This is a genomic window from Gordonia sp. CPCC 205333 (assembly GCF_048537885.1).
Classification (GTDB): Bacteria; Actinomycetota; Actinomycetes; order Mycobacteriales; family Mycobacteriaceae; genus Gordonia.
Genome location: NZ_JBCLVI010000005.1, coordinates 574,615 through 630,943 on the forward strand (window position 1 = coordinate 574,615; position 56,329 = coordinate 630,943).

The window sequence follows — 56,329 nt, forward strand, 5'->3', positions numbered from 1 at the left end:
AACGGCATCGTCGACAAACTGACCGCGCCCGACGGTGTACTGGAGAAAATCGCCGAACCTGGCGGCATCATCGACCGGATGGCCGACGATGGCGGCTTGCTCGATCAGTTGGTCGGCGAAAACGGCGCGGTTGAACGTGCGATCGCGCCGGGCGGGCCGCTCGACCGCGTCACCGAGTTGACCGAGACCATCAGCCTGCTCGCGCCCAGCCTGATCGCCATGCAGGACACGGTGAAAGACCTGCGCGAAACGGTCGACCTGCTCACCGCTTCGGTCGCGCCGCTGGGCAACCTCGCCGATCGACTACCCAAACGTTTGACTCGCGGCAGCAACAGCGGCGGCCGCACCCTCAACGCCGGGGGGTCGGGCGCTGCTGGTTCAGCCGAATATTCGACCTACGAGTAATCGAGTAATTCGACGACAGCGGCAAGCGAGCGGCGGATGTTCCCGTTTCCGGGGACATCCGCCGCTCGCTATTCATCTCAGCAGGGCTGGTGACGAAATCAGTTGCCGGTCAGCTTGTCCTTGACCTTGTTCGCCGCGTCCTTGACGCTCTCCACGCCGTCCTTGACCGCGGACGAGATCTGATCGCCTTTGCCCTCGCCCTTCAGCTGGTCATCGCCGGTGACGTTGCCGGCAGCCTCTTTGGCCTTGCCGCCGAGATCTTCGGCCTTATTCGAGATTTTGTCATCGAGTCCCATGAACACATCCCTTTCTTGTGATGGCCGGATTTCCGGCCCTTATCTCCGTATCCGCCAATTACGCTGCGACAGCAGGCTTTTGCGGATCCGGATGTTCTAATTGGAGCAGTACCTGGGTTTGCACCGGGGCACCGTCCAAAGCATTTGTTATCGCGTCCGTCGCATCCGAACAGACCTTCGCCAACTCGCCGAACGATCGCGTGGAATACGCGTGAACGGTAAGCCGAATAACCAACCGACCGCGATCATTGATCGCTCGGCCCTTAGCCGCGAGGATGATCGGCTTGCTGGCCAGATCGTTGGCGGCAGCGCTGGCGATGAGTCCTGGTTCGACGGTCAAATCACCCGTCGCGGAGCTGGCGGGCAGAACCAATCGCTGCGCCTTCATCGGCCGGACCACCGTCACCAGGAGTATCAGTGCGACGATGACCGCGACTGCCACGATACCGAAAAGTACCGCGGTCCACCACGATCCATCGGTGAACCGCACCACCGCACCGGTGTCGGTCCGTTCGATCCAGCCTTTGACCGGCGATAGGTCCAGTCGCCAGGCGAGCACTCCCCCGCCGACAACGATCGCGCAGGCGGCAAGCACGAACACCACAAGGCGATGCACGGCCGCGGGTAGTCGATTCACGCGATTTCCTCCTGTTCGTCATCGTTGGGTGGGGTCGGCAGCGCCCGACGAGTCACTTTGATCGAAACCCGCTGGCGCGCACCGATTTCGGCTAACTCGGCCGCAACCGCCTCCTGAACCGCAACGGTATCCACCGGCCCGCGCGCACCGAGTGTCACTGTCACCTTCCGGCGACCGACAACCGTCGATGCACTGGCCGAACCTGACTTCTGGGCGGCGACGCTACTGCAACGTCGGGCGATGTCGGATCGGCGAGTCCACAGCCCCCGACCTCCGGAGATTGCCGAGTATTCCTTACGGCGCGGGCGGATTGAAAGCCATAACAGGCCGAGGCCGACGATGATCAGTCCGATCGCGGCCGGCCACATCCATGATTGCCAGGTGAGCCGATCAACCCATCCAGTCGCGGCACCCAACCATTCGGTTCCGGCAACCCAGCCGGCGCGAATGATCAAGTCGTGTACGGCGACGCCCGCCAATGCGAGGAACCCTAACCCGGTGAGGGCACCGACCAGGATGGCCGCCGGGTTCGCCGCCGGCGCACGCTCATCGACGGTCTGCGTCGAATTCGTGGAACTCATGAGCTGGCCGCCTTCTTCAGATCAACCGATTCGCTGGCCGACGGCAGGTCGATGAAACCAGACCTGCGACGACGCTGCGGCTTGCCCCGCGTACCCGACGTCGCACCAGCACTATCAGTGTCGGCCGAAACAAGTTGTGCCACATCCACATCCACTCGTACCGGCCGCTCGCCGGTGAAGCGGAAGAGATCTTCGACAACTTGATCGCTGACCGTGCGACACACTTCGTTGACACGTGCGGGCCATCGAACAGCGATCGACAACGAGATCGCCGACCCATCGTCGTGCGCAACCGCCCTGGGCAAACTGCGATACAACGCGGCGCTGTTGGATGCCTGATCATCGAATGCCGCGGTGATTCCGGTCGATTGCGCAAGAACGTCGTCGACCGAAAGTGCCGCTCGCTCGGCCAGCTTCTCGTACACCCGCCGTCGGACTACCAGGCTTCCCTGTTCGTCAGCCACGGTTCCGGCTCCGCAACAGCGCTCCAAGGTCGATGACCCCGTCGCGACTGAGGCCGATCACCAAGCCGATGCCCCCGAGTAGGAGAGCCAGGACGAAACCACCGAAACCTCCTGCCGCGGTTGCGATCGCGATCAGTAGGCCGGCGAACAATCCCAATGCTGCGTTGTTCATCATCAGTGCTCCGTTCCGTCGCGTCCGGTGGCGACGATGTCTTCGACTGTCACAGTGATCGGCACTCCGGCAATCTCCTGCGCCACGGCCCGAACATTCTCGGCGGTGGCCAGCAGGTCCAGACTGCGGGCGAGGTCGTCTTCGGCTGGCCAGGCGACCACGATATGCACCTCGCCCTTCTCATCATCGAGCGAAACGCCGGTTACCCGGCGGCCGGGCAGGTAGGTGGCGACCTCCCCGAACCGTCCGCCGTCGAGGCCGGCCACACCGAGAACCGACAGCACCGCATGTGCGATACGTTCGGCGCGGTCGGCCGAGCCGGTATCGGTATCGGTTTCGGTGGCGTTCACTACCGAACTCGCGGGGCTTCGTCGGCGGCATCATCGTCATCGCCGAAGTTGATGTCGTGAACGGTGACGTTGACCTCGGTGACCTGCAAACCGGTCATCTGCTCGATAGCCGAGATCACGTTGCGGCGGATCGCAGCGGCGAGTTGATGCAGTGCGACGCCGTAGTCGGCGACGATGGCGACCTCAACGATCGCCTCCAGTTCGCCGACTTCGACGCTGATGCCCTGGGCTGTGCTCGTGGCGGTGCCAGGCAATACCTCGCGAACCTTGCCGACTACTCGTTCCGCACTGCCGCCGAGGTCATGGACTCCGTCGATCTCACGCGTCGCGATTCCAGCGATCTTGGCAACGACAACGTCGGCGATCGAGGTACGTCCGCGGTCACCGACGAGTGACGAATCAGTGCGCGTCTTGTCGTCGGAGGTAATTTCAGCGGTCTGCGACATGGTGCTCTCCTTGGTCTCGGGCGGCGGCTTCGATGCCGCCTGCACTCCGTATCGAGGTGCTATAAGGTCAGTCGCAGTGGAGCACGAAACAGCACGACCAAATTCGGGTGATCCCGCTCACACCGGCGGATTCACCTTCGCGGACCTGTCCGACGACGAGTTGGCCGGCGCGGCGGCGGTGGGCGATCGGGCCGCTTTCGCAGCACTGGTCACGCGGCTGACGCCCGTCTTGTTGCGCTACCTGCGCCGGATGGTTTCCGACCAGCATGTGGCCGAGGATCTTGCCCAGGAGACTTTGCTCCACACATGGAAAGGATTGCCGGACTTCGCGTTTCGCAGTTCGTTCCGCACCTGGATGTTCTCCATCGGCCACCGCAAGGCGGTCGACTACTACCGACGTCGCCGCGACGTACCGACCGAAACCGACGACTTCGCCGCGATGCCATCACCGGCTCCGGAACCGGCGGAATCGGTCGAACATTCCTCGCTGCGCGAGGCGCTGACCTTTGAGTTGTCCCAACTGAGTCCAGCGGCCCGGGCCTGTTGGTGGCTACGCGAGGTCGAGGGACTTTCCCTGGACGAAATAGCGAGCGTTCTGCGCGTCACGCCGGGTTCTGTCCGAGGGCATTTGCAGCGCAGCCGAAAACAGCTCGCCGAACGACTGGACGTGTGGCGACCGGGATATGTGCCACAATCCCATCAGACCGACCCGCAAAATCAGACATCGGGAGGTGAACCACGATGAGTAATCTTGATATCGAAGACGCCGACGCCACCGACGGCTGGCTGATCGCCGCGGCGCGTGAACTCGACCCGCCGATCGGCGAGGTCGAGCGGCTCATCTCGTCGATCACCACCACGGTTACCAATGTGATCCGACCCGCGCAGACACTGGCAACCGACGCCGAGGGAGTGCTGATCTCTGATCGAGTGGTCAAAGCTCTACTCGCGACCAGGATTCGGTCGAAGATTGGCCGTCTGGTGGTCTACGCGCAGGTTCTCGTCGGCTCCGACGATGACGTGACCGGAGTTCGCGTCGGCCTGGTGGCCCGCTATCGCGACGATCTACCCGAACTCTCCGAACAGGTCCGCGACGCCGTCGAAGATGTGTTGGCCTCGGCGCTGGGTGAGTACCGCTCGGCCGCCGCCCGGATGAATATCCACGTGCGCTGGCAAGACGTTTACAGCCGCGACTGGCTCAACTGACGTCAGCGCCGATACGTGCGCGCTGAGGCGAGCCGAGGGAACATGCCCCTCGCACGACGCCAGGCGACAGAGTTCAGCCCGGATGAAACCCGCGCGCTGAGGCGAGCCGAGGGAACATGCCCCTCGCACGACGCCAGGCGACAGAGTTCAGCCCGGATGAAACCCGCGCGCTGAGGCGAGCCGAGGGAACATGCCCCTCGCACGACGCCAGGCGACAGAGTTCAGCCCGGATGAAACCCGCGCGCTGAGGCGAGCCGAGGGAACATGCCCCTCGCACGACGCCAGGCGACAGAGTTCAGCCCGGATGAAACCTGCGCGCTGAGCGCCGGCCAGGGAACATCACCCCGCACGACGCCACGCCACAGAGTTCAGCGACGCCACGCTGACCAGAGTCAGGCATCAAACGCCTCACCGCCACAATGTGATTCGAGCTTCCGGAGGTAGCCTTCGACGTCGGGCAGCACTATCCGGCTCGTCGTCACCGAAATCGCCACCGCACCACCTATCCCGTGCACCCCGTGCGTCAGTCCTTGCATCGTCGATATCGCCGGGAACCCGGTGGTGAAGCGAACTGCGCCATCGCCGAGCCGCAAATCGGCATCACCTCGGTTCACCGACGACACCACGGTATTGCCGGTGACCGTGGGCGATCTGACCGTCGGATCGAAAGCTCTTGCGCCCCAGTGCATCAACAGCGCCGGAGTCGACGCAGCGGCTGCCCGAGAAGCTACCTTGGCGGGACTCCGGTCGCGCCGACGCGCGTCGTCGATACTCGCGGCGACGGCCGCTGCTCGCCGGTTCAGATCGGTGATACTCGGATGGGCGTCGACCGCGGCGTTGTAAAAATTGTTACGCGCCAAGCTCGGACCGTCGCGGGCGATCGTCAACTCAACTGAGAACGGCTGTTCCGCACCGAGTATTTCCGCGTCTACCAGCGCTCGCGACATCGCGATAATCGCGCCGACGGTAATACTGTGCGTTCCGATTCGCAGCGCCCGCGCGGTGGTCACGATGACGTGCAACTGGCGGTCATTTCCCGGCGACGCGTTGAGCGGACCGGCCTCGGACGACGGACTGCCAGCGGGCTCGCGCTTGCTTAGCTCGTATGCACGACGTCCGCCGGTCACCAGGTCCGCGAGTTGCGAGGGGAGCCGCAACAATCCACCGACCGGTGCGGACACGATGCCGATCGGGCGCTCTCGGTCAGTACTACTCGACGGCGGCAACTCGGCGACGCCGAACAGCTGCCGCGCCAGCGCCGTAGACCTCGTGCCGTCAGCCAACGCGTGCGAAATCTGCAGTACGGCAACCGAACCCGGCCCTCGACCGTCGGGTGCACCGTCAACGTCGGGGTAGAGGTGTACGCGCCACGCCGCCTGCCGCGGATCGAGCTGGTCACCGATCAGTCCAGCGACGTCATCAAGGCACTGACGCCAATTCAGCCGCTGCTCTCGCCTGCCGAACTGGTCACGACGTGCGCGAGCACGATCCCAGTACGGGTAGTCGAAGTCGGCAAAGGTCTCGCGCACAACGAGATTAAGGTCGTCGATGCGATCGGCCCGCAGTAAGAGCTCGGAAACCACATCATCGACGTCGACGCCGATGGGGTCGAAGACGAACAGCAGGAATTGATCACTGCGTGTCTTGCGCGCCAGCCAGTAGGCTTGCGCGTCGTCGGGCATCATGCGGACCACGACGCCACCTTAACCGCGCCGGTCGCCGACGCCGCGACTGGTGTCAGTCGGCTGCCGGTCGCGCCCCCGCACTCCAGGCATAGGGCAGATCCGCGCCGTTGAGGATTCGGTTTCCGACCGACTGCAGTTTGTAGATCAGCGGATTATGCACCGAGATGGTGCGAGCGTTACGCCAGTGTCGATCCAGACGCAGCCGCTCGGAGGTGATCGACGCCCCGCCGACTTCGAACAGACCAGTGGTCGCATCGAGGACTGTCGGAATCACCGCGGCTTGTGCGCGGGCGACGTCGAACTCGGCGGCATCGAGCAAGTCCGCATCGGTCGCCCCTTGATCCAGGACGGCATCGAGGGTGTCGGCGACGTCGAAGACCGCGGCGCGAGCACTGAATGCGGCCGACGACAGCCGACCAATCACCTGCTGTACCAACGGATCTTCGCGAGGCAGGTCGGCGACCGCGTGGGTGTAGGTGCGCGTGCGATCACGTACCCACGCGGCGGTGTCATCGGTGGCCCGTTGGGCAATACCGGCGAGCACCGCCAACTGGACCAGTTGCAGGTAGGAAGTGCCGTAGGTACGTCCGGCTCCACCGTAGCCAGGGCCGAGTAGCCGGTCACCCGAGACTGCGACGTTGGCGAATTCAGTTGTGCCACTTGCGGTAAGGCGTTGCCCGAAGCCGTCCCAATCGTCATGCTGGGCGACACCTTCGGCGTCCGCGTCGACCAGGACGCCGACACGCTCCCCGTCGCGGTCGCCCGCGATCAAGATGTAGTCGGAGTACAAACTGCCGGTGCTGTAGTACTTGGTGCCGTTGACGACAAGCTTGTCGTCGGGTCCGGTGACTGTCGTGCGATAGCGGTCGACGGCACCGACTCCCGGCTCAGTGATCGCGTTGCCGACCAACTTGCCCTCTGCAACCTCGGTCAACCACCGGGTGCGGGCAGGCGAATCCTCGGCGAGCAGTTGATCCTCCACAAACGACCAGTGAACCCGAAGTGCCTGCGGCAGATTGGATTCCGCAGTCGCGAGCTTGACCAATTGTCGGAACAACTGACGGACGCTCGCACCATATCCACCGAATTCCACCGGCACCCGCAACGCCCCGAACTTCGCTTCTCGCAACCAGCCGACCTCGTCATAAGCGAGTCGACGATCGACCTCGCGCGCTACCGCGCCCTCAGCGATGCGCGCGTAGATCGGATCGAAGATCTCATCGAGCTGGACGTCGGTGTAGGTGGCGGTCGAGGTGGTCATCGAAACTCTGCTTTCGTCACGGGGACTTGATCGCCGATCAGTGTTTCGCGCACGGGCAGGTGCGACCACAGTTGCACTCCCGATGAATCCAACCCCCGCACCACGCCAAACAACCGCCCCGGATTAAGTATCCCGGGGCGGTTGCTATTCGGAGCCGACTAGGCGGCGTTGGTTTTGTTCGGAACGTAGGGGTCGTGATCGGCGATCAGTCGTTCGACTCTCGCTTCGTCGATCCGCGCCATCACTTGCGCTTGTTCCTGGCGGTCGCGAACCACCTTGGACAAGGTGAATGTGCTTGATGTCAGGAACAGGATTGTGATTCCGATGAAGCCTCGTTGCCAAGGGTCCATCGGGAGGTAGAGCATTCCGACGATCGCTGCGGCCAGACTCGCGCCGAATGCGATCACCGACTGAATGAAGAAGGCGGCCGTGGTGGACTGGGGGATCGTTCGGGTATCCATGTGCATCAGCATCGCTCGCGGCCGGTGCGAGCGGCTGCGTAGTGCTACTCAATTGCTACGGGCAGTTCCGCTCACGTAGCCGACCTCGCAGCTCAATTCTGCACCAGCAGGTTGGTCGAGGGCCATATTCCCCCACTGACCCTGGACGAACAGTTTCGAGCACAAACGGCCCGGGAGCAAGCACTCCCGGGCCGTTCATTGGGCACCGACGCCTAGCTGGCGGTCAACTTGTACACCGTGGTCCCACCGACAGTGGTCGCGGTGAAATTCTGCTGCACCCAGGCGGAGATCTCGCTGGATCGCTGCGGACCGCCGCCCCCACCTGCGATGTAGTACGAGATCTTCCCCTGTGCGACAAGCTGTTTGAACTGGGTCAGGGTGGGCGATGGATCTCCGGTGAAGCCGCCGATCGCCATCACGGCCTTACCCGAATTCAGTTGCAGTGGCGCCGCCGATTGAGCGCCCTCGGTCGCCGCCGCCCAGGTGGTACCCGTCGACTTCAGTAGCGACACGACGGCAGCGTTACTCGATCCTCCACCGGGTCCGCCCGTGCCGCCGCGGGTGCCGCGGGTCGAGGTCCGCGTCGAGTCATCGGACGTACTTCCCTGTGTACCTGACTGTCCACGCTGTCCACCGGGTCCGCCCTGCCCCGCCTGGTTGCCACCCGTGGGGACGCCCGACGGCGCGCCTTGGCTTCCACCTTGACCACCGGGGACGCCCTGTCCACCAGGACCACCCTGACCGCCACCAAAGCCGGCCGAGCCCTTCGACGTGACCACTGCGGTCGGAATCGAACCGGTATGTGTCGTATTGGCCGTCGCGACGCCGAAGGCCGCGGTCGCAGCACCACCGGCGATCAATAGCGCCGCCGCCAGAGCCGCGGCCTGCTTACCGCTCCAACGTCTTCCGACGACCAGCAAACCGATCGCGATCACCACGAGGGCGCCCAGGACCCACCCGAGCACCGGCCAACCGAACCCGGCACGGTAGGCGCGGATCGCACCCCAACCGGCGGCGGCAATCACTAGAGCGGCGAGAAAGACTGTGCCATACCAGGATTGGCGACTTCGCCATCCGACGATCGCTCCGATTCCGACAACTGCGGCGATCGCCGGCGCCAGTGCCACGGTGTAATACGGGTGCACGGTTCCGCTCATGTACGCGAATACGACACCGGTGATCACCAGCCACGTGCCAAAGACGGTGAGTCCCAAGGCGATATCCCGATCGAGCCGCCGCCGGACCGCGAGGGCGATCCCAACCACGAGCACCAATAGGGCCGCAGGCAGCAACCAGGAGATCTCATTGCCCATCTCATTGCTGAACAAACGGTCCAGTCCGGTGCTTCCGCCGAATGACGAACCGGCCGCACCGCTCCCGCCGGGGCCACCCTGACCGCCTCCGCCGCCTGACCCGGACCGGCCGAGGATTCGGGCCATACCGTTGTAACCGAGTACCAGATCCATGAAGGAGTTATCCGTCGATCCGCCGATATAGGGCCGCGAGGCAGCCGGCCACAACTCGACGAGCAGCACATACCAGCCGGCCGAAACCACAAGGGACACAGTCGCTATCGCCAGATCCCGAATACGTCGCAACCAGCTCGTCTGCGCGAAAAGCAAATATGCCAACCCAAAGCCCGGCAGTACCAGCAATCCCTGCAACATCTTGGTGAGGAAGGCGAAACCCAACGCGACACCACATAATGCCAGCCAGCGCCACGACGACGCCTGGCAGGCTCGAACAACGCAGTACGCCGCCGCGGTCATCAACAAGACCAGGAGCGCGTCGGGGTTGTTGAATCGGAAGATCAGCACGGCGGCCGGCGTCAGTGCGAGCACCGCGCCGGCGATCAATGCGCCCGCGGTCGCGGTCTGGGCCGTACCCGACCGGAGCAGGACGCGACGCACGGCTCCGTACACCAGCGCGACCGACAGAACACCCATGATCGCCTGCGGAACCAGCACCGACCAGGACGACAATCCAAAGATCCGCACCGAGAGGCCCGAAATCCAGGTCGCCGCCGGCGGCTTGTCGACGGTGATCGAGTTGGCCGGATCGAGCGAGCCGAAGAGCAGCGCCTTCCAACTCACCCCACCCGACTGAGACGCAGCAGCGTAGAAGTCGTTGCCCCAACCGTTACGAGACAGGTTCCAGCAATACAGCACCGCGGTAGCGGTCAGGAGGGCGAACAGGGCCCAGTGCCGCGGATGCGGACGCCATCGCCTAGGCCGGAGACTGGGCTCCGACGGGGCGGCGGCGTGGCGGCCAGCGGTCGGCTGCGCGGATCGCGTCATCAAAGTGGTCATGGCGTAAACAGTGTCAGCGCCCGCTGGATACCCCGTGCCACGAGTCTGGGAAGTTGCTGTGCGACTTCATCGAATGCGAACCAGTACTGCGGGTCAGCACTGCCGCCAGCATCGCGGCAATGATCAGCAATGCGCCGACGTAGCCGACGATGCCCGCCCAACCAGCTCCCGCGTACGCCCATCCGCCGCACGCACCGACGATCGACGACCCCAGGTAGTAGCCCAGCAGGTACAACGACGACGCCTGCGCCCGGTGCTTGTCGACTCGCGCTCCGACCCAACTGCTGGCGACCGAATGCGCGCCGAAGAAGGCCGCAGTGAACACCATCGTGCCGACGATGATGGCCGCCACCTTGTCGGGCAGGCCGATCAACAATCCGGCGCCCATCAAGATCAGACACGCCCACAATACCCGCGGGCGCCCGAATCGCTCGGTCAGTCGCCCCGAGAGGGCCGACGAGACGGTCCCCGCCAGATACAGCAGGAAGACCAGACCCACCAGTGCCGACGGCCACCCGAAAGGCGCTGCGAGTAGCCGGTAACCGAGGAAGTTGTAGACGGTGACAAACCCACCCATCAACACGAACGCGAGCCCAACTAACGCCACCAATACCCGATCCGCCAACAGCCCGCGCATCTGCCGGACCGTCGCAATCGGCGAAACAGCTTTAGGGACAAAGTGTTTCGACTCCGGAATGGTCCGGGTGAAAACAACCGCGCAGCCCAGCGCGACAACTGCCGCAGCCTCCAACGCCCATTGCCAGGTAGTCAGATCAACGACGACCGCCGGCACGATACGACCGAGTAAGCCGCCGAGAGTTGTTCCCGCGACATAGAGCCCCATCGCGTTACCCAATTGATTTCCCGACAGTTCCTCGGCCAGGTAAGCCATCGCAACCGCTGGCACACCAGCGCATAGCAGCCCTTGCAGAGCCCGCCCGGCGAGCAACACTTCGAAAGTGGGACTCCACGGCAGGACCAGCCCCAACAAGGTCGCCGCGAGCACTGAAACACACATGACGCGCACCCGACCGTATCGTTCGGACGCCACACTCGCCGGCACGATCGCGATGGCGAGCAGCGCCGTCGTCACCGAAACCGCCAGGGCCGACGACGCCGGCGACACTCCAAAATGCGACGAGAAGATCGGCAGTAGACCCTGGACGTAGTAGAGGGTGGCGAAGGTGGCCAGGCCAGCGGCGAATAGAGCCAGCGAGGCTCGCCGGTAGGTGGCCGCTTCGGTTAGACCAGGCTTGTCGAGGGAGATCATCTGGGACATCGCCGACTACATTGCCAGCGGGATCGTTCACAAGGAAATGAATCGTTTTAGACTTGCTTATAACTGTCACGCATAAGAAAGTTGCCACGATGACCGATGACTGGTTCGTCACGCTGGCCGAAACGCAGAATATGTCGGAGACCGCTCGACGCCTGCATATCGCCCAGCCGACGTTGTCCAGGATGCTCACCCGACTCGAACGCGAGGTCGGGGCGCCGCTATTCGATCGCCTCGGAAAGCGGCTCGCCCTCAATACCGCAGGCACCATCTACCTCGATCACCTACGTCGTGCGGTAGCCGAGATTACGATCGCCCGCAATCAAATCGCCGACCTGACCGATGCCAACCGAGAACCCATCCGCCTCGCCTTTCTGCACTCTTTCGGCGTATGGCTGGTGCCCACCCTGATCCGCGACTACCGACGCCAATACGGGCCGATCGACTTCACTTTGAGTCAGGGACCGGCGGAGGCCATCGCGGACCAAGTGCGGACCGGCGACGCCGACTTCGCGATCACTTCTCCCCGACCGCGATCCGACGAGATCGCCTTCACCCTCATACTTCGCCAGCATCTGGCCCTGGCAGTCCCCGATTCACACGCGCTGACCGTCCGAGACCGAGTCTCGCTCGCCGACGCTGCCAACGAGTCGTTCATAGCGATGGAGCCTGGATTCGGGATGCGAAGGATTCTCGACGAATTGTGTGCCGCAGCCGATATCCGTCCGCATATCACCTTCGAGTCCACCGAATTGTGGACCGTTGCCGGCCTCGTCGCGGCTGGCCTCGGGGTGGCGGTCATGCCGATCGAAGACACTCCACAATTGCCGGCCGGTATGACCATGATTCCGCTTGATGACCCGCAGAACACTCGCGAAGTTGGTCTTATCTGGGCGCGGAATCGATCAATGTCATTGTCGACGAATAGGTTTCGAGACCACGTTCGACAGTGGGCGCGGACTCGCCGGACCTAGGACTCGAGCGCGCTCACCGCGATGCCGTAAGGAAGGAACCGCACTTTCCGGCCGGTGTCGGTGTTGTGCTGATGAGCGCGCAGTGCGTCGAGTTCCGAGGCGAACACCTGTTCCACGCGAGCGCCTCCGTCGTTGTCGATGACGAAGACCGCCCACACGCCGGACCCAGTTTCACCGGTCGTCTCGGGTTGCGGCGTTGGCCGGGGACGGCGTTTGGCGTCGTCGAACATCGACATCCACGCATCACGCCCACCCTGGCTGACCACAAATTTGCCCAGCATCGCACGCAGATTCTCCCCAGCCTCGCGGGCGAACTCGTCGAATTCACCGGGGCCGAAGCCGAACGGTTTATCACTATCTGCCATGACCTGCTCCTTTGCAGTATCTAAATCCACTGGTTACCAGTGTCCACCGCATGGGCCAGGTTAGCCACCAGCCTTCGTCACTTCCCCGCGTCAACCTGCTGGCGCAACGCCTTGAGCGCCCCGACGAAGATCTCCGCGAATGTCGGGAACGGCTGGATAGTGTCGGTCAAAATGTCGAGCGGGATACGCGCCCGAACGGCAACGGTCGCCTGCTGCAGCCACTCGCCGGCTTCGGGCCCGACGGCATAGGCGCCGACCAACTTCTCACCATCACTGAGCAAGGTCAGGAAGCCGACGGCGTCGGCGTAGTTGCGGGTATACGTTGCCATCTTGGCGACCGAATTGATCGGCACGGTCGCCGCAAATTCCGCCTGTGTTGCACCGACGGCCGCTGCCTGCGGATCGGTGTAGACCACCCGCGGCACGGCGCTATAGTCGGCTTCGCGTTGGCGCCCAAGGATATTCGACGCCACCACTTCTCCCTGATATTTACCGACGTGAGTCAGCAGCCACTGCCCAGTGACATCTCCGACCGCCCACAGGCCATCGGCAACGTTGCCCCGGGCGTCTGTGGCGATCCCTCGACGGTCGGCGTCGATACCAACACTCGCCAGGCCAATGTCGTCGACACGCAACCGTCGGCCGGTCGCGACCAGGAGTTTGTCGCCGTGCAGTTCCCGACCGTCGTCGAGGACAAGAACAAAGTTGTCGCCGTCGCGGTGAGCGGCCGTCGCGCGGGCACCGAATACCAGCTCGATTCCGTCGCGGGACAATGCCTCACCTAGCGCGCGGCCGACCGATTCGGGCTCCCGTGGGAGCAGATGATCACCGGAGCCGACGATGGTGACCGATCCACCGAGTCGATGAACAGCCTGAGCCATTTCGACGCCCACCGCGCCGCCGCCGAGCACGAGGAGGTGGTCGGGCACCGCTGTCATCGAGGTGGCCTCCCGGTTGGTCCATACACCGTCGAGACCGGCCAGTCCGTCCACCGGCGGGATCAGTGGATCCGAACCGGTAGCGATGACGATATCGGTTGCCGTGTAACGCTTTCCGTCGACGGCGATCGCCCCCGGACCGTCGAGCCGGCCGTGGCCGCGCAGCAGTGCGACTCCCTTGTCGGTGAGCCATTGCGCCGCGCCCGCATCGTTATGGTCGGACACCATGTAATCGCGCCAGGCGAATGCTGCATCGACGTCGAGATCCGCGGTCGCCAACGCCTCGCGCGCCTCGTGCACAGCTTCTCCCGGACGCAGCAACGTCTTGGACGGAATGCATGCGTAATAGGAGCATTCGCCGCCGACGAGCCGCTTTTCGACCACCGCGATCTTCAGTCCCGCGTCGACCAATTCGCCGACGCAGTGCTCGCCCGGCGCGCCACCACCCAACACGATTACATCGAAATCCACTGACATTTCACGCCTTTCGTTGTTGCGGGCATAGATTGGCTCTGCACCGAGCGCCGCGGACCATCCTTATTGTTGTGCACCAGAACCTCCGAATTTCATATGCAGCAACGGATACGGAAGCCCATCGGCATCGACTCGACTGCGTCCAACGCGGATAAACCCCTTCGATTGATAGAACTGGACTGCGGCGTCATTCTGCTCGTTGACATCGAGGGTTAGCGCGGGCGAGTGTGCCAACGCGGCTTCGAGGAGGATAGTTCCGACGCCACGACCGCGAAAATCATTGTCGACAAACAACATTTCCAGGCCGTCATCGCCAACTCCGGAGAATCCGGCCACAGCGCCCTCAACTTCGGCGACCGTTAGCTCGACGTTGGGCAGGTAGTCGGTGGGCAACTTGGCCTCGATCTGATCGAGGTGTTCGGCGTTTACGAACTGGTGTGTCGCGTCGACTGCGCTGCGCCAGATGCGAACCAACGCCGGATATTCAGCGGGTCCCGACGTCGACCGCAACCACACCGAGACTGCGCTGCCCACTTATATCTCCTGCCCAACAACCGATCTCAACGATTCGACAGCGTCAGGCGAATCGCCGAAGTCTACAGTCGGGTTGGCGAGCCACCACGTCCAGAGCGGCCGCGAGTCGGCGGCAGTCCAATCCGGACACGTCGGACAGCGACCATCGGGGTCGACGCCAGACGCCACGACGGCGAGCCGTGGCGATTGCGTGGAGAGGACCGCCGGCCGATGCATGTCTCCATCGTCGCACGTCGAGGTGCCGGAATCGCCCACGTCTGGCAGGGTTATCCCGATGAGCGGTCCGCAGATCTCAATTACCTACTGCACACAATGCAATTGGCTCCTGCGCGCGACGTGGATGGCATCGGAATTGCTCAGCACATTCGGCACAGAACTCGGATCGGTCATCCTGGTGCCAGGTACCGGGGGTGTGTTCTTCATCGAGGTCGATGGTCAACGGATATGGGAACGCAAGCGCGACGGCGGCTTTCCTGATGCCGCAGCTCTCAAGCGACTGGTGCGCGACCAGGCACTACCCGAGTGGAATCTCGGCCACGGGGACCGAGCGAATAGCTGACCTTCGGCATCGAAAATTATCTGGACAACTAGGAGAATGCCGCTTCTACCTCGTCACGACCGAGCGCCGGATCGGTGCCGAGAACGTAGGTCGGTTCGGTATGCGGGACCGTCGTGCCACCCGCGACCCGGCGTCGAGCAGCGGCGAACTCGGGTGCCTCCCCCATGCTGAGGTGCAGTCCGTTGATCGCCGACCACACCGCGCCACGCCGCGCACGGCGCTCGATGAGATTGGGCGCCTTGTGCATCACCAACTGCGCGGCCCAGGACGGCATCGTGTCGCGGATCGCCCAATCCACCGCCGCCTGAGCTGGATTGGTCACATTGGCGCCGGTCGCCATCGCACTGCCATAGGTGAGTCCGAGTTTCGGCAGGTACTCCTGCAGGCAGGTCAAGGTATCGGCTTTGGTCGCGGGCAGATCGGTCCCACCCAATGCCTGCCCCACTCTGACGAATTCCGCGTAATATTCGTCAAGCTCATTGCCGCGCAACGGATTCGGATGGTAGATCTCGTGAGCGGTCGCGATTCCCCATACGACGGTCGCATAGTTCCAGCGCAACCAGTCGGGATCGTCAGCATCGTAGGGAAGTCCGTCCGGCCGAACGCCTTTGATGGTGTGGTGCATCGCGCGCACAGTACGTGCGAGTCGTTCGGCGGTCTCGGTTGATCCGTAGGCGGTACCGATGAAGAACGCCAGGGAATGACCAAGACGAATATTCGCTCCCTCGGGATCAATCCGAGCCGTGAGCCCTTTGCCGGACGGCTTGACCAGGCGGGAGTGATGCATCCCCATCCAGTAGATACTCGGATCGAGGCGTTCGAGATAAGCCGCACACTGCAGGCCGAAGATGAGGGCCGGAGTGTGCGAATGCACATGCCAGGTGCGGCTGCCCGGACCGAACCACCCCGGATCCCCGTCGGGCTCTTCGAAGTCCATCCCACGAAAGAATTTCGCTTTGACGTTCTCGTCGAAGCGATCGTTGAGCCATTTGCCGATGTACTGATGCGGCAAAGTGATCGGCAACCGGTTGACCGCACTCAATCGCGGCACATCCGGCAATTTCACAGACGGCAGAGACACCAGCATCGGCCTTCCTCCCCAATTAATTTGGTAACGGTTGTACCCAGAATACATTCTGGGTACGCACGTGACCAGACTTTGCCTATTTTTTCCTTCACGCGACGTATGCTGGTGTGATGTCCAGCCCCACGCGATGGGCGGGCGTTCCGCTTGCGGACCGTCGCGCCGAACGAAAATCACAGCTGGTCACAGCCGGATTCGAGATCTTCGGCACTCAGGGCGAAGCGGGGTTGTCAGTCCGATCGGTCTGTCGCGCTTGTGATTTCAATACGCGCTACTTCTACGAGAGCTTCGCGGACACCAACGAGTTGCTTGGTGCGATCTACGACCAGGTCGCCCTCGACATGTCCGCCGCCATCGAGGCGGAGTTGACCGTCGCCGACGATTCGGTCGCAGCCCGCGCCCGCGCCGGGATTCGCGCCGTGCTGGGCTTTGGCTCCGCCGACCCCAAGCGGGGCCGAGTGCTATTCACCGACGCGCGCGCGAATCCGGTCCTGATAGCTCGACGCGCCGCAGCCCAAGACCTGTTGCTGGAGTTGACCCTCGCCGAGGACCGCGGTGATGCCGACCCGATCGGCAATCGGGTTCGCGCGGCAATGTTCACCGGCGCGATGGCCGAACTCGCTCAACAATGGCTGACTGGACACCTCGGCAACAATCTCGACGCAGTGGTGAACAGCGCGGTGTCGTCCTTGATCCGGTAGGCGCGTCGATTCTTAAACCCTAATGAGCGGGGTCTCGCGCGCCGCACGTGACAGCACACGGCCATCACGTCGCCCACCATGGACGCGCGCGTCGCGGCAACTAGCTGCCAGGCAGGCAAATCCACCGTCAACCAGACGACGTCATCCAGACGATAAGGACAGCGACCGCCATCACCTCAACCAGGCGACCCAACAACCCAATCGACTTCGCCGTCACGGATGTGGAAAGGTTCCGCTCTCGGCAAATGTCGGTCATGGCGTGTGGTCCGAGCCGACATGTGCCTCGGCACGCATACGTTCCACCATGTGCGGGTAGTGCAATTCGAATGCGGGGCGTTCGGACCGGATCCGCGGCAGTTCGGTGAAGTTGTGACGCGGCGGCGGACAACTGGTCGCCCACTCTAGTGAGTTTCCAAACCCCCACGGGTCATCGACGGTGACTACTTCGCCGAACCGATAGCTGCGAACGACATTCCAGAAGAAGAACAGCGTGGACACCCCGAGAATCGCCGAACCAGCTGTTGAAATCATATTCAGCACCGTGAAACCGTCAGACGGAAGATAGTCCGCATAGCGACGCGGCATCCCCTCGTTTCCCAGCCAATGTTGGACGAGGAACGTCGCGTGGAAGCCTATGAACGTGAGCCAGAAATGAATCTTTCCGAGTCGCTCATCTAACATCCGTCCGGTCATCTTGGGAAACCAGAAGTAGATGCCACCATACGCGGCGAAGACGATCGCTCCGAACAGGGTGTAGTGAAAATGCGCGACAACGAAATACGAATCGGACAGATGAAAGTCCAACGGAGGGCTTGCGAGAAGAACGCCGGTCAGACCACCGAACAGGAAGGTCACGATGAACCCGACTGAAAACAGCATAGGAGTCTCGAAGGTCATATGCCCTTTCCACATCGTGCCGATCCAGTTGAAGAATTTCACGCCGGTCGGTACCGCGATCAGGAAAGTCATGAAAGAGAAGAAGGGCAATAGAACGGCGCCAGTTACATACATATGATGGGCCCACACAGCCACTGACAGGGCAGCGATCGACACCGTCGCGTAGACGAGACCTGAATAGCCGAAGATAGGTTTGCGACTGAATACCGGAAATATTTCCGAGACGATCCCGAAGAACGGCAATGCCAGCACGTATACCTCGGGATGACCGAAGAACCAGAACAGGTGTTGCCACAGCATCGCTCCACCGTTCGCCGGGTCGAACAAGTGCGCACCGAAGCGGCGATCCACCTCCATGCCGATTACCGCAGCGGAGAGAAGCGGGAAGATCAGCAGCACCAAGATGCTGGTGATGACGATATTCCACGTGAAGATCGGCATACGGAACATCGTCATTCCCGGAGCGCGCAGACAAAAGACCGTCGTGATGAAGTTGACCGAGGCGAGAATACTTCCCAGGCCGCCGACGGCCACTCCCATGAACCACAGATCGCCGCCCACACCGGGAGAATGAACCGCATCCGATAGCGGCGTGTAAGCGGTCCAGCCAAAGTCGGCTGCACCGCCGGGTGTCGCGAACCCGGCAGCGACCACCAATCCGCCGAATAGGAACAGCCAGAATCCCAACGCGTTAAGGCGTGGGAACGCGACATCCGGCGCGCCGATTTGAATCGGCAACAGGTAATTGGCCAGACCGAATGCCAATGGCATCGCATAGAGCAGGAGCATGATGCTCCCGTGAATGGTGAATGCTTGATTGAATTGCTCGGTGGACAAGAACTGCAGTCCCGGATGCGCGAGTTCGGCTCGCATCAGCAACGCCAATAATCCACCGATCACAAAGAAGACGAAGGCGGAGACTATGTACATGACGCCGATCAACTTGTGATCGGTGGTCGTAATGAGCCGGTAGAGCAATGTGCCTTTCAGGCCGGCGCGCGCCGGATACGGACGACTCGCGACCAGCCATTCTTTTGCACCACTCTCCGCTGGGCTGCTTGCGACCACCGAACATCCTTCCCACAGAACACAACTTGCGTTTCACAAGAACGTTTCCACGACGAGGTCCGGCCCAGCAGTGCCAAAGGTCCTGTCCTTCTCGGGTACTCAGGTCTTCCCTATGGCTGGTCGAGTGGGGCCCCGACGATGAACGAGACGCCCCGCATCGAGACCAGAATCGGTTGAACTCGTTGGCCGGCAGCATATTTGGCCGCGCGGATTAAGTATTGCCGGGAGTCTTCAGTCGCGCAGACTCGTGCATTCACTGACGCGTTCGCAACGGGGATCGCCGGATGTCGACGAGCCGCTCGCGCTCCTCTTCGGTCGCAAGGCAGTCGTCGAGTGCCACCAACGTCAGTAATTGAATGGGTTGGCCAGAGCGCGCCGCGGCTTCCATTTTGTGATGGCCGTCAAGCAGGAAATGGGTGAGCGCCCAGTGGCGGTGGTAGTCGGTCGCCATTGTGCTCGTGGCAGGTGCGCAGACATCCAATATCGCTACCGCCACCGCGGTCGGCACCACCCCCTTCGCCAGCAACTCCACGTACTCTTCCACTCGCGCCGATTCGTTCCACGCTGGCGGCACCATCGGCACGACGAACTCATACAAATGTGCGTCCTCGTCGACGACAGTCTGGAAAGTCCGGTAGTAGGGCGTAGCGGGATACTCCGGAAGACCCCAGAAGTTTCTAACTCCCCAGGTGGCCACCTGATCGATGCTGAAGTAATCGTCGGCGCCCAATGGCATGACGAGTTTCGGTTCGATCCTCAACAGGAGGGGCAGATATCTTCCCTTCCCCAACAATTCGCCATACGTGTGAACCACGGTCGGATCGATTGCGCTGGACTGCTCGGCAAGACGCTCACGAAGTTCGCTCTCGGAGAGAGTTCTATTCGCCCCCAACAGCCGCTGAAACACGAACTGGCAAGTGCCGCACCAGAAACTGAGTTCAAAGGCAGCCTCGCCGTCCAGGAAGAGCAGACGACGTCCGAGATACTGTCCGACTTTCGACGGCTCCGCGCCGAATCGCAGGGTCGCCTCCCCCTCCGGAACCCCGAGTACTACCGGATCGCCGACCTCAACAATCATCGGTTCAGTGTATGGCCACGGCCTGGTGCCGCGCGGGCACCGATGCGGGTGCGTTGCTCCCCGTTTCGGGTATCGACGCACGATACGCTCGGTCGATGCCGTCCAAGAGTCCCACTCGCGCCGCGCGATACGCCCGTCGCCGAAAGAAGCGGATGGCCGCCCAAGAGCACGACCTCACCGATGCCCACTGGTCGGCTTTGAAGACCCACTGGAATGGCTGCGCCTACTGCGGTTCGAAAGATACTGCGCTACAAAAGGATTGCATGCTGCCAATCTCACGTGGGGGTCGGTACACCCTGACCAATGTGGTCCCGGCGTGCGGATCCTGTAACGCGAGCAAATGCAACAGCGAGTTGACCACCTGGATGCGACGCAAGAAATTAGACGAACGAAAGTTCCTGGAGCGCCATGTCGTGATTAGGCGCGAGCTGGAAGTTGAATTCTCATCCCCGTGAAGTTGGCCGAAGGGCAATATGCCCTTCGATCATGTTCTCGGGGATGGAAATACCCGACTCACAGAGCGCGCTTCAATCCGACATGATTAGTCTCGTATCCCAGCCGCGTGTAGAACGCCCGGGCGCGGTCGCGCACCTCGTCGGTGGTCACCTGGACTAGCGTCGCCCCATGTGCCCGACCATGGTGGTGCGCCCACTCCAGCATTGCGGTACCCAATCCGGCCGACCGCTCTGAGGCCGCCACGCGCAGGCCCTCGATCTGCAATCGCGTCGCACCACCCCGCGACAACCCCGGGATGACTGTCAGCTGCATCGTCGCGACAATGTGGTCCGCCTCATTGCGTACGACCGCTAAGTAATGCGATGCGTCTCGCGCGACCACGTCGAACGCCGCTTCGTATGCGGTGTCGACACCACCTTCTCGGCCGCGACCGATCTCGTCATCGGACAGCAGCCCGACCACCTCGGGCACGTCGGCGCGCGCCGCGCGCTGAACACGGAAAGTACGATCTCCCAGTCGCAACAGCCCGCCGACAGACGCCCGCGCACCGGCTTGGAGCCGCGCCACGAGTGTGTCCAGCCACGCTCCGACGTTGCGCCTCGCCTCGGGGGTGTCGGGATAGCGACATCGAAGGTGTAGACCCGACTCATCGAGGATGAACCACAGCATCACTCCGTCGGTCTGGATCGCGGCGCTCACGTATTGAGCTTCCAGACTCGTCGCATCCACCCGTACCGGCAACCGACGCAAATCCAGCCAGGATATGGCGAACATCCCCGGGACTTCGGGCATCTCACCGTTCCACGGTGCCAACACATCCTTCAGCGGCCACGAACCAAGTCGCACAGCTTCTTTCACCGCCGCTGCGGAGGCCGCCGGGGCCGGGTCAGCTGATTCGAGCACCGAATTGGTAATGAACCAGCCAACCGAGTCGTGCCATTTCGCCTCATATCGACTGTGCACCGGAAAGACCGCGCGCAGTGGAGTTCCGGCCAGCTCCCGGGTGACCGCGGTCATCGCCGATACCGCGAGCGTGAGCGTCGAGACGCCGTCCTCTCGGGCCTGCGCCGAGAAGGCTGCGCTGTCGTCGACGTCGAAGACGTCGCGTACCTCCACCCGCTCAGGCTGGAGTTCGGGATTGCCCAGCGGCAGCGGGAATTTGGGCATAACTGAGCCGCTGTCGGTGAGGATCTCAGCCCATCGCCGACGCACATCATCCGGCGCGGTCGGACGGTCGAGCAGCGCGCGGGTGTGTTCGACGAACGGCGGAGCGGGAGTCAGCGACGGCTCCCGGCCCGCATGGACATCGGCAAGTGCCGCAAGGAGGTCGCGCGCGATCACCAACATCGACCACATGTCGACATGCGAGTGATCAGCCGCAACGACGACGGTAGGTCCCGCAGCGGTTTCTAGGACGCAGAGCCGGTGCGACGGTCGGCTGTACGGCGAGCAGGCGACGTCGAGAACGTCGCGCAACGCATCGTTGACTGCCTGTCCGGGGGCGATGTCGTGCTCGGTCCACTTCCCCGGCCGCACGTCGATCTGGTGTAGTTCCGGATTGCCGTCCGCACTCTGTGTGAAGGCCGTTCGCAGTGTCCCGTGCCTTGAAATCACCGCGAGCCACGCGGTGGCCAGCGCATCTCGCGACACCGGCTCCCGTAGCCGGAAAGACAACGCCATCCACGATCCGGGACGCTCGCCGGCACCGACGTGACGACGCTGATCGAACGAAACCGGCAGATCCCCACCTAGTTGGGATACCGTCACGTCATAACCCCACAACCGCCCGAACGGCAGGCGTAGGTGTCCAACGTTGGTGAGCCGCATGGCGGTACCCTAACCGCTCACGGTCGCACCCACCCACTTTGAGGAGCTGACATGCCGACATTCGACGTCCCCGGCGCCGTTCTCGACGTGGAGTTGAGTGACGAAGGCGGGCCTCCGGTCGTTCAGCTACACGGGCTGACATCGAGCAGGTCGCGTGATCGTGTGTTGGATCTCGACCTGGGCCGAGGGCTGAGCGGCACTCGCCTATTGCGCTACGACGCCCGCGGTCACGGCCACTCGACCGGACGCGATATTCCCGAAGACTATCGATGGTCCAACCTGGCCGACGATCTTCTCCTTCTCCTCGATCACTATTTTCCCGGCGAGCAGGTTCACGGCGTCGGGCCGTCGATGGGCACAGCAACCCTGCTGCACGCCGCGTGCAAGCGGCCGGAGCGGTTTAGCGGCTTGACGCTGATGGTGCCCGCGACGGCATGGGAGACCCGGATCGCGAAATCTGATGAATACCGCCGCGCCGCAACGATTGTCGAGGAGCGAGGCGTCGAGGCCTTCGTCGAGGCCGGACGAGACGTGCCGCGACCGCCGGCCGCGGTCCCACACGTGACCGCACCCGACGTGGTCGCGACTATCTTGCCTTCACTGTTCCGAGGAGCGGCACTCAGCGACCTACCCACACCACAGGAGATTGTCCAGATCGACATCCCGACAACGATATTGGCGTGGATCGACGATCCGGCGCACCCGGTATCGACAGCGGTCTCGCTGGTCACCTTGCTACACAATTCGACACTGCGCGTTGCGCGCACCCCCGCCGACGTCGGACGGTGGCCGTCAATCCTGCGCGACGATGTTGAACGCAATGGGTGACCTCACCCGTCGTCGGCGACTGATACTGTCCCTAGTTCTGCGGCTGGTCGCTTCGGAAGACGTTGGGCGATAACCAATCCGAGCAATGCCAGGAAGATTGCGAGCAGGATTGAATCCTTGATCGACTGGATCTGCGCCTGCTCGTAATGATCGATGAGACCGGCCCATTCCGCCGGCGTCACTCCGCTGGGCACTTTCGCTGAGTTGAGCTGATCTTTGCTCACGATCTCGATGCCGTTGTCGGAGAGTTGAGCAATCTGCGTCTTCACATTCTGGGCAAGGCTCGGGTCGCTCTGGACGGACTTGTTGAAGCCCGCACTCAATGACGCGATGAGCAGTGCACCGAGCAATGCGACGCCGACTGACGTACCGATGTTCTGGGCGGTGCCTTGCAGCCCACCGGCCTCGCCCCGGTCCCGGTCGCTGATCGACGACATGATCACATTGCCCAATTGTGCCGCGATGAAACCGAATCCAGCGCCGAAGATTGCCATCCCGACAGCGAACATCACGTTCTCAAGCTGCGGCTCGATGGTGGTGACCAGCAGCCCCGAGCCGACGATCACCAAGATCAGCCCAATCCGCACCATTCGTCGAGGTGATTGTGTCGCAGCAAGTTTCGGACTCATGAACGCCGCGATGAGCATTGCCAGCGACATCGGCGCGAGCTTGAGCCCGGTCTCGAACGCGTCTTTCATCAGAACATATTGCAGATAGATCGGGATGACGAAGAACATGCCGCCGATGATCGTCTGCTGCGCGACCATCATCACAAGACCGTTGCGCAACTGCAGTTTTCGCAGTAACTCGGGATGCATGAGCGGGACCCGACCTTGGGCGATCACATGATTCTCCCAACGGAAGAAGCCGATCAACACGAAGACTCCCGCGGCAATCATGAACGGCACCACCGAAAGTCCGAATGGAGTGACCTGTTCGCCCGCGATGGTGAGCGCGCCGGATGGTCTGATGAAACCCCAACTGCCGGCCTGCAGGAAGGCCAGGACGATAAGTCCCAGACCGGCAGCGGACAGTACCGTTCCGCCCCAATCCATATGCCGCGATCCAGACCGACCAGTGTCTGCGATCACGCGCACTCCTGCGATCACGGCGAGGCAGACAATCGTTTCCGAGCCGAATACCACCCGCCAGGTCAGTACTTCGGTCACCCAGCCGCCGATGAGTGGCCCCGCGGCCGCGCCCGCTGCGGCGATCCCGCCGAGGGCACTGTAGGCAGTGGCGCGATCCTTTCCGTCGTAATTGCTGGCGGTGAGGGAGATGATTGCTGGCATCACCAGTACTGCTCCGGCACCTTCGACGAAAGACCAGCCGACGAGAAGTACCGCGAAATTGGGGCTAAGGGCGGTGATGAGTGATCCGGTGCCGTACACGACGAGCCCGATTGAAAACACGCGGCGACGCCCGAACATGTCGCCGAGTCGTCCGCCGAAGAGCATGAATGAACCCATCACCAACGTGTACAAAGTGATGGCCAACTGGACTTGTGTAATCGTCGTATCGAGGTCCTGGACGACGCTCGACACCGACACATTCATCACGGTGGTGTCAAGCACCATGATGAATTGTGCCGCGCACAAGATGATGAGGACTCGCCAATGTCCCATCACGACAACACTACGCAGTTGATTTGGCTAGCGCGGCAAGTTGCCCGGAATATTCTTGGACTGTTGCCCCACTTGGTATTTGGGTGTTTAGCCGGCTCGATGGAAACTGCATCGGATAGCGGCCGCAGGAGTTGTGAATGGTTTACGCCGACGCCACCCGCGACGCGAATTGGGCTGCGAAGATAGACCTATGCCCGACGATCGCACCGGATCGGCCACCGAGTCGGTATCCGGCTTGCGCCGTGTCAGTGCGGTTCTGGCGTTGAGCAGCGGAGCTGTGCTGGCATCGATGCTGGTGATTTTCCTCTTCCGAAGTGGGCTCGCGGTAGTCACGGCGCTCGTGGGCGTGGCGGTCGGGGTCGCTGGCGCCTGGTGGGTGGTCACCGAACGAATTCCGCGCCGGGCAGTCGGCGCGGCGGCGGTGCTCGGCGGTCTCGCGATCATCGGATTCGCACTGGTCGGTGTCGATTGGGTGGTGCCGCGCCTGGCCGGGGCGGCGGCGCTGCTGATGTTGTTCATTGGATGCGCGCGGTTCGCGTTGGTCCGCGATTTACACAGTCTCGATCGGTCACGCCTACCTAAACCGCCGACACTGCCAGTCCTGCTGTGCAACCCAAAGTCGGGCGACGGGAAGGTCGAGCGATTCGGAATCGTCGACGCAGCACAACAATTGGGCGTGCGGACGGTGGTGCTCGGCGCTGACGACGACCTGGAAAAGCTCGCCCGCGACGCGGTGGCCGGCGGAGCCGACTGTCTCGGAATGGCCGGCGGCGACGGTTCGCAAGCGCTGGTCGCCGCCGTCGCGGTTGAGCACGATATCCCGTTCGTATGCATCAGTGCCGGCACCCGCAATCATTTCGCCCTCGATCTCGGACTCGATCGCAGCGATCCCGGTACGACTCTGCGCGCATTCGTCGATGCGGTGGAACGTCGCGTCGACTATGCGACGGTCAACGGCCGCCTCTTCGTCAACAATGTCTCGCTGGGTGTGTATGCGACTGTGGTGCAACACGATTCGTATCGGTCGGAGAAGATCCATACCGCAGCTGAGGTCCTCCCCAACCTCCTCGGCCCCCTCGCCGAACCCTTCGACCTCCAATTCGACACTCCCACTGGCGATCACGTCGATGGCGCTTTCGTCATTCTGGTTTCCAACAACCCGTACACGTCGACTGCAACCCTCGATGCCGGGACTCGCAGTGAGATGGATACCGGCACGCTCGGGGTTGTCGCGGTGTCGACGTCGACCGGTGCCCAAGCCGCTCGCCTGATGACTCGTTCTGCGGTGGGGCTGCGCCGCTCGAGTCCGTTCTGGCATGAGTTCGCGGCACAGTCATTCAGCGTGACCACGCAAAGTGGGCGCGCACTCGCGGGTGTCGACGGTGAGGCTCTTGATTTGCCCGCGCCGCTACACTTCCGCAGCCATCCGCGCGGCCTACGACTGCTGGTGCCCGCCGGAAACGAGCGGATCGCGGCGTCGAGACGGGCGCGCAATATCAGTGCTGTCGCCCTACTGGATGTGGCAAGAGGCCGATCCCGCTAAGACTGTCCCCATAGCGAGAGCAGATGGCGATATAGCGCCTGCTCGTGTCACGGGGACAGTTTCAGCTGTCATCGTCGTCATCGCGGACGGTCGGCGTCGTGAACCAGGTCAGAAATCGGCCCAATGCGTTGAGAGGCGGCATGAGAACCGGAGTCAACAGCCGAAAGACCCGTTCGATCAGCGGACCGAATAACTTACCCATCACCCATTCGTATGCCGCGTTCAGAAGTAGGAACGGGAGCATAACCGCCGTCGCAATATCGCGAAGTATCTTCACGGTGACACAGTAGCCGGGGCGCGCGGTGGGCGGGGTATGGATCGAAGCTTCGGAGTTGTTCCAGCCGCCCGAACAATAGGTCATCTGGCAGTGAGCTAGTTCTCTCCCCCGCGGGAGAACGAGGGGAGCCGCTATACGTTGAACCGGAACTCCACCACGTCCCCATCGGCCATCACGTAGTCCTTGCCTTCCATCCGCACCTTGCCGGCCGCCTTGGCCGCCTGCATCGAGCCGTGCGTGTCGAGGTCTTCAAAGCTCACGATCTCGGCCTTGATGAAACCCTTTTCGAAGTCGGTGTGGATCACGCCGGCAGCTTTGGGGGCCGTGTCGCCGCGGTGAATTGTCCACGCGCGCGCCTCTTTTGGCCCCGCGGTGAGATAGGTCTGCAATCCGAGAGTGTGGAAACCGGCACGTGCCAGCGAACGCAGGCCCGGCTCATCCTGACCGATTGAGTCGAGCAGTTCCTGCGCGTCCTCCTCGTCCAGTTCCAGGAGTTCGCTCTCGACCTTGGCATCGAGGAATACGGCGTCGGCCGGCGCGATGGTGTCGAGCAATTCCTTCTTCCGCGCATCGTCGGTAAGCACCGATTCGTCGGCGTTGAACACATAGAGGAACGGCTTGGCGGTCATCAGGTGCAGGTCGCGCACCGCACCGAGATCGAACGAATCCTTTTGGGAGAACAGGGTTTTGCCCTCATTCAGCAGCTCGGACGCCTGCTGTGCGGCGGCCAGCGACGCGACCAGATCCTTGTTCTTGCGGGAATCCTTCTCCAGGCGTGGAATTGCCTTCTCCAACGTCTGCAGGTCCGCGAGGATCAGCTCGGTCTCGATGACCGCAATGTCGGCCAGGGGGTCGACTCGGCCGTCGACGTGCACGACGTCGCCGTCGGCGAAGACCCGCACCACCTGACAGATGGCGTCAGCTTCCCGAATGTTGGCGAGGAACTGGTTGCCCATTCCCTCCCCTTCCGAGGCGCCCTTCACGATGCCCGCGATGTCGACGAAGGACACCGTGGCCGGCAGGATGCGTTCACTGTTGAAGATCTCGGCGAGCCGATCGAGGCGTTTGTCGGGCAACTCGACCACGCCGACGTTGGGCTCGATGGTCGCGAACGGGTAGTTCGCGGCGAGCACGTCGTTACGGGTCAGGGCATTGAACAGGGTGGACTTGCCGACATTGGGCAGCCCGACGATTCCGAGGGTAAGACTCACGGAGAGCCAGTCTATCGGCCCCGCGCTCAGCGCAGCCGACGCGTACGCAGATGACTCGCCAATCGCACCGACGCCTCGATCTCCGCTTTGCGAATCGACACGCTCTCGACGTTGAACCCGTGCGGCATACCCAATTGCTCACAGAACGACGTCAACTCCCGCGCGGCGAGAATGCACTGGTCATACGACGTCGCCAAGGGATCGGGGGTATGCGACAGGTCGTTGCGGACCCAACGTGGAACATCGACGCCGAGCCATTCGAGAAATTCAACCGTCTTCATCGATCCGACCACCGACAGTGTGAAGATCACCGGAACCGGTTTCAGGCCGGCGTCCTCGCACGCGTAGAAGTAGTCCGACACCATGCTCTTCGCGGCTGAGGTGTCGTAGACCACCTGCGTCACGAAGAACGACGAGCCGGCCTGCTGCTTGCGAACCAGCCGCGAATGCTCGCTGCCACTGCGGGAATGCCGCTCGGGAATCGCGACGCCACCCATCCGCATCTCCGGCGCGACCTCATGCCACAGCTTCTGCGCACTGGGCAGATCGGTGCGGCATTCTTTCCCACCGGTCGAGGCTCCGACGAAGGTCGTGAGCACCTTGGCCGGGTCCTGCGCCGACAGCCAGTCGGTCAACTCGGCTTCGTCGTATTTACCGACACACCGGTATACGACAACGGGCTTGTCCCAGCCGCCGAGATGTTGTTCGTAGAACGCCGCCGGGTCTTTTGTCGGCAGATAAGGGAAGGGTCGCTCGGTGGGATTTCGATCGCTCTCATCGTCGATGTCGTAGAGAATCAGCCCGTCGACGTCGACGGTGTGCAACCGCTCGATAGTGACGTCAGCGATCCGCTGGGCCTCCTCGGGCGACGTCGAACGACGCGGCGGGGTGATGCTGAACAGCAACAACCCATCTTCACGACCCGCGATTCGATCTGCCAGACCCACATCCACTCCCTCGCCGACGACTGGCGCCCATCCTACAAAAGCGCCCGGCAACGCCTCCTGACGGCCAACCGCTGGTAGGCACGTCTCGCCTACTCGATTTTACAAAATCATCTATTTGTATAGACTTCCGACGAATCGTCATCTAGTGTCTAGTGACGTACGCAACACCAGCCCCTAGGAGGTACCGATGAGCACCCCAATCGACGCCCAGTCGGCCCTACCCGCGACCGAATGGCGCGACAAGAAGCGCCATCTCTGGTTGCTCGGATTGATCCCACCCACCGCAGTTTTTCTCGCGTCCGGATTCGTCGCGGCGATGAACGCGATCGGCCACGGCCTTCAGTACGTATCGCCGGCATGGTGGTGGATCGGACCGTTCCTGTTGTTCATCCTGCTTCCCGCACTCGACGTGTTCTTCGGTCCCGACGGCGAGAATCCGCCCGAAGAACTGATGGAGCAGTTGGAGAATGACAAGTACTACCGCTACTGCACCTACGTCTTCATCCCGTTTCAGATGGCCAGCCTGATCTACGCCTGCTACCTGTGGACGGCCGACAACCTGTCCTGGCTTGGCATCGACGGCGGATTATCAATCTTGTCCAAGATCGGCTTAGCTCTGTCGATCGCGGTGATGGGCGGCATCGGCATCAACACCGCACACGAATTGGGGCACAAAAAGGACGATCTGGAGCGCTGGCTGTCGAAAGTCACACTCGCACAGACCTTTTACGGACATTTCTACATCGAGCACAATCGTGGCCACCATGTCCGCGTCGCGACCCCCGAAGACCCGGCAAGCTCACGATTCGGCGAGACCTTCTGGCGCTTCCTGCCGCGCAGCGTGTGGGGCAGCCTGCGGTCGTCGATCGAGTTGGAGCGCAAGCGGCTCGACCGCGCGGGAAAGTCGTTCTGGCATCCGAGCAACGACGTCCTCAACGCCTGGGCGATGTCGATCGTGCTCTGGGGTGCACTCACCGCCATCTTCGGCTGGGAAATCTTGCCCTACATGGTGATTCAGGCAATCTACGGCTTCTCCCTGCTGGAAACCGTCAACTTCCTGGAGCACTACGGCCTGATGCGGCAGACCACCGCGAGCGGTCGCTACGAACGCTGCAGTCCTCAGCACAGCTGGAATTCCGACCACATCTGCACCAACATCTTCCTCTATCACCTGCAGCGCCACAGCGATCACCATGCCAACCCGACGCGCCGCTACCAAACCCTGCGTAGCTTCGACGGCGCACCGAACCTGCCGAGCGGATACGCCAGCATGATCACGCTCGCCTACTTCCCACCGATCTGGCGCAAGGTGATGGACCACCGCGTCCTCGACCACTACGACGGCGACATCACCAAGGTCAATATTCAGCCGAATCGGCGGGAGAAGATCCTCGCCCGCTACGGCGCAAGCGCTCAGGCATAAGGAGATTCACGATGGCTACCTACCAGTGCCCCGTTTGCGACTACATCTACGACGAGGTCAAAGGCGCACCGCGCGAAGGTTTCTCGGCCGGCACCAGCTGGTCTGACATCCCCGACGACTGGACCTGCCCTGATTGCGGCGTCCGCGAGAAGATCGACTTCGAAGGAGTTTCGGTATGAATTTCAAGCTATTTCGCTGCGAGCAATGCGGATTCGAGTACGACGAAGAACTCGGCTGGCCCGAGGATGGCATCGAACCCGGCACCCGCTGGGACGACATCCCCGACGACTGGAGTTGTCCCGACTGCGGTGCGGCCAAGGCTGACTTCGAGATGGTCGAGGTAGCCCGGCCATGACCACCCCGGCCACCACGAGCGTGGTGATCGTCGGCACCGGCATCGCGGGAATCACGACCGCGGAAGCGTTACGCGCCAATGGCTTCGACGGCGCGGTGACCGTAATCGGCGACGAGCCCGACCTGCCCTACCGGCGAACGGCACTATCCAAAGATATCGTTTCCGCCGACCTGTCACCGGCCAAGATCACGCTGCGTAAGCCGGAGTTCTGGACCGAACGGCAGATCGATATCCGCACCGACTCGACGGTTATCTCGATTGACACTTCGGGCCGCACCGTGACACTTGCCGACGGCAGCGAAATCACCTACACCGCACTGGTGTTGGCAACCGGAGCCGTCTCCCGACGGTTCGACTGGCTGGCACCCGACGTCGCCTCCCTACGTACCCGGGCCGACGCCATCGCGGTGAAAAGTAATCTGTCACAAGCGAAACCGCTGGTCATCGTCGGCGGCGGTCTCATTGGTCTTGAATTGGCGGCGTCGGCAGCCACGAGCGGAACACACGTCAGCGTATTGGAGGCGACCGACCGCCCAATGGGACGAGTGCTGCCCCCGGTGGTCTCCGACCTGATCGCCACGCAACATCGTTCTCATGGCGTCGATATTCATACCAACGCCGTCGTGACCGCGGCCGGGATCAACCACGTGGCAGCTCACGGATTCGACACTCCCCCCGACTCATTCGTGGTCGCGGCACTCGGGTCCCAGCCAACCACCGACCTTGCGACTTCTGCGGGAATCCCGTTGGGCACCAGCGGGATTAAGGTCGATGCCAATCTACGCACCAACACTGCCGGGGTATACGCCGCAGGCGACGTCGCGGAGTATCCCCATCCCCTGACAGGTCTGCATCATCGGTCCGAACACTGGTTGACCGCGGGCGACCAAGGCAAGGTCGTCGCGGCAACGGTCCTCGCCGACCTCGGCATGGGTACCCAAGTCTCAATCACTCCGGTGCCGCTGGCCTGGACCATCCAGTACGGGATCAACATCCAGATCGCCGGCTGGCCCGGCGACGGCGACCGGATCACAGTCGACGGGTCGCCCGAGGACTTCGACGCGACCATTCGCGTCTTCGACGGTGAACGATTAGTTGGCGCGGTCAGTGTCGGCCGTCCGGCCAGCGGCCGTAAAACCCGTGAGGAGATCACCTCATGTCTGCCACCGCAGCAGTCGGCCGCAGTCGCATAGGCGGCACCGGCGCCCGACTCACGCGAGGCGTCGGCGATAAGCTTGGCCGGGTGACCGGCCAACGACCAACCTATGCCGAAGCGAGTAAGGCACTACTGAAGAACTCGCTGCTGGACGCCTTACACGATCTACTCAACGATCGAGACTGGTCAGCGATAACGATGACCCATGTCGCCGCGACCGCAGGAGTGAGCAGGCAAACCGTCTACAACGAATTCGGTTCGCGCTATGGCCTGGCGCAGGCCTATGCGCTGCGTATCGCGGGCGCATTCGCGGCACACGTCGGCGTCGCGATCGAGGCCAATGTCAACGATATTCACGCCGCTCTGCATGCCGGATTCAACGATTTCTTCACGTTGAGTGCACAGGACCCGATGATCCGGTCACTGCTTGCCGGCGACGCCAACAGTGACTTGCTCAAATTACTCACCACCGATGCCGCGCCGCTGATCACCGCGGCCAGCGACATACTCGCCGCGTCATTCAGGTCGTCGTGGCTTGGCTTGTCGGATTCGGATGCGATGCGGATCGCGCGCGCTATCACCCGAATGGCATTGAGTTATGTCGCTATGCCGCCCGAGGGTGATCGGGATGTCGCCGACGACCTCGCGAAGGTCATGGGACCTGCGATTACCGCTGTGCACCAAGGTGATTCGGTCGTCGACTAGTTAGGTCGCGGGTGTCGGGTCAGCTGGTGGGTCGGCACCGACGGATGGCGGGTCGCCGACATCATCGGAGACTTCCGGCAGATTCTCGCCGGCACGCTCGGCTATCTGTTCGTTGACATATCGGAATACCACCGCCAACGCGGCCGCGGCGGGCACCGCGAGGAATGCACCGGTGATGCCGAACAGGCTGCCGCCCACCGTGACCGCCAGCAACACGATTACCGCGTGCAGATCCATCGACTTCGACTGCAGCCAGGGCTGCAGGACATTGCCCTCCAACTGCTGAACCAGCAGGATGATCGCAAGAATGATCAGCGCCTGCGTCAAACCGTTGGAGACCAGTGCGATCAACACCGCGAGCGCCCCCGCGACGAACGCGCCGACGATCGGGATGAAGCCGCCCAAGAATGTGATGACCACCAGCACGGAGGCAAGCGGCACCTGCACGATGAACAGCCCGGCGCCGATGAGTGCGGCGTCGACGAAACTGACGATCGCTTGAGTCCGGATAAAGCCGCCAAGACTCCCCCACACCCGCGACAACACTTCGCTGGCATGGGTGCCAGACGGATGACCGAGTGTGCGATTGAGCCAGGGCAGGAATTTAGGGCCGTCTTTGAGGAAGAAGAACACCAAGATCACCGCGGTGAACAACGTGATCACGACCGATGTCGCCGCACCAACCCCGCTGAACACGCCTGATGCAATTGACGATGCACTCGATTGGAGCTTCTCAGTGATCGCGTGGACGATCCGGTCGAGCTGTTCGTCGCGCAGATTGATCGGCGGCCCCTGAATCCAATCCTGAAGGCGCTGAACACCTTCGGTGCCCTTCGCGGCGAGTTCGGGCGCCTGCTTCACTATCGAAGGCACAATCCAGGTGAGAATCCCGGCCAGCACACCGATGCCCAGCAGCATCATCACCGCCGAGGCAGCCGCGCCCGGTACGCCCCGATCACGCATCCACCGAACCGGCGGCCACAGCACCGTGCAGATGATGATCGCGAAAAGCACCGGGAGCAGAACGATCCAGAATTTTGCCAGCACCCAGAACAGGACCCAGAGTGCGACTGCGATCAGGACGAATTGCAGTCCGATAATTGAGGTGGACCGCAACCCGGACAGAAAGACCTGTCCGCGTGTCGGGTACGCCGGTTTTTCCGCGGTATCGCTCACCGGTAAATCCTCACATACCCGCACCAGATTGTGCAGGAGCTGCGTCGCCCGAAAGTCAGTGTCGGCGGAACAAGTGAGCGATCTTCCGCCCGAGGGCGTCAATAGCGGCGAATTCCGCCATCGACGGACTGACCCGTGCGGTTCCGAATTCGCCGACTGTCATCGCCTGTTCGGGCGACGGATTCGACGATTGAGCCGACACCGACTGCGACGGCACGCTCACCGGCACGAAACCGATCGCCGATAGTGCGAAGGAGGGGTCACTCGCCACTGAGGCTTCGCGTTCAGAATCCAGCGCAGACACGATCGTATCCGGACCGTACAGGCCCATCATGATCTCCAGGCCCCACGGGGGCAGGTCCGACAATCGGCAGTTGTGACGCCGGTCACTCATCCAACTCATGTGATCAGGATTACACCATCACCCGACGCCGTTGGCGACAAACCCCCGAAATTGGCACGAAACGCAATGGCCGATTCCCGCTAGCCTCGACATCGGAACGCTGGCACAGTGAAGGCATGCCCGCCTCGATGACAAGCCCCGGCCTCGACTTCGATCGCTGCTATCGCACCCTCTCGGCCCGCGATTCACGATTCGACGGCCAGTTTTTCGTCACCGTGTCATCCACCGGGATCTATTGTCGCCCTTCATGTCCCGCGCAAACACCGCTGGCCCGAAATGTGGGGTTCGTGCTCACCGCCGCGGCCGCTCAACACGGCGGTTTCCGCGCCTGCCGACGATGCGCCCCCGACGCCGTCCCCGGGTCACCACGCTGGAACACCTCGGCCGACCTGGCGTCGAGAGCCATGCGGTTGATCTCCGACGGCGTGGTCGAACGTGACGGCGTCGACGGACTGGCCCGCCAGCTGGGCTATTCGACCCGACAATTGGGCCGCGTGCTGACCGCGGAACTCGGCGCCGGACCGTTGGCACTGGCCAGGGCACATCGAGCCACCAACGCACGGGTCCTAATCCAGTGCACGACAATGCCGATGACCGACGTCGCCTTCGCCGCCGGATTCGCCAGCATCAGGCAGTTCAACGACACGATTCGGGAAGTCTTCGCCCTATCCCCGACACAACTGCGTGAACTGCGCGCATCGCGGGCCCACGGCACCGCGCTCGCCCCGACCGCAGGTGCGATCACCCTGCGGCTGCCCTACCGCCGCCCGCTCGACGCCGCATGGCTGCGGTGGTTTCTGTCGGCGCACGCTATCGCGGGCGTCTCGGCGATGGTCGACGGGGAATTCATCTGCACCACATCACTTCCGCACGGTCCGGCGCTGATCGGAATCAACATCGACGCCGACCCGGGACAGCACAGCGTCGTTCTGCGGCTTCGCCACCTCGATATGCGCGACCTGGGCGTCGCGGTGAATAGGGTGCGACGCCTCCTGGACCTTGATGCCGACGCACAAGCAGCCGATCAGTTGTTAGCAACTGATCCACACCTGCGACCACTGGTAGACGCCGCGCCTGGAATCCGGGTGCCGGGCACCCTCGACACCGTTGAAACATTGTTCACGACGATGATCGGTCAACAGATCAGCGTGCGTGCCGCGCAGACCCATCTGGGCAATCTGGTGGCCGCCCTAGGCGAGTCCGCGCCCTGGGACCGGGCTGGCGGGCCGTCGCTGCTGTTCCCGACGCCAGCGAGGATCGCCGAACACGGACGTGACGTGTTACGGGGTCCGCGACGTCGTATCGACGCCATCGTCGGTGCGGCGGAGAGAATCGCCGACGGCGCGGTGGAACTGCATACCGGTCTGGCTGCGTCAGATATGCGCGGCCTGTTGCGCTCCCTTCCCGGGGTCGGCGACTGGACCGCGAATTATGTGTCGATGCGGGCGGCCTCGGATCCCGACGTTTTATTGAGCACCGACCTCGTCGTCGCTCGCGCGGCAGAAGAGCTTGATATCGACCTGACCAAGACCACCACGTGGGCACCGTGGCGCTCATACGCGTCCATGCATCTGTGGCGCGCGAAGATCCTGCCGACCACATCGGAGACTCGGTAGACCATTTCCCGGCAGCGCCGCTGCCGGCATCGAAAGGAATCGCATCATGTCCGACACCGCACGCTGGGCCACCGTGAACACACCCGATGGACCGTTCACGCTCATCGCCGACGAAGCCGATCAGATTCTCGCCTCCGGCTGGGTCGACGACCCCGATTACCTTGCCGCTCTGATTCATCCGCGGATTCAGCCGCAGACGGTCCGACCGGCGCCATTGTCCGAGCTAACCGGTGCCGTCGAGGCCTACTACGCCGGGGACCACGACATCGTCACAAAAGTGCCGGTACGCCAGCAATCGGGCGACTTCCTGATGCACGCGTGGGATGTCTTACGTGCAGTCGATGCCGGCGACATAGTTACCTACAGCGAATTCGCGCAGCGGGCCGGCAATGCTCCCGCGATCCGCGCGGCGGCGTCGGCATGTGCCCGAAACGCGGCAGCGCTTTTTGTGCCGTGCCATCGAGTGGTGGGTAAGTCGGGAAAGCTGACCGGATTCCGGTACGGCGTCGATATCAAGAGGTCTCTGCTTGATCGAGAAGCGGCATAATCTGCGGGCCTGATGTTGGAGAGGGCGAGACTCCCCCGCCAGAATCCTCGACGCAGATTTCAGTCGCGGCATGTGAGACTGTCGTACCCCTTTGACATTCTTCTGCCATGTCCACCGCCACCGTCATCGCCCTCGCCATCGGCCTGATTCTCGGCTTCAGTCTGGGATGGCTGGCTCAGGTCGCGCGCAGCGGGACACAGCTCGCCAGCGCCCAAGCAGACGCGCGGGTATATCAGCGCTCCGAAGCGATGGCCGCGCAGTCACTGAGCGCGGCGAGCGAGGACGCCGCGCGACGTCAGTCCGCGGCGATCGGCGCCGAAGTTCACCACATCGTGGGGCCGCTGCGCGACACGCTCGGCCGACTCTCCGACGAACTTCGGCGTACCGAGACCGACCGGATCAGCGCATACGCCGGTTTGTCCGAGCAGGTGCACGGAATGCGACACCTGTCCGCCCAACTGAATTCGCAAACGCGAGCACTGGCCAATGCCCTGCACACCCCGCATATTCGTGGCCGATGGGGTGAGTTTCAGTTGGAACGCGTGGTCGAATTGGCCGGAATGACCCGGCACTGCGATTTCGATACCCAGGTCAGCGGTACAGCCTCGAACGAGTCCGGCACCGGGGTCCGGCCAGACATGGTTGTCCATCTCGCCGGTGGTCGGCAAATCATCGTCGACGCGAAGGTGCCATTGCACGCATATCTCGAGGCCGTCAACACCGACGATCCGGCACACGAAGAGCAAGCACTCATCGCCCATGCCCGAGCACTACGCGCACATGTCAGCGCGTTGTCGTCGAAGGCGTATTGGACGGCATTCACAAACACACCCGAGATGGTGGTTCTGTTCATTCCGAGCGATCCGATTCTCGAATCGGCGGCCCGAGTCGATTCCGACCTGATCGAATACGCGTTCACCAAGAAGGTTGTGCTGGCCACACCGACCACGCTCGTCGCGCTCCTTCGTACCGTCGCGCTGGGATGGCGGCAATATGCACTGACCGAGGACGCGAAGGTCATTCATGACCTCGGCTACGAGCTTTACCGTCGCCTGTCGACCGTTCTCGGACATGTCGACAAGATGGGCGGATCCTTGCGCCGGGCGGTCGAGGCGTACAACCTGACCGTTGGTGCGATCGATTCACGGTTGGGGGTGACCGCACGCAAACTCGCCGACTTGGATGCCTTCACAAATCAGACTTCTCCCCTTCCCGCGCCCGAAGTGATCGATGATCTGGTTCGCAGCGCGATAGGAGACGCAGAGCGCAAAACGCCCGACTGAGATCGACGTGTGCGACACCGCGATACACCGGGTACCGATTTTCTCAGCTCCAACCGGTACCGTCTTAATGTGTTATCCGGCCAATTCGCGGCAAGCAACGTGCCCCTGAACGAGCAGTCAGTGCTGCCTAGATATCGGGGTCTGCCCTGGTGGGGGGCAATACTGCTCGCCACGGTCCTGACCGCTATCGGTGCCTCGATCGATGCGGCGATGCATGGTGCACTCGGTACCAGTTACCAGGTTCTGTACCTGATTGGTTGTGTCGGGGCAGCTCTGGCAGTGCGCCGCCGCGCCCTGTTCACCGCCGCTGCGCAGCCGCCGTTGGTCGCCTTCGCAGTGAGTATCGTCACGCTGTACACGGTCAACTCCGACATCGAGATGTCACTGAGATCGTTGGTGTTCAAACTCGCACTGCCGATTGCGAGCAGTTTTCCGTCGATGGCAGTCACGTTCGTATTGACCCTCGCCGTCGTCGCCGCGCGTTGGTACATCACACGCGATACGCCCCCCTCGGTGCCGTCCAAGCCCCGGACACCGTCGAAGAAGACGGCGAAGGCGCCAGCGAAGCCCAGCGCGGCAACAACTACGAAGTCGGCTGCACGCGGACGCACTGCGGAATCGTCGGAACGCACCCCCACCCGACGTCGCGTCACAGCCGAGGACGAGCGCCGTACCCAACCCACGCGTAGGCGTAGCGCCGAAGTTCCGGCTCAAGGCGGGCGACGCCGCGCCGATCGCGGCGATGCCCCGGTTGGAGCCCCACGGCCCGAGCAGCGCACGCAGCGGGCCTCTGCGCCGCGCCCACGCCCGCAGGGCGAGCCTGCCCGCGACCCAGCTCGCGCACCTCGCCCCCGGCAACCCCAGCAGGCAGCTCCGACCCGTCGCACCGCCGGCGCCGCAGCACGGGCCGCGGGCGTCGATCTCACCGCGGACTTCGTAGACGATCCCGCTCCCCGGCGACGCCCGCCGGCCCCCCCGGTGCACTGACCGACTTTCCGGTCAGCGTGCGGCGAGCCACCGCCCCAGGTCCAGTGCAGCAGCGTCGACGAGCGACGGCCAGTCCGTTGCTTGTTCGTCGGCACCGTCGCTGACCGCTTTCACCACAGTGAGGTCGACGCCGAAACTCGCGCATACATACGCGATGGCGGCACCCTCCATGTCCACCAGGTCCGCGCGGCGGCTCAATTCCGCGCGTGCCACTGGGTCGGCGATGAATGTGTCACCGGTAGCCAGGACCGAACCATCACCGTCGAATTGGTGAGTATCCACGATGTCGTAACCCATCGCTCGCAGTGCATCGCTGGAAATGTCGTGTTCAATCACGGTCGACGGAACGAACAGACCCGAATGATGGTCATGCAGAGCGCCAGCCGTCCCGATGTTGATCACCTCGGTGACCGGCTCCGCCGCACCTGTCTGCGCTGCGACGAGCTCACGCGTCAATACCGTTGCCGCGCGGACCTTTCCGATGCCGGTGATAAGCAAGCGAGTACCCGGCGGCACATAATTGGCTTCCGCGCGGGTCGCGGACACCACGAGAGTGCCCGCGACGTCGCGTTCAGTCACGGCCGTTGGGCAATTCGTCGAGCGACGATGGGGCAGGCACCGAAGCGGCTGCCACACTGGGCGCGATCCTCGCGAGTTGACTGAATCGGTCATTCGCGATTCGCATCACGACCTCGTACGGGAGCGCAAATTTGCGCGCCCACCAGTAGCCGAACCGAATGTCGAAGGAGGTGTACACGAGGTAGTGGTTCTTGCGTACGCCTTTGATGATGGCGCGGGCGGCCTTCTCCGGCGAGATCGCAACCTTGTGAAAACCGTCAATCGCCTTGCGTACCTTCGGATTGTCGCGGTCGACTCCGACTATTTGGACGGTATTGACCAGCGGCGTCTTGACGCCACCCGGACACACGAGTGACACCCCGATATTGTGCTGGCGCAGGTCATATCGCAATACTTCCGAGACGCCCCGGATTCCGAATTTGCTCGCGCTATACGCCGCGTGCCAAGGGAGAGCAAGCAGCCCGGCCGCCGACGATACATTAACCAACTGCCCACCCTCGCCGCGTCGAACCATTTGCGGCACAAAGGATTCGATGATGTGGATCGGCCCCATCAAGTTGACGTCGATCACCGACTTCCAATGCCGGTGCTCAAGATTTTCGACGGTGCCCCATGTAGATATGCCTGCGATGTTCATCACCACATCCATCACCCCGACTTCGGCGTCGACCTGTGTGGCGAATGATTTCACCCAGTCGTAGTCGGAGACGTCACCGGCCTGGTGATACAACACGGTGCCGCCGTCAGCGGTTATCGCAGCGACCGCATCGTTCAGCGGCGCGAGATTCAGATCGGTGAGGACCAGTTCGGCCCCCTGCCGGGCCGCCTCTTCGGCGGTGGCACGCCCGATACCGCTCGCGGCACCGGTGATCAGGACCCGGCGGCCGTGTAGCGACGGCACCGGCGTCTTCATGACGAACAGTTCTTTGAGACTCATGCCACAGACTGTAGTTCAGCCAGCGGCCCGGCCTCGGTCAGCCAACCGGCAGTTTGCCGCCGAATAGCGAGTAGACGACTGACAGCATCGCCTTGAGGACCTGGGACCCGACGTCCTGCCCTGGGCCGGCGATCAGCGCCATGAGCGCCTGCGGATCGCGCGTGGCCAATAGTTGCTGAATCAGCGGGAAGACGCCAGCCAGTCCGTCGGCATCGATGTCGGCGTTGGGGGTTGACGTCGGCGCATCAGACGGAGTCGACCCCAGCGAGCCGGTCGACGGCAGGGATGTCGTTGAGACCCCAGCGCCAGCGGCGTAGCCGAGAATGCCATCGGTGATGGCTGTCGCGTACTTGAGCTGACCTGCCTTATCCGACAGCGCCGATGCCTCGGTCGGATTGGACAGGTTGCCCATTTCGATGAAGACGGCGGGGACCGTGGTCAGGTTGACCCCGGCGATATCGGACCGGGTCTGGATGCCGTCCGCCACGCCGGCGTAGTTGGCCGGCGCAAACCCGGCCTTCTTGAAGGCGTCGCGCATCAGCGTCGACGCCTTGCGTCCGCCGCCTGATTGCGCTTGTTGCGCTTGACTATTCGACAACGGCAGCGTCGGCACGATCATGTGGAAACCCTTTTTGGAGGTATCCGCACCGCCGCTCGTCGAGTCAGCATGCAGGCTCACCGCGACCGCGGCACCCGATTTGCTGGCTGCCGCCGCTCGTTCATCGACACAACCACCCCAGCCGGTGTCGTTCGGCCTGCTGAGCACAACGCGCGCGCCCTGGCTTTCCAGACCGGCCTTGACCAGCTGCGCGACCTCCCAGTTGATCTTGTGCTCGGGAACTCCGTTGACTCCGGTCGCACCCGACGTCTGGCAGTCCTTCATGCCGCCGCGGCCATCGGGGACCTGCTTGGTGAGACTGTGTCCGGCCGATCCGCCCTGATGCCCCGGGTCAAGGAAGACGGTCTTGCCCGCAAGCGTCTTTCCGGCGACCGGCACCGGCGCTGGCAGCGGCGCCGCATTAACGACAGGCGCGCTCGTACCGGCAACCACCACAGCTGCCGCCGCCGCGGCAGCCGCCACGACAGTCTTCTTCAACGCAAACACAAATCGGCCCTCCATACGCAACATCAGTCACAGTAGACACACTGGCACCTTTGATAACAGTGAAGCAGGGCTCGAGAGTTTTGACGAATTCGCGACCAGCAACGACGGTTATCGTTAGACAGCTGTGACCTCACCGAGCCCTACGAGCAAGGTCGACGTGGCGCTAGATGGCGGCTGAAAAGCGCGTAATGCTCAGGATTCCGAATTCATCATCGCTGTCAGCCCCAACCGCGGCTGTCAGCCCAACGTGGACCGCCTGTTCATCGAGGCCAGCACCGATCACGACGATCGACGTCGACGGCACCTCACCCGCCCACGACGATGCCTCAACGCGGATCCGACCACCAACCGCGTGCAGCACGAATCGTCCGCGATGGCCGGGCAGATCGAAATGTGCCCAGCCCTTGATCCGATAAGTGCCTGCCGGCGGGCGCTCCAGGAATGCCGCCAGACGACGCGGATTCATCGGTTCCGCCGACTGGAACGACACCGACTGGTAGTCGTCGTGCAGATGATGGTGGTTCGCACAGTCTCGATGATCGTGCTCTTGTTCGCGGAGTATTTCGTCGAGGGAAAGCTGTCGGGGCCCGCCGTCGTCCCGCGCCGGTGCCGGATCGAACAGCATCGCCGGATCGACGACGGATTCAGTGGTAAGAAGCGTCGGCGCCGTGGAGTTGAGTCCGGCGATGATCCCCAGAACCGCATCCCGATCAACATCGGGATCTGCTTGCGGATGATCGGACAATAGATCGGCCTTATTGACGACCAACATGTCAGCGACACGTACGTGTGCGTCCAATTCCGGATGCGCGCGCCGGCTCACGAGAAATCCTCCGGCGTCGATCAAGTATACCAATCCACCGTAGACGATCCGCGGATCAGTCAGCGACGCGACCATTCTGATCAGCGTGCGCGGCTCGGCAAGTCCCGACGCCTCAATCACAATCGCATCGATTCCCGCCGACGGCGCAAGCAATCGACGTACTACTGCGGCCAGTCCGTCCGGCGAATCGTCGTCGACCGTGCAACACATACATCCGTTTCCGAGCCCCACCACACCGTCGACCTGACCCGCAACCAATAGCGCATCGATATTGATCGCGCCGAAGTCGTTGATAATCAAGCCGATTCGCGTCGCACCGCTACTTCTGAGCAGATGGTTGAGCAGAGTGCTCTTACCGGTACCGAGAAACCCCGCCACGAGGATGACGGGGACTTGACGCGATGCCGGGCTCATCGAGGCCCGGCAGCTGAGGCGGCATCAAGACAATCCGGGCAGATGACCACCAATTCGCGTCCGGCTGGGTCGGGATAGTTGCTTATGTTCTTGGTCGGAGTACCGCATTGCGAACAGGTGCCGAGTATCTTGGCATGGTCGGAGAAATCCACACTCATACGCTCGTCGAATACGTAGAGTGACCCTTCCCACAGACTATCGTCGCCGTATTCTTCGCCATAGCGGACAATACCGCCATCGAGTTGATAGACATCGTTGAAACCACGCTCGCGCAATAGTGCGCTTAGTACCTCGCATCGAACTCCGCCAGTGCAGTACGTCACCACCGGGCGATCCTTCAAATGATCGAACTCGCCGGCATCGATCAGTGGGATGAAGTCGCGGGTGGTGGCAACGTCGGGGACAACCGCTCCGGAGAATTTCCCAATCTGAGCTTCGAGTTTGTTGCGGCCGTCGAAGAAAACGACGTCGTCGCCGCGTTGCCGCACCAATTCATTGACAGCTGCCGGCGAGAGCCGTTTACCGCCTCCCACGACGCCATCCGCGTCGACTCGCAGCCGCCCCGGCGCACCGAAACTGACGATCTCGGGACGCACTTTGACGCTCAATCGGGGGAAATCCGCGCCGGTCCCCATCGACCACTTCACATCAACATCAGCGAACGGTGCATACGTACGGGTAATTCTCACGTAGCGTTTGACTTGCACCAGATCGCCGCCCACCGTCGCATTGATGCCGTCAGCTGAGATAATGATCCGACCGCGCAGTCCCAGCGACTCGCATACCGACAGTTGCCACAAGCGAATAGCCTCGGGGTCGGCCAGCGGCACAAACACATAGAACAAGACGATCTTGGGAGTCGACACAAGATGCCAGGGTACGGATTCCAGCGGCGCCGCGACACTGCACCGCCTCGCCGGTTCCACCGTGTACTCGCGTACGCCGCCGCAGGGGCAATCCTGTTGAGCGCGCCCGCGTGTGGAATTGCCGGGAGCACCGATCCCGGCGAGATCGTCGTGCCGCCGACCGACCAACTGTCCACCGAAACCGAGGCACCAACCACGACCAGCGCCTCAGCCACCCGGCAGTCGTCGACACGCGAAACCAATCTGCCGAAATGGACTATCGGACGCACCGTAACCGCGGCTCCGCGGGTTGACAATAGCCGCTACCACAAGGGGGCGGTGACCGCCGATTCGCCATTGGTCGACACCTCGGGCTTCCATTTCACTACACCAAGTCGCTCGGTCAGTTGTTCTACCGGCACCAATGGCCGCGACACTCTGGCATGTGAAGCGACTGGCCTGGAAGGTGCGCAGAATCCGCCGTCGAATACTCCGTCAACCTGTCAGTGGGCACCGGATGTGATCATTTTGAATAGCTCCGGCCCAACGCATGGAGCGTGTGCCAATCTGTATCCGGTGATGCACCGGGGAACCATAGTCAATTTCGCCCAGAGTATTTCGATAAGCCGTTTCACCTGTCTGAGTCACATCAGCGGCCTCTACTGTCTGCAAGTCCAATCCGGTAATGGATTCTCTGTCACCTCGGACGGCTATCGAGAAATCAATGCATCCGACGCCGCTCCATCAGCGCTCTTGGGAATCGCCGGGACTACAACATCTACCGCTGACGATGAGACTTCATCCACGGGTATGCCGCCAACTTCCTGAGAATCGGGGCGTCTATTGCCCTTCTCAGCCCAGGCTTAACCTCATTGAGTTAGTCTAGAGCGGTATTATTCGGTTGCGGATGCGCCAGTTATGATTTCATCCGCCCACTTGAATAGTCAGTCGCAATTTCAGTGTCCTACCCGAAGGAGTGCAGTCCATGGCAAAACGTGAGGTCGTTGAGGTTATCGATGACATCGACGGCAAGGTGCTCGAAGAGTACGAAACCGTCCGCTTTTCGGTAGACGGTCGCACCTACGAATTCGACACCTCCGCTAAGCACGCCGATGATTTCCGGACGTCGCTGCAGAAGTACCTCGACGTATCCCGTCCCGTCGCACGCACCTCCCGTCGCGTAGCCACCGGCGGAAACCGTAGCAAGGCTCAGACGCAGGCCATTCGCGAATGGGCGAACGAGAACGGACACGCGGTCAGCGACCGCGGTCGTATCCCGTTGCAGATCGTCGAAGCTTACGAGGCCGCGCACTAGTCGCCTCCCTTACCCCCTATCGGGCCGTCCGGCAGTCGCCGGGCGGCCCGTTTGGTGTCGTTGACGTGGCAGTTGATGAGCTATTCGAGTAGTGCGCTACTCATGCCGACGGTCATGACCGTGAATACGCTCGCCACATGCATCGCACTTCGCTAACCGAGTGGGCCCATAAGTCCGATTCGCATGACATCGATCTACTTTTTGCGCGGGTATGGATTACCGATATCGATGTCATACAAGCAGGGCGAATACTGATCGCCCCAGTCACCGCCGCGCCGATTCCGATCAATCCCGATGGAGCCCTGTCACTTTCGGTGCATCTACGAAGCACTTTCCCCATCACCGGTATCACCGGGGAGGTATCGGTGATCAGTGAGGCCGGGCCAACCTCGATCTGCCGGACGACGCGCACCGAGATCGAACGCGATGCAATACTCACATTCCGCCTCGATCTCGAATCGCTCGGCGAACACGGCCAACTGCGTGTTTCGGTATTCATCGACGACGCTGACCACGATGTCGCAACCTTATGGCTTTCACGGTCACTCCCCGCTCATCGACCGCAGCATGGACAGCATCTCCGAGCGGGTTTGCGCGCCGATACGCCGCCGAATCCGCGCGACATGGTGCTCAACGGTCTTCGCCGAAATGAAAAGTCGCTCACCGATGGCCCGATAGGTCAGCCCGATGAGCAACAATTCGACGACCTCGCGTTCACGCTCGCTGAGTACTGACATCGCCGATCGGATCGACGGCTCACTCGGTTGCGGGTCCGGCTCCGACTGCGCGATGTGATGGGTGCGCAGAGACCGTGCCAACTGCAGCATGATGGCGGTGACACGTTGATCGTCGGCGTTCAATGCGGCCTGCCCAGCCAGACGCGTCGCATCCCAGTTGTGACCGGCATCGTCGAGGCCCCGGCACGCCGCATCCACCTCGGCGGCGTCAACGGTTCCGCCGAGCACCCTGATCCACGTGCGGCCCGCGCTCGCCAGCGCCGCCGCATAGGAGCTGTGCCGCGCCGCCTCCGCCAGTGCCTGAGCATGTGGAATCAGCTCTTTCGGAGAATCGCCAGCTATCGCCGCATGCACGCCATACCAATGCAAGGTGGTCAACCAGTGGATCGGATTGCCCAGCGCGGCAAGCAGAGTCGTCGCATCTTCGATCATCGGCGCGACGTCGTGCACAACCCCCAGCCGGGCCGCGGCCACCCACACCTCGCCGACGAACATCAGACCGAATAGGTCAACCGTGTACTCGCCGAGCGGACCGGCCGCGTCATCCCATGCCTGGTGGAGCCGGCCCAGATCGCCGGCGCGGCGCGCCATCGCGATATGCAGGGTAGCGAGAGTCATCTGGTCCCGGACCTGGTCAACCGGCCCCAGCGCGTCGAGACACGCGTGTACCGATTGTTCGTCGCCTTCAGCCATCAGAACCCAGGCGGTCAGCAACGACAATCGGACTCGATGCGCGGGCGGCCACTGGTCAGCGGGCACCCGCGTCAACAATGAACGCGCGCGGGCCACCTGTCCCACCTGCAAGGCCGCGATCGCCGCCAGTGCGGCAGGAATATCCGGAGTCAACGGGGCGGTCGCCGTGCCGGCGAGCCCGACGGCGCGTGACAACGTAACGAGGGCGGCCGAACTGTCGGCCTCCAACGACTGGACCAGACCGCGTAACAACAACCGATCGACGGCGGTGCCCGCGAAGGGTGAGTTCACCTCCGGTTCGGCGTCCTGTGCGAGCACCCGGCGCGCCGCATTCGCATCGCCGACCGCGAGGTGAATGAGGCCGGCCAACGGAGCATCGATGCCCCATCCCTGGGGGATGCCGCCGTCGGTGTAGGCCAACCAGTCGTAGAGTTCGGCGGCCCGCGCCGCCGACCCCGAGGCGACGGCCGAACATGCGCTGATTCGTACCGCGCGGAGCCGCATATCCCGGTCCACGCTTTCGCCGGAGTCGAAATCTGCCCACAGGCGGTCGACGTCAGCGCCCGCCGCGCGTAGATCACCGGTGATCGCCTTGACTTCAGCGGCCCGCACATGCGTCGTCAACGGGTCTGCTCCAGAATGAATTGCCAACTCGTACAATCCATCTGATCGATTTGACGGGCTGAGCGCAAGGCCCAGAATAGGTTCGACGAGACGTTCGTCCAGCACTCCATGGGAGGCGAGTTCAGCGGCCAGCTCACCGGAAATCGATCCGGCCGACCACAGCGCATCAAGGACGGCGCGTCCGAGTTCGCGCCTCCGTGACTCCCCAAGGGCCGTCAGCGCTCCCTGCTGCACAAGCGAATTCAATTCGGGTGGGCCGGTGACCAGGCCGGTACCCCGAGCGATGTCCACTAGTTGATCGGCCCGATCGATCGTCACTTCGAGGGCGGCGGCCACTTCTGCGGAACCGATCGGAGCGGTCAACGACAACATCGCCACGGTCGAGAGGACTTGACCGCCGAGTCGAAACATTCTCTCCCGCACCGCATCCGCCACCGCCGCAGTCATCGCTTCCGGCTGCGGGCCGGCGGCCAACGCGACCAGTACCAAATCCAAGAGCCCGCCGGATATCAGCGCAACCCGTTGCGCAACAGTCGAATTCGGGAGTTCTAGACTAGCTTCGGCGGCGATGGCGCCGACATCGTCGCACGAGAGCGTCGTTAGAATCACCGGCGGTGTGTCCCAGGTAAGCGATTCGATCGCCGCCGACCACGCACTTTGCCGTGGTCGCGATTCGGTCGCGAAGACGATGGTGTGAGTCCCGGCGCGGGCCAGTTTCGACACTTCGACCAGATCAGCATCGGGCAGCCGGTGGCCATTGTCGACAATAAGGATCTTCTCGTCCGAACTCGGCATGAGATTCTGCGCAAGTGACTCGCCGGCCTCGCGGTAGATACGTCGAATCTCCTGAAGTACCAATGTCTTTCCCGAGCCAGCGGACCCGATGATCAACTGCACCCGTCGACGCGCCGGACGCGCCGCGATATCTGCGACCAGCTCGGCCGCCGCGGGTGTCACAACCCGGATCATCGCTACGGTCAGCTCGCGGGGGGCGGGGTGACGACCGGGCCACCACCGTCGACCGGCGGCGGCGACGGTTCAGGCGTTCCCGATGGCGTCACGCTGGGCTCGGTCACCGACGGTTCGGTCGGCGCGGTCTCCTCGGGGGTATTTCCACCCTGATCGGGTACTTCCTGCTGGGTGGGAGTGTCTTGCGTGGTCTCTTCGACGGTCGGTGTCGATTCGGTAGTGGAGAACTGCGTTACCGAGGTTCCCGGAGCGGGCGCTTCGGTGCGATTGTCACCGGTCAACGCGTACGCGACACCCCCCGCAGCTACCAACAGCGCCACCGCACCGGCCGCCAACAGGGCGAATAGACGCACTCGGCTCGGCGGCTGATCGGCCTGCGGTTCCGCACGCGGGCCGAAGGTCACCGCATCCGCTCCGTGTTCGGATGTACCCGCGGGGCGGTCATCGTCGGATCCCACCTTCTTGGCCGGCACTTGCCATCTCGACGTCGCGGCAGCGCCCGCCGGCGGCACTCCGGCAGGCGGCGTCTGGCTCGGCGATCCACTTCGCGGATCGGGGATCACGGCTGCGAATTGCGGCGGCGTATCCGCCAGCGGCGGCACGACGGTCCGTGTGCGGTGCGGAGTCAGCGTAGACGCGACCCCGGCAGCGCCCCGCGCCGCGGTAGCGTACGGTTCCGCATCGACGAGGACTGCCGTGTGGAACTCCGCGGAAAGTCGTTGTGTGACAATTGGCATGGCCGCCCCGCCACCGCAGAGGGCGACCGCTGCCACGTCGCGATCGTCGGCGCCACCCCGGTCGATCAACTCCCGCAGGCCAACTACGATTCCCGCGATCTGCTCGTGCGCGAGATCGTCGAGTTCGGCTCTGGTGACTCGTATGTCACCTCGATAAGTTGGCAGATCAACCGCGACTGACGTCACCGGGTCGGCCGATAACCGCTCCTTGGCCGCTCGCGCCGCGATCCGCATTTTCTCCAGGGCCGCAAGGAGATTGGGATCTGATGCGGTGAGATCGGCGGGGTCGGCAACCTGCCCGAGAATGTGTTGGAGGACCGCGTGATCGAGATCGGTGCCGTTCGCTTCATCGAGCCGAATCCGGTCGGAGACAATCTGACCGGTTGCGGCATCACCGATCGCTACCGTGGTTCCGGTCGCACCGAGGTCGGCCAGCGCCATCAGACCGGCTCGCGGCGCATCAGGTAGTTGGCGCAACCGCGCGAAGGCCATCGACAGGTCAGTCTCGATCCGAAACGGCTGCGGAAGTCGGGCCGCCGATGCCGCCGACGCGAATTGGTCCCGCGCGGCATCCGACCAGTAGGCTGGGCAGGCGACGACGAGCGTCGGCGGGGTCTCGATACCGCTCAGCTGCGACCGGATGAGGCTCTTCACGGCGTCGATGGTCAGTTGTTCGGCCGCGTAGCTCTGCCCGCCCGGCCCGGCAATGGGAACCGGATCACCCACGCGCTCAACGAATCCGGTGACAATCACCCCGTCCGGCCGAACCCTCGGATTCTCCTCGGGCAGCCCGGCCTCCGGCGCTACGTGCGGAGCAACCGTCAACTGGGTCGTCCATCGTGTCGCCTCGCCGTGATGGGCCGCGGCGATCAAGTTTCCCGCACCGATTGCAACCCCCAGGCAAAGTGTTGCCATGGCGAACTCCGTCCATCGTGTTTCGATGTTCGCATGTAATGATCCCCTCCTGCCGGGGGCAGCGAAAGAAGTAACGACAATATGCGGGCCTTTACCCCGTAGACCCCGTCCCACCGGTAGCTACATCCCCTAATCCGACCCATCGCGTTGGGGGGAAATCCCATATTCGATAGTTACCGTTTCGCAGTATCGTGTGCCACATGGCCCCAAGTTCATTGCTGGACTTCATCACGACGCTCGTCCACGACCCCGATGCCGCGGCGGCATATCGCGCCGACCCGCAGAGCGCGCTGAGCGCGGCCAACCTGCATGATGTAACCACCGCCGACGTCGATCATCTGATCCCTGTCGTCGCGGAGTCGTCCAATGTCGGGACAACATCGGGCTCGATCTGGTCGGCGAGCAATGCCGCACATTCCTTCGACGCCGCCGGGAGCGCGTTTGACCCACCGATCAACACCCAGGCATCCGTGGTTGTCGATCATGCTGTCGGAGCGAATGATTCACCGTTCGACCCGTTCGCCGTTCCCGACGTCGACTCCGCTTCAGCCGACGCCGCAGTGCCGGACGACACCGCCTCGGCCCAGATCTCCTACGACGGCACCCCGCTCGAGCAGACCGGCTTCATCGAGTTGCCCGACGCCCCGGCCGATCCAATCTGGCCCGAGCAGTCGTCGTCGGACGGCTTCGGATTCGACGGCCACGAACATTCGACGGCGAGCGAGCATGCGGGGTTCGACGATCTCTGAACATGCCTCGGCAATCCCCCAATGGGGATATCCGCTCCCCCAATGGGGAGTCGCGATGGCGGGGATCGTCCCCATTATCTGACCGCCACGTTCCTCATAGCGTTTGTTGACAGATGCTCCTCGCCACGGAGGACCGCATTCGACAATCCGTCCCGAGGAGAAGGCAATGTCTGTCAACCAATCAATCGTCGATTTCATCATGGAGTTGCTGGGCAACTCCGACAAGGCGCAGCAGTTCGCCGACAATCCTGGCAAATGTATGGCCGATTCCGGCCTACACGACGTCACTCCAACCGAAGTCGCCGAAGCGATACCCACTGTCGTCGAACAGGTTTCGTACGGCGGCGGCGAATGGTGCCCGCCGATGCCGCCGGGTGGCAGTCCGGCCGACATCATCACGCAGGTGATCAATAACTACTACACAACCGTGATCGGGGATAACAACACGGTCGTGCAGGCCAATGGTCCGGGATCGGTTGCTGTCGGCGGTGACAACGACGGCAATATCAGTACCGGCGGCGGCGTCACCGGAGATGGCAACGACGTCGGCAACACGTCTACGTCGCAGACCAAGAATGTGGACAACTCGGTTCACGGGAACAACAGCGGCAATGCTGCCTCAACCGCGAACACCGACAGCAGCACGACGGACAATCATGCGGCAACAAATGTGACCGGCGGGGATGGCGGCACGAAGCAGCCGATCGAGCCGCAAGGTCTGCATCCGATGGCGGCGACGATGCCGTCGAGCGCGGTGACATCCCCAGCGGCGACAGGCATTTCGCCAATCGCCGCGACGACCCCGCCGCTCTCCGCGACGACCTCACTGTCCGCGTCGACACCACTCGACTCGGCGATGCTCACCACCGTTGTCGCTGCCGACGATCCGACCGGACCGGGTATCACACCCCAGCTGTTCGGTGCCGACACTTCGGGTATACCCCTTCTGTCCGAAGACAATTCGACCCCAGTGGATCCCAGCGCGGCCAGCCCAGAGCCCGAAAGCGACGTCACGATTCCGGACGGCTCAGGTTCGCCGGTCCCCAGCTACGACTTCGCCGACGACGGCTACCACTCGGGTGGCCTCGATCCAGCGGCACACGAGGCCGCCGACATTGCCACCGCCATACCCGACACGCCGACAGATCTGCCGATGCCGGTCGCGGACACCTACTCGCCCGATACCGGAACGGATGCGTCTGCGCCACAAGGGATCGTGGCTCCCGAGGCTGGTCATGACATCCCCGACGGCGTCTACTACTGACGCCCCGCAGCCGCTGTAACGCCCGCGCGGGCCCGATGGAACTTCCATCGGGTCCGCGTTCGCGTTTTCGCCCCATCGTGTCCCCAATCCCCCAATATCCCCCGAACGCCGGCCTACCCCTAGCGTGCCACCCCTCCAATCCCCCTGGGCCAGTGCGGGGATTCACCCCGTTTTGACAGTTCGCGGTACCTCGTAGATTCAGTTTCACCGGGAAATGAAGGCTCCCGCATCACACCCAACATCTCGACAAGACAGAAGGTAACCAAAATGACGAACTCACAGTGGACCCAGGGCAGCAACGTCAGTGGCGTCGACAACGACGTGACCTCCTCCGGCGGAGCCGGCTCGGTGGCAGTCGGCGGCAACAATTCCGGAAACGTTTCCACTGGCGGTGGCGTGACCGGCGACGGCAACTCCGTCGGCAACACCGTTACCAACACGGACGTGGATATCGATAACTCGATCCACGGCAACAACAGCGGCAACACCACGACGACAACCAATGTCGACAACAGCACGAACGACAACCACGCGCAGGTCAACGTCGATGCAGGCGACGGCGGAAACGGCGGAAACGGCCACGGCGGCTTCCTCGGCTGGGGAGACGATGGCGGCGATGGCGGCAACGGCGGCAGCGTCTCGCTCAGCGATATCGATCTCGGTACCCATCACACCGGTCCGACGACGGTGAACGACAACGACTACACCGAGACTCATATCGATGACTCGTTCAACACCGACAACTCGGTGAACGACTCCTTCAACGACAATTCTCAACATGATTCGCATGACGTGAATGATTCGTATAACTCGGAGGACAGCAGCGGCCTGCATCTGCCCGACCCGACCGACGCGATCACCGCGGTCGGCGGCGTGCTCGGCGGCGTGACCGGCGGTATCGCCGGCGGCCTCGGCGATGCGGCGGGCGGCGTGATCGACGGTATTGGCGACGCGCTCGACGACATCTTCTGATCGTCGAACTGAATCGGTGGCCTCAGCCCAGCGGGCGGGGGCCATCGGCCACGTGGTGACAACCCTTACACGGAAGGCACAGACATGGATAGCGGCGCGGCAAAGGTCCTCAAAATCGTTGAGCGGCTTACGGATATGGCAGTCGATTCGGGCCGGGCGGATCTGGCCCAGCGGCTGGCGATGACGAAGGACCGCATTGCCGACCCACGGGCCCGGGTTGTGGTCGTCGGCCGGTTGAGCCAGGGCAAGAGCCAGCTCATCAACGCGCTGTTGAATGTGCCGGCTTGTCGGGTGGGCGATGGTGAGACGACCGAACTCATCACCATCGTCAATTTCGGCGACGAACCCACCGCGCGGATCGTCGTGGCCGAGGGCGATATCACCCGTCAGATAGCTATCCCGATCGATGACGTGCACCGAGACTTCGCACACGCACCCGAAGCGGGTGGTGCCGAGGTGATGCGGTTGGAAATCAGTCTGCCCAGCCCACTGCTCAAGCAGGGATTGGTCCTCGTCGACACCCCTGGTACCGGCGGTGTCGGCTCGGTGCATGCGGCCGCGGCCCTTGGCCTGCTCCCCGGCGCCAACGCTCTGATCATCTGCAGCGATGTCAGCCAAGAGTTCACGGCTCCCGAGATGACTTTCATCCGGCAAGCTAACGAGTTGTGTCCCAAGGCTTTCTGCGCGGCTACCAAGGTCGATCTCTACCCGTACTGGCGCGAAGTCGTGGCGGCCGATACCGCACACCTCACGCGCGCGGGCATCCCACTGGTACCCAAACCGTTGTCCTCGACATTGCGTTCCCACGCGATCGCATTGGAGGACAAGGAACTCAATGAGGAATCCGGCTATCCCGACCTGCTCCGATTCTTGTCCGGTGAGGTCCTGGCTCACGCGCAACAAGATATGCGGAGCGGGGTCCGTGTCGAGATTGCGGCTGCCGCACAACACCTTTCGCTAACGCTCTCCAGTGAACTCACCGTGCTATCGGACCCTGCCGAACGCGAACGTATCGTTGCCGAACTCGATGCCGCACGACGTGAGGCCAAAGAGTTGACCAGTCGGACCGCGCTATGGCAGCAAACCCTCGGCGATGGAATCTCGGACCTGTCGGCCGACGCCGACTATGATCTCCGCGGACGGTTCCGCAGCATCCTCAAGGATTTCGAACATGAAGTGGACGAAACCGATCCGTCGATGATCTGGGCGGACCTGACCGACCGACTCGAACATCGAGTCAGCGAAGCGGTCGGTGACAATTTCATCTGGATTCATCGCAAATCTATCGACGTGGCCTCGGCAGTGGCCGAATCGTTCGCTCGAGACGGCGCCGTCGAAATACCGGAGATGGCACTCGCCTCGGTCGGCGGTGAACTCGAGCCGGTCGATCCTCTGGTCGGACTGGAACAGGCCCCTTCGGGTTTTGGACACAAGATGATCACCGGGATGCGCGGCTCCTATGGCGGGATGATGATGTTCGGAATGATCTCGACGCTGGTAGGTATGTCGATGATCAATCCGTTCTCGGTGCTCGCCGGAGTTGCCTTGGGCCGCAAGTCATATCAGGAAGATCGGGATATGCGGCTGCAACGACGTCGGAGCGAGGCAAAGATGGCGATCCGACGCCTCGTCGACGATGTGCAATTCGAGGCGGGCCGTGAGTCCCGCGACCGGTTGCGGCTGATCCAGCGAGTCCTACGCGATCATTTCCGCGCCATCGCCGACGAAACCACCAGATCGTTGACCGAATCGATCGCCGCTACCGAGAAGGCGGCGAAAGCCAAAGTGTCCGAGCGTGATACCCGATGCCGCGAGGTGAAACAGCAACTCACCTTCCTCACCGAAGCTGGCAACTGGGCACGAGAAGGAGCTACCGAATGAACGCACACGACCGCGTCGCGACCTTGCTTTCCGACGCCGAACAGATCTACCGCGACGATCCGGCGTTCGCACGTCAGCCGGCCGCCGCATTGGTCGCCGAGTGCTCCGCACGATTCGCCGAGCCGCTGCGCATCGCGTTGGCCGGCACTTTAAAGGCGGGAAAGTCGACGCTGCTCAACGCGCTGATCGGCGAGGAATTGGCTCCGAGTAACGCGACCGAATGCACTCGCATCGTGACCTGGTTTCGGCACGGCAACGCACCCTCGGTACGCGCATGGCATCTGAACGGGATGAGCGCGCCAGTGCCGGTGGATCGGCCAGAAGGGCACCTGAATTTCGACCTCGACGGCCTGGACCCAGCTGCGGTCGACCGCCTAGAGGTGACCTGGCCATCGAATGAGCTCAACCGCACCACCGTCATCGATACTCCCGGCACCGCATCGCTCAACGCTGAAATATCGGCCCGCACAATGCGTTTACTCGCTCCGGACAATGGAGTCTCGGGCGCCGACGCCGTGGTCTACCTGATGCGAAGCGCCGGCGCGAGCGATGTAAACGTATTGAGCGAATTGAGCAGGCAGGTCGGCGGGCGCGCCGGACCGCTCGGGGTGATCGGAGTGGTGTCCCGGGCCGACGAGATCGGCGTCGGGCGACTCGACGCCATGTTGTCGGCCAAGGAGGTGGCGGCGGGTTACGCCACCGAACTCGCCGCTACCGGGTTATGCCAATCCGTAGTGCCCGTCGCCGGATTGCTGGCACTCACCGCGCGTACGTTGCGGCAAAGTGAGTTCGCAGCCCTGCAGACCCTGGCCGCCGTGCCTGCCAATGACCTTCAAGTCTCCCTGCTGTCAGCCGATCGCTTCGCACGCGAGAATTCGCCACTGCCCCTGCCAGCCGAGGTTCGGGCTCGACTGGTCCGCCGCTTCGGACTATTCGGCCTACGGATCTCGGTGACGCTGCTCCAGACCGGCGTCGTCGATTCCTCTTCGCTGGCAACGGAATTGCTGCGCCGTAGTGGGTTGACCGAATTGCAGGAGATACTCAACGTACAGTTCGGCCAACGCGCTGACCAACTGAAAGTCCACTCCGCACTGAGCGGCCTGCGCCGCATCCTCGACGACTACCCGGCTGCCGCGACGCGACCGCTGCTCCGCTCGGTTGACGAAATGCTTTCCGACGTCCACGGCTTCGAGGAACTGCGACTCATCGGGCTGCTGCGATCACGGACCACCACGCTATCGGAATCAGAGGTGGTGGAGATAACCCGACTGATCGGCGGCTACGGAACATCGCCCGACGATCGCCTCGGGCTTGATCCTTTCGAGACGATGACGTCGGGGGCGACGGTCGCGCTCGGTGCCGTGCAGCGGTGGCGCCAACGCGCGCGGCATCCGTTGAACGATGCCTTCAGCCGCCGGGTCTGTAACGCCGCGGCCCGCAGCGCCGAGGGGCTGGTCGCCGAATTCGCTTCTGCCCGAGAACAAGCGACAACTCAGTCGGGGCCGCGGCCGATTCCCCGGCGCTAGGCTCGGGGCTATTCCGGCGCCCAGCCAGGCCCCTTCGCCAGGTGGCTCACGCGATCGCGCCAGGTGCCGGCGGCGCGCACGTCGCGCCAGATCGACGCGAATTCGTGGGTCGCGACCCGCATCGGATTGAAGGTCTCGATATTCTTCGTCAGGCCGTAACGCACCTGCGCTTCTTCAGCGGCGAAGGTACCGAAAAGTCGATCCCAGACGATCAAGATCCCGCCGTAGTTGCGGTCAAGATACTCCTGGTTGGAACCGTGGTGGACGCGATGGTGCGACGGCGTATTCATCACCAACTCTATTGGCCGCCAAAGTTTTCCGACCCGTTCGGTGTGGATGAAGAACTGGTACAACAAGCTGATCGATTGTTGCAACAGAATCATCCACGGCTCAAATCCAACCAATGCCAACGGGATCCAATACGGGAGCGAGGTGAACGGTGTCCACGGCTGCCGCAGGGCGGTCGACAAGTTGTACTGCTGACTCGAGTGATGAACCACATGGCTGGCCCACAGTAGCCGGATCGTGTGGTGGGTTCGGTGATACCAGTAGTACGCCAGGTCGTCGGCGATGAAGAGGGCTACCCAGGTCAGTGGATTGTCGGCTGGCAGATGCAACGGCGTGATCCAGAACGCGCCGGCGAGTACGGCGAGAACCA

General features: G+C 62.7%; 59 protein-coding genes (2 of these 59 running past the window's edge). 25 read left to right on the forward strand and 34 right to left on the reverse strand.

Annotation, left to right across the window (positions count from 1 at the left end):
* Positions 1–405, forward strand: the end of a protein-coding gene (locus AAFP29_RS20585; RefSeq protein ID WP_419219270.1) for a hypothetical protein. 504 nt of this gene lie to the left of the window's left edge; 405 of the gene's 909 nt are visible here — the last part of the coding sequence; its start codon lies off the left edge, out of view; the stop codon is at positions 403–405.
* A gap of 98 nt (positions 406–503) precedes the next feature.
* Here the strand turns inward: AAFP29_RS20585 and AAFP29_RS20590 are convergent, their stop codons facing one another.
* From AAFP29_RS20590 to AAFP29_RS20620, 7 genes are read right to left on the reverse strand one after another with little or no spacing between them, the layout of a single operon-like run.
* Positions 504–701: a CsbD family protein gene (locus AAFP29_RS20590; RefSeq protein ID WP_419219271.1), complete on the reverse strand. Its 198-nt coding sequence runs from the start codon at positions 699–701 to the stop codon at positions 504–506.
* Positions 702–759: 58 nt separating this feature from the next.
* Complete coding sequence (locus tag AAFP29_RS20595) at positions 760–1,338, reverse strand: hypothetical protein (protein WP_419219272.1); 579 nt, start codon at positions 1,336–1,338, stop codon at positions 760–762.
* The gene (locus tag AAFP29_RS20600; RefSeq protein ID WP_419219273.1) at positions 1,335–1,919 is read right to left on the reverse strand and encodes a hypothetical protein; all 585 of its coding nucleotides are present in this window, start codon (positions 1,917–1,919) and stop codon (positions 1,335–1,337) included. The genes AAFP29_RS20595 and AAFP29_RS20600 overlap by 4 nt, the downstream gene beginning before the upstream one ends.
* The gene (locus AAFP29_RS20605; RefSeq protein WP_419219274.1) at positions 1,916–2,383 is read right to left on the reverse strand and encodes an Asp23/Gls24 family envelope stress response protein; all 468 of its coding nucleotides are present in this window, start codon (positions 2,381–2,383) and stop codon (positions 1,916–1,918) included. Before AAFP29_RS20605 ends, AAFP29_RS20600 begins: the two co-directional genes overlap by 4 nt.
* The gene (locus AAFP29_RS20610; RefSeq protein WP_419219275.1) at positions 2,376–2,558 is read right to left on the reverse strand and encodes a DUF2273 domain-containing protein; all 183 of its coding nucleotides are present in this window, start codon (positions 2,556–2,558) and stop codon (positions 2,376–2,378) included. Before AAFP29_RS20610 ends, AAFP29_RS20605 begins: the two co-directional genes overlap by 8 nt.
* Positions 2,558–2,905 (reverse strand): hypothetical protein, encoded by a 348-nt coding sequence (locus AAFP29_RS20615; protein WP_419219276.1) that lies wholly within the window; start codon positions 2,903–2,905, stop codon positions 2,558–2,560. Before AAFP29_RS20615 ends, AAFP29_RS20610 begins: the two co-directional genes overlap by 1 nt.
* Positions 2,905–3,351 (reverse strand): Asp23/Gls24 family envelope stress response protein, encoded by a 447-nt coding sequence (locus AAFP29_RS20620; RefSeq protein WP_419219277.1) that lies wholly within the window; start codon positions 3,349–3,351, stop codon positions 2,905–2,907. The genes AAFP29_RS20615 and AAFP29_RS20620 overlap by 1 nt, the downstream gene beginning before the upstream one ends.
* A gap of 76 nt (positions 3,352–3,427) precedes the next feature.
* On the opposite strand from AAFP29_RS20620, the gene AAFP29_RS20625 reads away from it, so the two are divergent.
* Positions 3,428–4,096, forward strand: coding sequence for an RNA polymerase sigma factor (locus tag AAFP29_RS20625; RefSeq protein ID WP_419219278.1), 669 nt, complete (start codon positions 3,428–3,430; stop codon positions 4,094–4,096).
* Entirely contained in the window at positions 4,093–4,557 is a 465-nt protein-coding gene (locus AAFP29_RS20630; protein WP_419219279.1) for a hypothetical protein, read from the forward strand. Before AAFP29_RS20625 ends, AAFP29_RS20630 begins: the two co-directional genes overlap by 4 nt.
* 392 nt (positions 4,558–4,949) lie before the next feature.
* Here the strand turns inward: AAFP29_RS20630 and AAFP29_RS20635 are convergent, their stop codons facing one another.
* From AAFP29_RS20635 to AAFP29_RS20655, 5 genes are all read right to left on the reverse strand, one after another.
* Entirely contained in the window at positions 4,950–6,242 is a 1,293-nt protein-coding gene (locus tag AAFP29_RS20635; RefSeq protein WP_419219423.1) for a hypothetical protein, read from the reverse strand.
* Positions 6,243–6,294: 52 nt separating this feature from the next.
* Positions 6,295–7,503 (reverse strand): acyl-CoA dehydrogenase family protein, encoded by a 1,209-nt coding sequence (locus AAFP29_RS20640; protein WP_419219280.1) that lies wholly within the window; start codon positions 7,501–7,503, stop codon positions 6,295–6,297.
* Between the two features lie 158 nt (positions 7,504–7,661).
* The gene (locus AAFP29_RS20645) at positions 7,662–7,964 is read right to left on the reverse strand and encodes a YiaA/YiaB family inner membrane protein (protein WP_419219281.1); all 303 of its coding nucleotides are present in this window, start codon (positions 7,962–7,964) and stop codon (positions 7,662–7,664) included.
* Between the two features lie 212 nt (positions 7,965–8,176).
* Entirely contained in the window at positions 8,177–10,273 is a 2,097-nt protein-coding gene (locus AAFP29_RS20650) for an ArnT family glycosyltransferase (RefSeq protein WP_419219282.1), read from the reverse strand.
* Between the two features lie 13 nt (positions 10,274–10,286).
* The gene (locus tag AAFP29_RS20655) at positions 10,287–11,552 is read right to left on the reverse strand and encodes an MFS transporter (RefSeq protein ID WP_419219283.1); all 1,266 of its coding nucleotides are present in this window, start codon (positions 11,550–11,552) and stop codon (positions 10,287–10,289) included.
* 89 nt (positions 11,553–11,641) lie between these two features.
* Between AAFP29_RS20655 and AAFP29_RS20660 the strand changes: the two genes are divergently transcribed.
* A complete protein-coding gene (locus tag AAFP29_RS20660; RefSeq protein WP_419219284.1) occupies positions 11,642–12,523 on the forward strand; it encodes a LysR family transcriptional regulator in 882 nt (293 codons plus the stop codon).
* On the opposite strand, the gene AAFP29_RS20665 is transcribed toward AAFP29_RS20660, so the two are convergent.
* From AAFP29_RS20665 to AAFP29_RS20675, 3 genes are all read right to left on the reverse strand, one after another.
* The gene (locus tag AAFP29_RS20665; RefSeq protein WP_419219285.1) at positions 12,520–12,888 is read right to left on the reverse strand and encodes a hypothetical protein; all 369 of its coding nucleotides are present in this window, start codon (positions 12,886–12,888) and stop codon (positions 12,520–12,522) included. The two genes, AAFP29_RS20660 and AAFP29_RS20665, sit on opposite strands and share 4 nt — an antisense overlap.
* A gap of 77 nt (positions 12,889–12,965) precedes the next feature.
* Positions 12,966–14,303, reverse strand: a complete 1,338-nt coding sequence (locus tag AAFP29_RS20670; protein WP_419219286.1) for a dihydrolipoyl dehydrogenase family protein — start codon at positions 14,301–14,303, stop codon at positions 12,966–12,968.
* A gap of 60 nt (positions 14,304–14,363) precedes the next feature.
* The gene (locus AAFP29_RS20675) at positions 14,364–14,834 is read right to left on the reverse strand and encodes a GNAT family N-acetyltransferase (protein WP_419219287.1); all 471 of its coding nucleotides are present in this window, start codon (positions 14,832–14,834) and stop codon (positions 14,364–14,366) included.
* A gap of 274 nt (positions 14,835–15,108) precedes the next feature.
* Between AAFP29_RS20675 and AAFP29_RS20680 the strand changes: the two genes are divergently transcribed.
* The gene (locus tag AAFP29_RS20680; RefSeq protein ID WP_419219288.1) at positions 15,109–15,393 is read left to right on the forward strand and encodes a SelT/SelW/SelH family protein; all 285 of its coding nucleotides are present in this window, start codon (positions 15,109–15,111) and stop codon (positions 15,391–15,393) included.
* 28 nt (positions 15,394–15,421) lie between these two features.
* On the opposite strand, the gene AAFP29_RS20685 is transcribed toward AAFP29_RS20680, so the two are convergent.
* Positions 15,422–16,480: an oxygenase MpaB family protein gene (locus AAFP29_RS20685; RefSeq protein WP_419219289.1), complete on the reverse strand. Its 1,059-nt coding sequence runs from the start codon at positions 16,478–16,480 to the stop codon at positions 15,422–15,424.
* Positions 16,481–16,590: 110 nt separating this feature from the next.
* Between AAFP29_RS20685 and AAFP29_RS20690 the strand changes: the two genes are divergently transcribed.
* On the forward strand, positions 16,591–17,178 hold the full coding sequence (locus AAFP29_RS20690; RefSeq protein WP_419219290.1) for a TetR/AcrR family transcriptional regulator: 588 nt from the start codon (positions 16,591–16,593) through the stop codon (positions 17,176–17,178).
* A 252-nt stretch (positions 17,179–17,430) separates the two neighbouring features.
* On the opposite strand, the gene ctaD is transcribed toward AAFP29_RS20690, so the two are convergent.
* Both ctaD and AAFP29_RS20700 read right to left on the reverse strand, forming a co-directional pair.
* Positions 17,431–19,101 (reverse strand): cytochrome c oxidase subunit I, encoded by a 1,671-nt coding sequence (gene ctaD, locus AAFP29_RS20695; RefSeq protein WP_419219424.1) that lies wholly within the window; start codon positions 19,099–19,101, stop codon positions 17,431–17,433.
* A 295-nt stretch (positions 19,102–19,396) separates the two neighbouring features.
* A complete protein-coding gene (locus tag AAFP29_RS20700) occupies positions 19,397–20,221 on the reverse strand; it encodes a hypothetical protein (RefSeq protein WP_419219291.1) in 825 nt (274 codons plus the stop codon).
* A gap of 95 nt (positions 20,222–20,316) precedes the next feature.
* Here AAFP29_RS20700 and AAFP29_RS20705 point away from each other — a divergent pair, with 95 nt between their 5' ends.
* Positions 20,317–20,676, forward strand: a complete 360-nt coding sequence (locus tag AAFP29_RS20705; RefSeq protein WP_419219293.1) for an HNH endonuclease — start codon at positions 20,317–20,319, stop codon at positions 20,674–20,676.
* Between the two features lie 58 nt (positions 20,677–20,734).
* Here the strand turns inward: AAFP29_RS20705 and AAFP29_RS20710 are convergent, their stop codons facing one another.
* Positions 20,735–22,504, reverse strand: coding sequence for a GNAT family N-acetyltransferase (locus tag AAFP29_RS20710; protein WP_419219294.1), 1,770 nt, complete (start codon positions 22,502–22,504; stop codon positions 20,735–20,737).
* A 51-nt stretch (positions 22,505–22,555) separates the two neighbouring features.
* Here AAFP29_RS20710 and AAFP29_RS20715 point away from each other — a divergent pair, with 51 nt between their 5' ends.
* The gene (locus tag AAFP29_RS20715; RefSeq protein WP_419219295.1) at positions 22,556–23,332 is read left to right on the forward strand and encodes an alpha/beta fold hydrolase; all 777 of its coding nucleotides are present in this window, start codon (positions 22,556–22,558) and stop codon (positions 23,330–23,332) included.
* Between the two features lie 2 nt (positions 23,333–23,334).
* On the opposite strand, the gene AAFP29_RS20720 is transcribed toward AAFP29_RS20715, so the two are convergent.
* Positions 23,335–24,957 (reverse strand): MFS transporter, encoded by a 1,623-nt coding sequence (locus AAFP29_RS20720; protein WP_419219296.1) that lies wholly within the window; start codon positions 24,955–24,957, stop codon positions 23,335–23,337.
* A gap of 190 nt (positions 24,958–25,147) precedes the next feature.
* Here AAFP29_RS20720 and AAFP29_RS20725 point away from each other — a divergent pair, with 190 nt between their 5' ends.
* Complete coding sequence (locus AAFP29_RS20725) at positions 25,148–26,500, forward strand: diacylglycerol/lipid kinase family protein (RefSeq protein WP_419219297.1); 1,353 nt, start codon at positions 25,148–25,150, stop codon at positions 26,498–26,500.
* A 61-nt stretch (positions 26,501–26,561) separates the two neighbouring features.
* On the opposite strand, the gene AAFP29_RS20730 is transcribed toward AAFP29_RS20725, so the two are convergent.
* From AAFP29_RS20730 to AAFP29_RS20740, 3 genes are all read right to left on the reverse strand, one after another.
* Positions 26,562–26,777, reverse strand: a complete 216-nt coding sequence (locus tag AAFP29_RS20730; protein WP_419219298.1) for a hypothetical protein — start codon at positions 26,775–26,777, stop codon at positions 26,562–26,564.
* Between the two features lie 131 nt (positions 26,778–26,908).
* On the reverse strand, positions 26,909–27,988 hold the full coding sequence (ychF, locus tag AAFP29_RS20735; protein WP_419219299.1) for a redox-regulated ATPase YchF: 1,080 nt from the start codon (positions 27,986–27,988) through the stop codon (positions 26,909–26,911).
* A gap of 26 nt (positions 27,989–28,014) precedes the next feature.
* Entirely contained in the window at positions 28,015–28,935 is a 921-nt protein-coding gene (locus tag AAFP29_RS20740) for a methylenetetrahydrofolate reductase (RefSeq protein WP_419219300.1), read from the reverse strand.
* Positions 28,936–29,122: 187 nt separating this feature from the next.
* Between AAFP29_RS20740 and AAFP29_RS20745 the strand changes: the two genes are divergently transcribed.
* From AAFP29_RS20745 to AAFP29_RS20765, 5 genes are read left to right on the forward strand one after another with little or no spacing between them, the layout of a single operon-like run.
* A complete protein-coding gene (locus AAFP29_RS20745; RefSeq protein ID WP_419219302.1) occupies positions 29,123–30,358 on the forward strand; it encodes a fatty acid desaturase in 1,236 nt (411 codons plus the stop codon).
* Between the two features lie 11 nt (positions 30,359–30,369).
* On the forward strand, positions 30,370–30,537 hold the full coding sequence (locus AAFP29_RS20750; protein WP_419219303.1) for a rubredoxin: 168 nt from the start codon (positions 30,370–30,372) through the stop codon (positions 30,535–30,537).
* Complete coding sequence (locus AAFP29_RS20755) at positions 30,534–30,713, forward strand: rubredoxin (RefSeq protein WP_007316102.1); 180 nt, start codon at positions 30,534–30,536, stop codon at positions 30,711–30,713. The genes AAFP29_RS20750 and AAFP29_RS20755 overlap by 4 nt, the downstream gene beginning before the upstream one ends.
* A complete protein-coding gene (locus AAFP29_RS20760) occupies positions 30,710–31,906 on the forward strand; it encodes an NAD(P)/FAD-dependent oxidoreductase (protein WP_419219304.1) in 1,197 nt (398 codons plus the stop codon). Before AAFP29_RS20755 ends, AAFP29_RS20760 begins: the two co-directional genes overlap by 4 nt.
* Positions 31,870–32,574, forward strand: coding sequence for a TetR family transcriptional regulator (locus tag AAFP29_RS20765; protein ID WP_419219305.1), 705 nt, complete (start codon positions 31,870–31,872; stop codon positions 32,572–32,574). Before AAFP29_RS20760 ends, AAFP29_RS20765 begins: the two co-directional genes overlap by 37 nt.
* Here AAFP29_RS20765 and AAFP29_RS20770 read toward each other — a convergent pair whose 3' ends face one another.
* Together AAFP29_RS20770 and AAFP29_RS20775 are read right to left on the reverse strand one after the other, a co-directional pair.
* Positions 32,575–33,750 (reverse strand): AI-2E family transporter, encoded by a 1,176-nt coding sequence (locus AAFP29_RS20770; protein WP_419219306.1) that lies wholly within the window; start codon positions 33,748–33,750, stop codon positions 32,575–32,577. It lies immediately after the preceding gene.
* 55 nt (positions 33,751–33,805) lie between these two features.
* Positions 33,806–34,153 carry a hypothetical protein gene (locus AAFP29_RS20775; protein WP_419219307.1) on the reverse strand — a complete coding sequence of 116 codons (348 nt, stop codon included), beginning with the start codon at positions 34,151–34,153 and terminating at the stop codon, positions 33,806–33,808.
* Between the two features lie 116 nt (positions 34,154–34,269).
* Here AAFP29_RS20775 and AAFP29_RS20780 point away from each other — a divergent pair, with 116 nt between their 5' ends.
* From AAFP29_RS20780 to AAFP29_RS20795, 4 genes are all read left to right on the forward strand, one after another.
* On the forward strand, positions 34,270–35,769 hold the full coding sequence (locus AAFP29_RS20780) for an AlkA N-terminal domain-containing protein (protein WP_419219308.1): 1,500 nt from the start codon (positions 34,270–34,272) through the stop codon (positions 35,767–35,769).
* Between the two features lie 46 nt (positions 35,770–35,815).
* Positions 35,816–36,316 (forward strand): methylated-DNA--[protein]-cysteine S-methyltransferase, encoded by a 501-nt coding sequence (locus tag AAFP29_RS20785; RefSeq protein WP_419219309.1) that lies wholly within the window; start codon positions 35,816–35,818, stop codon positions 36,314–36,316.
* A 107-nt stretch (positions 36,317–36,423) separates the two neighbouring features.
* A complete protein-coding gene (locus AAFP29_RS20790; protein ID WP_419219310.1) occupies positions 36,424–37,599 on the forward strand; it encodes a DNA recombination protein RmuC in 1,176 nt (391 codons plus the stop codon).
* 9 nt (positions 37,600–37,608) lie between these two features.
* A complete protein-coding gene (locus AAFP29_RS20795) occupies positions 37,609–38,586 on the forward strand; it encodes a DUF6542 domain-containing protein (protein WP_419219311.1) in 978 nt (325 codons plus the stop codon).
* Between the two features lie 12 nt (positions 38,587–38,598).
* Here AAFP29_RS20795 and AAFP29_RS20800 read toward each other — a convergent pair whose 3' ends face one another.
* The 5 genes from AAFP29_RS20800 to AAFP29_RS20820 all read right to left on the reverse strand — a co-directional run bounded on the left by AAFP29_RS20800 (position 38,599) and on the right by AAFP29_RS20820 (position 43,310).
* On the reverse strand, positions 38,599–39,165 hold the full coding sequence (locus tag AAFP29_RS20800) for a nucleosidase (RefSeq protein WP_419219312.1): 567 nt from the start codon (positions 39,163–39,165) through the stop codon (positions 38,599–38,601).
* Positions 39,158–40,102 (reverse strand): SDR family oxidoreductase, encoded by a 945-nt coding sequence (locus AAFP29_RS20805; protein ID WP_419219313.1) that lies wholly within the window; start codon positions 40,100–40,102, stop codon positions 39,158–39,160. The genes AAFP29_RS20800 and AAFP29_RS20805 overlap by 8 nt, the downstream gene beginning before the upstream one ends.
* A 37-nt stretch (positions 40,103–40,139) precedes the next feature.
* A complete protein-coding gene (locus tag AAFP29_RS20810) occupies positions 40,140–41,231 on the reverse strand; it encodes an N-acetylmuramoyl-L-alanine amidase (protein ID WP_419219314.1) in 1,092 nt (363 codons plus the stop codon).
* 139 nt (positions 41,232–41,370) lie between these two features.
* Complete coding sequence (locus AAFP29_RS20815) at positions 41,371–42,444, reverse strand: CobW family GTP-binding protein (RefSeq protein WP_419219315.1); 1,074 nt, start codon at positions 42,442–42,444, stop codon at positions 41,371–41,373.
* Positions 42,441–43,310: a rhodanese-related sulfurtransferase gene (locus AAFP29_RS20820; protein ID WP_419219317.1), complete on the reverse strand. Its 870-nt coding sequence runs from the start codon at positions 43,308–43,310 to the stop codon at positions 42,441–42,443. Before AAFP29_RS20820 ends, AAFP29_RS20815 begins: the two co-directional genes overlap by 4 nt.
* A gap of 3 nt (positions 43,311–43,313) precedes the next feature.
* Here AAFP29_RS20820 and AAFP29_RS20825 point away from each other — a divergent pair, with 3 nt between their 5' ends.
* A complete protein-coding gene (locus tag AAFP29_RS20825; RefSeq protein ID WP_419219318.1) occupies positions 43,314–44,117 on the forward strand; it encodes a hypothetical protein in 804 nt (267 codons plus the stop codon).
* A gap of 157 nt (positions 44,118–44,274) precedes the next feature.
* The gene (locus tag AAFP29_RS20830) at positions 44,275–44,604 is read left to right on the forward strand and encodes a histone-like nucleoid-structuring protein Lsr2 (protein ID WP_419219319.1); all 330 of its coding nucleotides are present in this window, start codon (positions 44,275–44,277) and stop codon (positions 44,602–44,604) included.
* A gap of 320 nt (positions 44,605–44,924) precedes the next feature.
* Here the strand turns inward: AAFP29_RS20830 and AAFP29_RS20835 are convergent, their stop codons facing one another.
* From AAFP29_RS20835 to AAFP29_RS20845, 3 genes are read right to left on the reverse strand one after another with little or no spacing between them, the layout of a single operon-like run.
* Positions 44,925–45,119 (reverse strand): hypothetical protein, encoded by a 195-nt coding sequence (locus AAFP29_RS20835; RefSeq protein WP_419219320.1) that lies wholly within the window; start codon positions 45,117–45,119, stop codon positions 44,925–44,927.
* Between the two features lie 27 nt (positions 45,120–45,146).
* A complete protein-coding gene (locus AAFP29_RS20840; RefSeq protein ID WP_419219321.1) occupies positions 45,147–47,615 on the reverse strand; it encodes a LuxR C-terminal-related transcriptional regulator in 2,469 nt (822 codons plus the stop codon).
* A 20-nt stretch (positions 47,616–47,635) separates the two neighbouring features.
* A complete protein-coding gene (locus AAFP29_RS20845; protein WP_419219322.1) occupies positions 47,636–49,279 on the reverse strand; it encodes an Hsp70 family protein in 1,644 nt (547 codons plus the stop codon).
* A gap of 200 nt (positions 49,280–49,479) precedes the next feature.
* Here AAFP29_RS20845 and AAFP29_RS20850 point away from each other — a divergent pair, with 200 nt between their 5' ends.
* From AAFP29_RS20850 to AAFP29_RS20870, 5 genes are all read left to right on the forward strand, one after another.
* Positions 49,480–50,028, forward strand: coding sequence for an IniB N-terminal domain-containing protein (locus AAFP29_RS20850; RefSeq protein ID WP_419219324.1), 549 nt, complete (start codon positions 49,480–49,482; stop codon positions 50,026–50,028).
* A gap of 166 nt (positions 50,029–50,194) precedes the next feature.
* On the forward strand, positions 50,195–51,292 hold the full coding sequence (locus tag AAFP29_RS20855) for an IniB N-terminal domain-containing protein (protein WP_419219325.1): 1,098 nt from the start codon (positions 50,195–50,197) through the stop codon (positions 51,290–51,292).
* Positions 51,293–51,559: 267 nt separating this feature from the next.
* Positions 51,560–52,264 carry a hypothetical protein gene (locus tag AAFP29_RS20860; protein WP_419219326.1) on the forward strand — a complete coding sequence of 235 codons (705 nt, stop codon included), beginning with the start codon at positions 51,560–51,562 and terminating at the stop codon, positions 52,262–52,264.
* Positions 52,265–52,348: 84 nt separating this feature from the next.
* On the forward strand, positions 52,349–54,145 hold the full coding sequence (locus AAFP29_RS20865) for a dynamin family protein (protein WP_419219327.1): 1,797 nt from the start codon (positions 52,349–52,351) through the stop codon (positions 54,143–54,145).
* Positions 54,142–55,671, forward strand: a complete 1,530-nt coding sequence (locus AAFP29_RS20870; protein WP_419219328.1) for a dynamin family protein — start codon at positions 54,142–54,144, stop codon at positions 55,669–55,671. Before AAFP29_RS20865 ends, AAFP29_RS20870 begins: the two co-directional genes overlap by 4 nt.
* Positions 55,672–55,679: 8 nt before the next feature.
* Here the strand turns inward: AAFP29_RS20870 and AAFP29_RS20875 are convergent, their stop codons facing one another.
* Positions 55,680–56,329, reverse strand: partial view of a sterol desaturase family protein gene (locus AAFP29_RS20875; RefSeq protein ID WP_419219329.1) — the 3' portion only. It continues 175 nt past the right edge of the window; the window shows 650 of its 825 coding nt (coding positions 176–825); its start codon lies off the right edge, out of view; it ends in the stop codon at positions 55,680–55,682.

Excerpts from the sequence above, each read along its gene's own strand:
- AAFP29_RS20590 (WP_419219271.1), bottom strand. The coding sequence starts at position 701 with ATGGGACTCGATGACAAAATCTCGAATAAGGCCGAAGATCTCGGCGGC.
- AAFP29_RS20600 (WP_419219273.1), bottom strand. The coding sequence starts at position 1,919 with ATGAGTTCCACGAATTCGACGCAGACCGTCGATGAGCGTGCGCCGGCG.
- AAFP29_RS20610 (WP_419219275.1), bottom strand. The coding sequence starts at position 2,558 with ATGATGAACAACGCAGCATTGGGATTGTTCGCCGGCCTACTGATCGCG.
- AAFP29_RS20620 (WP_419219277.1), bottom strand. The coding sequence starts at position 3,351 with ATGTCGCAGACCGCTGAAATTACCTCCGACGACAAGACGCGCACTGAT.
- AAFP29_RS20630 (WP_419219279.1), top strand. The coding sequence starts at position 4,093 with ATGAGTAATCTTGATATCGAAGACGCCGACGCCACCGACGGCTGGCTG.
- AAFP29_RS20635 (WP_419219423.1), bottom strand. The coding sequence starts at position 6,242 with ATGATGCCCGACGACGCGCAAGCCTACTGGCTGGCGCGCAAGACACGC.
- AAFP29_RS20640 (WP_419219280.1), bottom strand. The coding sequence starts at position 7,503 with ATGACCACCTCGACCGCCACCTACACCGACGTCCAGCTCGATGAGATC.
- AAFP29_RS20645 (WP_419219281.1), bottom strand. The coding sequence starts at position 7,964 with ATGGATACCCGAACGATCCCCCAGTCCACCACGGCCGCCTTCTTCATT.
- AAFP29_RS20650 (WP_419219282.1), bottom strand. The coding sequence starts at position 10,273 with ATGACCACTTTGATGACGCGATCCGCGCAGCCGACCGCTGGCCGCCAC.
- AAFP29_RS20655 (WP_419219283.1), bottom strand. The coding sequence starts at position 11,552 with ATGTCCCAGATGATCTCCCTCGACAAGCCTGGTCTAACCGAAGCGGCC.
- AAFP29_RS20660 (WP_419219284.1), top strand. The coding sequence starts at position 11,642 with ATGACCGATGACTGGTTCGTCACGCTGGCCGAAACGCAGAATATGTCG.
- AAFP29_RS20665 (WP_419219285.1), bottom strand. The coding sequence starts at position 12,888 with ATGGCAGATAGTGATAAACCGTTCGGCTTCGGCCCCGGTGAATTCGAC.
- AAFP29_RS20670 (WP_419219286.1), bottom strand. The coding sequence starts at position 14,303 with ATGTCAGTGGATTTCGATGTAATCGTGTTGGGTGGTGGCGCGCCGGGC.
- AAFP29_RS20680 (WP_419219288.1), top strand. The coding sequence starts at position 15,109 with ATGAGCGGTCCGCAGATCTCAATTACCTACTGCACACAATGCAATTGG.
- AAFP29_RS20685 (WP_419219289.1), bottom strand. The coding sequence starts at position 16,480 with ATGCTGGTGTCTCTGCCGTCTGTGAAATTGCCGGATGTGCCGCGATTG.
- AAFP29_RS20690 (WP_419219290.1), top strand. The coding sequence starts at position 16,591 with ATGTCCAGCCCCACGCGATGGGCGGGCGTTCCGCTTGCGGACCGTCGC.
- AAFP29_RS20700 (WP_419219291.1), bottom strand. The coding sequence starts at position 20,221 with ATGATTGTTGAGGTCGGCGATCCGGTAGTACTCGGGGTTCCGGAGGGG.
- AAFP29_RS20705 (WP_419219293.1), top strand. The coding sequence starts at position 20,317 with ATGCCGTCCAAGAGTCCCACTCGCGCCGCGCGATACGCCCGTCGCCGA.
- AAFP29_RS20710 (WP_419219294.1), bottom strand. The coding sequence starts at position 22,504 with ATGCGGCTCACCAACGTTGGACACCTACGCCTGCCGTTCGGGCGGTTG.
- AAFP29_RS20715 (WP_419219295.1), top strand. The coding sequence starts at position 22,556 with ATGCCGACATTCGACGTCCCCGGCGCCGTTCTCGACGTGGAGTTGAGT.
- AAFP29_RS20720 (WP_419219296.1), bottom strand. The coding sequence starts at position 24,957 with ATGGGACATTGGCGAGTCCTCATCATCTTGTGCGCGGCACAATTCATC.
- AAFP29_RS20725 (WP_419219297.1), top strand. The coding sequence starts at position 25,148 with ATGCCCGACGATCGCACCGGATCGGCCACCGAGTCGGTATCCGGCTTG.
- AAFP29_RS20745 (WP_419219302.1), top strand. The coding sequence starts at position 29,123 with ATGAGCACCCCAATCGACGCCCAGTCGGCCCTACCCGCGACCGAATGG.
- AAFP29_RS20750 (WP_419219303.1), top strand. The coding sequence starts at position 30,370 with ATGGCTACCTACCAGTGCCCCGTTTGCGACTACATCTACGACGAGGTC.
- AAFP29_RS20755 (WP_007316102.1), top strand. The coding sequence starts at position 30,534 with ATGAATTTCAAGCTATTTCGCTGCGAGCAATGCGGATTCGAGTACGAC.
- AAFP29_RS20760 (WP_419219304.1), top strand. The coding sequence starts at position 30,710 with ATGACCACCCCGGCCACCACGAGCGTGGTGATCGTCGGCACCGGCATC.
- AAFP29_RS20765 (WP_419219305.1), top strand. The coding sequence starts at position 31,870 with ATGTCTGCCACCGCAGCAGTCGGCCGCAGTCGCATAGGCGGCACCGGC.
- AAFP29_RS20775 (WP_419219307.1), bottom strand. The coding sequence starts at position 34,153 with ATGAGTTGGATGAGTGACCGGCGTCACAACTGCCGATTGTCGGACCTG.
- AAFP29_RS20780 (WP_419219308.1), top strand. The coding sequence starts at position 34,270 with ATGCCCGCCTCGATGACAAGCCCCGGCCTCGACTTCGATCGCTGCTAT.
- AAFP29_RS20785 (WP_419219309.1), top strand. The coding sequence starts at position 35,816 with ATGTCCGACACCGCACGCTGGGCCACCGTGAACACACCCGATGGACCG.
- AAFP29_RS20790 (WP_419219310.1), top strand. The coding sequence starts at position 36,424 with ATGTCCACCGCCACCGTCATCGCCCTCGCCATCGGCCTGATTCTCGGC.
- AAFP29_RS20805 (WP_419219313.1), bottom strand. The coding sequence starts at position 40,102 with ATGAGTCTCAAAGAACTGTTCGTCATGAAGACGCCGGTGCCGTCGCTA.
- AAFP29_RS20810 (WP_419219314.1), bottom strand. The coding sequence starts at position 41,231 with ATGTTGCGTATGGAGGGCCGATTTGTGTTTGCGTTGAAGAAGACTGTC.
- AAFP29_RS20815 (WP_419219315.1), bottom strand. The coding sequence starts at position 42,444 with ATGAGCCCGGCATCGCGTCAAGTCCCCGTCATCCTCGTGGCGGGGTTT.
- AAFP29_RS20825 (WP_419219318.1), top strand. The coding sequence starts at position 43,314 with ATGCCAGGGTACGGATTCCAGCGGCGCCGCGACACTGCACCGCCTCGC.
- AAFP29_RS20830 (WP_419219319.1), top strand. The coding sequence starts at position 44,275 with ATGGCAAAACGTGAGGTCGTTGAGGTTATCGATGACATCGACGGCAAG.
- AAFP29_RS20845 (WP_419219322.1), bottom strand. The coding sequence starts at position 49,279 with ATGGCAACACTTTGCCTGGGGGTTGCAATCGGTGCGGGAAACTTGATC.
- AAFP29_RS20850 (WP_419219324.1), top strand. The coding sequence starts at position 49,480 with ATGGCCCCAAGTTCATTGCTGGACTTCATCACGACGCTCGTCCACGAC.
- AAFP29_RS20855 (WP_419219325.1), top strand. The coding sequence starts at position 50,195 with ATGTCTGTCAACCAATCAATCGTCGATTTCATCATGGAGTTGCTGGGC.
- AAFP29_RS20860 (WP_419219326.1), top strand. The coding sequence starts at position 51,560 with ATGACGAACTCACAGTGGACCCAGGGCAGCAACGTCAGTGGCGTCGAC.
- AAFP29_RS20865 (WP_419219327.1), top strand. The coding sequence starts at position 52,349 with ATGGATAGCGGCGCGGCAAAGGTCCTCAAAATCGTTGAGCGGCTTACG.
- AAFP29_RS20870 (WP_419219328.1), top strand. The coding sequence starts at position 54,142 with ATGAACGCACACGACCGCGTCGCGACCTTGCTTTCCGACGCCGAACAG.